45 protein-coding genes, 1 rRNA gene, 30 pseudogenes and 2 other annotated features (1 of these 78 only partly in view) are annotated in these 57,671 nt (G+C 51.5%); of the genes and pseudogenes, 51 read left to right on the top strand and 25 right to left on the bottom strand.

The genetic code is table 11. The annotated features are described in order from the left end of the window. Positions 1-7: 7 nt before the first annotated feature. Positions 8-310, top strand: a pseudogene (locus EL22_RS14940) (hypothetical protein); the annotation flags it as partial. A 966-nt stretch (positions 311-1,276) separates the two neighbouring features. Here the strand turns inward: EL22_RS14940 and EL22_RS19190 are convergent. Next, positions 1,277-2,047 (bottom strand): annotated as a pseudogene (locus EL22_RS19190) (hypothetical protein); the annotation flags it as partial. On the opposite strand from EL22_RS19190, the gene EL22_RS17545 reads away from it, so the two are divergent. Together EL22_RS17545 and EL22_RS18780 are read left to right on the top strand one after the other, a co-directional pair. Then, entirely contained in the window at positions 2,009-2,599 is a 591-nt protein-coding gene (locus tag EL22_RS17545) for a hypothetical protein (protein ID WP_156184190.1), read from the top strand. The pseudogene EL22_RS19190 and the gene EL22_RS17545 overlap by 39 nt on opposite strands. Before the next feature lie 585 nt (positions 2,600-3,184). Then, positions 3,185-3,438: pseudogene (locus EL22_RS18780) on the top strand (MarR family transcriptional regulator). 120 nt (positions 3,439-3,558) lie between these two features. On the opposite strand, the gene EL22_RS14925 reads toward EL22_RS18780, so the two are convergent. Beyond that, positions 3,559-3,741: a HalOD1 output domain-containing protein gene (locus EL22_RS14925; protein WP_050052212.1), complete on the bottom strand. Its 183-nt coding sequence runs from the start codon at positions 3,739-3,741 to the stop codon at positions 3,559-3,561. Positions 3,742-3,989: 248 nt separating this feature from the next. Here EL22_RS14925 and EL22_RS14920 point away from each other — a divergent pair, with 248 nt between their 5' ends. Both EL22_RS14920 and EL22_RS14915 read left to right on the top strand, forming a co-directional pair. After that, positions 3,990-4,202 (top strand): CRISPR-associated endonuclease Cas2, encoded by a 213-nt coding sequence (locus EL22_RS14920; protein WP_050052211.1) that lies wholly within the window; start codon positions 3,990-3,992, stop codon positions 4,200-4,202. Between the two features lie 461 nt (positions 4,203-4,663). Continuing rightward, positions 4,664-4,849: an HEWD family protein gene (locus EL22_RS14915; RefSeq protein ID WP_050050595.1), complete on the top strand. Its 186-nt coding sequence runs from the start codon at positions 4,664-4,666 to the stop codon at positions 4,847-4,849. Positions 4,850-5,383: 534 nt separating this feature from the next. Here the strand turns inward: EL22_RS14915 and EL22_RS14905 are convergent. Together EL22_RS14905 and EL22_RS16610 are read right to left on the bottom strand one after the other, a co-directional pair. After that, positions 5,384-5,738, bottom strand: a pseudogene (locus EL22_RS14905) (phosphoserine phosphatase); the annotation flags it as partial. 545 nt (positions 5,739-6,283) lie between these two features. Next, a pseudogene (locus tag EL22_RS16610) lies at positions 6,284-6,421 on the bottom strand (winged helix-turn-helix transcriptional regulator); the annotation flags it as partial. Between the two features lie 126 nt (positions 6,422-6,547). Here EL22_RS16610 and EL22_RS16605 point away from each other — a divergent pair. Then, a pseudogene (locus EL22_RS16605) lies at positions 6,548-6,760 on the top strand (glutamine synthetase beta-grasp domain-containing protein); the annotation flags it as partial. A gap of 373 nt (positions 6,761-7,133) precedes the next feature. Here the strand turns inward: EL22_RS16605 and EL22_RS16600 are convergent. After that, a pseudogene (locus EL22_RS16600) lies at positions 7,134-7,313 on the bottom strand (CopG family ribbon-helix-helix protein); the annotation flags it as partial. Between the two features lie 262 nt (positions 7,314-7,575). On the opposite strand from EL22_RS16600, the pseudogene EL22_RS16595 reads away from it, so the two are divergent. The 4 genes and pseudogenes from EL22_RS16595 to EL22_RS14875 all read left to right on the top strand — a co-directional run. Next, a pseudogene (locus EL22_RS16595) lies at positions 7,576-7,767 on the top strand (stress response translation initiation inhibitor YciH); the annotation flags it as partial. 207 nt (positions 7,768-7,974) lie between these two features. After that, entirely contained in the window at positions 7,975-8,526 is a 552-nt protein-coding gene (locus tag EL22_RS18250; RefSeq protein ID WP_197075949.1) for a hypothetical protein, read from the top strand. A gap of 786 nt (positions 8,527-9,312) precedes the next feature. Continuing rightward, positions 9,313-9,669, top strand: a complete 357-nt coding sequence (locus EL22_RS14880; protein WP_050052206.1) for a hypothetical protein — start codon at positions 9,313-9,315, stop codon at positions 9,667-9,669. Between the two features lie 886 nt (positions 9,670-10,555). Continuing rightward, the gene (locus EL22_RS14875; protein WP_231587999.1) at positions 10,556-10,948 is read left to right on the top strand and encodes an ACT domain-containing protein; all 393 of its coding nucleotides are present in this window, start codon (positions 10,556-10,558) and stop codon (positions 10,946-10,948) included. Positions 10,949-11,786: 838 nt separating this feature from the next. On the opposite strand, the pseudogene EL22_RS19455 reads toward EL22_RS14875, so the two are convergent. The 4 genes and pseudogenes from EL22_RS19455 to EL22_RS18245 form a co-directional block, all read right to left on the bottom strand. Beyond that, a pseudogene (locus tag EL22_RS19455) lies at positions 11,787-12,257 on the bottom strand (TATA-box-binding protein); the annotation flags it as partial. Between the two features lie 698 nt (positions 12,258-12,955). Continuing rightward, entirely contained in the window at positions 12,956-13,171 is a 216-nt protein-coding gene (locus EL22_RS14865; protein WP_050050387.1) for a hypothetical protein, read from the bottom strand. A gap of 141 nt (positions 13,172-13,312) precedes the next feature. Next, positions 13,313-13,627: pseudogene (locus EL22_RS14860) on the bottom strand (4Fe-4S binding protein); the annotation flags it as partial. After that, positions 13,624-13,734 (bottom strand): annotated as a pseudogene (locus EL22_RS18245) (NADH-quinone oxidoreductase subunit H); the annotation flags it as partial. The pseudogenes EL22_RS18245 and EL22_RS14860, both read right to left, overlap by 4 nt. A gap of 97 nt (positions 13,735-13,831) precedes the next feature. Between EL22_RS18245 and EL22_RS18240 the strand changes: the two are divergent. Next, positions 13,832-14,242, top strand: a complete 411-nt coding sequence (locus tag EL22_RS18240; protein ID WP_197075947.1) for a methyl-accepting chemotaxis protein — start codon at positions 13,832-13,834, stop codon at positions 14,240-14,242. A 652-nt stretch (positions 14,243-14,894) separates the two neighbouring features. Here the strand turns inward: EL22_RS18240 and EL22_RS14845 are convergent. Further along, positions 14,895-15,554 (bottom strand): carbohydrate ABC transporter permease, encoded by a 660-nt coding sequence (locus EL22_RS14845; RefSeq protein WP_082146840.1) that lies wholly within the window; start codon positions 15,552-15,554, stop codon positions 14,895-14,897. A 1,132-nt stretch (positions 15,555-16,686) separates the two neighbouring features. Here EL22_RS14845 and EL22_RS14840 point away from each other — a divergent pair. After that, positions 16,687-17,130: a helix-turn-helix domain-containing protein gene (locus EL22_RS14840; RefSeq protein WP_050052203.1), complete on the top strand. Its 444-nt coding sequence runs from the start codon at positions 16,687-16,689 to the stop codon at positions 17,128-17,130. Positions 17,131-17,615: 485 nt separating this feature from the next. Further along, a pseudogene (locus EL22_RS16585) lies at positions 17,616-17,921 on the top strand (aminotransferase class IV); the annotation flags it as partial. Positions 17,922-18,005: 84 nt separating this feature from the next. Here the strand turns inward: EL22_RS16585 and EL22_RS14825 are convergent. Then, entirely contained in the window at positions 18,006-18,206 is a 201-nt protein-coding gene (locus EL22_RS14825; protein ID WP_156184188.1) for a hypothetical protein, read from the bottom strand. Positions 18,207-18,506: 300 nt separating this feature from the next. Then, entirely contained in the window at positions 18,507-18,650 is a 144-nt protein-coding gene (locus tag EL22_RS18235; protein ID WP_197075884.1) for a hypothetical protein, read from the bottom strand. A gap of 97 nt (positions 18,651-18,747) precedes the next feature. Here EL22_RS18235 and EL22_RS14820 point away from each other — a divergent pair. The 7 genes and pseudogenes from EL22_RS14820 to EL22_RS14800 form a co-directional block, all read left to right on the top strand. Further along, positions 18,748-19,329: pseudogene (locus EL22_RS14820) on the top strand (APC family permease); the annotation flags it as partial. A 289-nt stretch (positions 19,330-19,618) separates the two neighbouring features. Further along, positions 19,619-19,780 (top strand): annotated as a pseudogene (locus EL22_RS14815) (diaminopimelate decarboxylase); the annotation flags it as partial. A 52-nt stretch (positions 19,781-19,832) separates the two neighbouring features. Next, positions 19,833-19,976, top strand: a pseudogene (locus tag EL22_RS19020) (histidine kinase dimerization/phospho-acceptor domain-containing protein); the annotation flags it as partial. Then, complete coding sequence (locus EL22_RS14810; protein WP_255349680.1) at positions 19,968-20,384, top strand: HAMP domain-containing sensor histidine kinase; 417 nt, start codon at positions 19,968-19,970, stop codon at positions 20,382-20,384. The pseudogene EL22_RS19020 and the gene EL22_RS14810, both read left to right, overlap by 9 nt. A gap of 203 nt (positions 20,385-20,587) precedes the next feature. Next, a complete protein-coding gene (locus tag EL22_RS16580) occupies positions 20,588-21,079 on the top strand; it encodes a TAXI family TRAP transporter solute-binding subunit (RefSeq protein ID WP_197075946.1) in 492 nt (163 codons plus the stop codon). Positions 21,080-21,209: 130 nt separating this feature from the next. Continuing rightward, positions 21,210-21,725: pseudogene (locus tag EL22_RS14805) on the top strand (ABC transporter ATP-binding protein); the annotation flags it as partial. 844 nt (positions 21,726-22,569) lie between these two features. After that, complete coding sequence (locus tag EL22_RS14800) at positions 22,570-23,193, top strand: GAF domain-containing protein (protein ID WP_050052195.1); 624 nt, start codon at positions 22,570-22,572, stop codon at positions 23,191-23,193. 400 nt (positions 23,194-23,593) lie between these two features. Here the strand turns inward: EL22_RS14800 and EL22_RS14795 are convergent, their stop codons facing one another. Continuing rightward, positions 23,594-23,839 carry a hypothetical protein gene (locus EL22_RS14795; RefSeq protein WP_050049660.1) on the bottom strand — a complete coding sequence of 82 codons (246 nt, stop codon included), beginning with the start codon at positions 23,837-23,839 and terminating at the stop codon, positions 23,594-23,596. A 35-nt stretch (positions 23,840-23,874) separates the two neighbouring features. Next, positions 23,875-24,705, bottom strand: a complete 831-nt coding sequence (locus EL22_RS14790; RefSeq protein ID WP_082146837.1) for a formate/nitrite transporter family protein — start codon at positions 24,703-24,705, stop codon at positions 23,875-23,877. Positions 24,706-24,839: 134 nt separating this feature from the next. Here EL22_RS14790 and EL22_RS14785 point away from each other — a divergent pair, with 134 nt between their 5' ends. The 5 genes from EL22_RS14785 (at position 24,840) to EL22_RS18230 (ending at position 28,366) form a co-directional block, all read left to right on the top strand. After that, complete coding sequence (locus EL22_RS14785; RefSeq protein WP_197075945.1) at positions 24,840-25,244, top strand: DUF5518 domain-containing protein; 405 nt, start codon at positions 24,840-24,842, stop codon at positions 25,242-25,244. A gap of 462 nt (positions 25,245-25,706) precedes the next feature. Next, complete coding sequence (locus EL22_RS14780; RefSeq protein WP_050052193.1) at positions 25,707-27,251, top strand: hypothetical protein; 1,545 nt, start codon at positions 25,707-25,709, stop codon at positions 27,249-27,251. Between the two features lie 84 nt (positions 27,252-27,335). Beyond that, positions 27,336-27,566 (top strand): MarR family transcriptional regulator, encoded by a 231-nt coding sequence (locus EL22_RS16575; RefSeq protein WP_082146836.1) that lies wholly within the window; start codon positions 27,336-27,338, stop codon positions 27,564-27,566. A 102-nt stretch (positions 27,567-27,668) separates the two neighbouring features. Then, positions 27,669-28,097, top strand: a complete 429-nt coding sequence (locus EL22_RS16570) for a restriction endonuclease subunit S (protein WP_082146835.1) — start codon at positions 27,669-27,671, stop codon at positions 28,095-28,097. Then, on the top strand, positions 28,085-28,366 hold the full coding sequence (locus tag EL22_RS18230; protein WP_050052192.1) for a response regulator: 282 nt from the start codon (positions 28,085-28,087) through the stop codon (positions 28,364-28,366). Before EL22_RS16570 ends, EL22_RS18230 begins: the two co-directional genes overlap by 13 nt. A gap of 35 nt (positions 28,367-28,401) precedes the next feature. On the opposite strand, the gene EL22_RS17535 is transcribed toward EL22_RS18230, so the two are convergent. Further along, positions 28,402-28,662 carry a hypothetical protein gene (locus tag EL22_RS17535; protein WP_156184186.1) on the bottom strand — a complete coding sequence of 87 codons (261 nt, stop codon included), beginning with the start codon at positions 28,660-28,662 and terminating at the stop codon, positions 28,402-28,404. Between the two features lie 464 nt (positions 28,663-29,126). Here EL22_RS17535 and EL22_RS18770 point away from each other — a divergent pair. Next, positions 29,127-29,469 (top strand): annotated as a pseudogene (locus EL22_RS18770) (ArdC-like ssDNA-binding domain-containing protein); the annotation flags it as partial. Here the strand turns inward: EL22_RS18770 and EL22_RS17530 are convergent. Next, entirely contained in the window at positions 29,355-29,633 is a 279-nt protein-coding gene (locus EL22_RS17530; RefSeq protein ID WP_050052191.1) for a hypothetical protein, read from the bottom strand. The pseudogene EL22_RS18770 and the gene EL22_RS17530 overlap by 115 nt on opposite strands. Positions 29,634-30,827: 1,194 nt before the next feature. On the opposite strand from EL22_RS17530, the gene EL22_RS14765 reads away from it, so the two are divergent. Continuing rightward, positions 30,828-31,028, top strand: coding sequence for a hypothetical protein (locus tag EL22_RS14765; RefSeq protein WP_050051398.1), 201 nt, complete (start codon positions 30,828-30,830; stop codon positions 31,026-31,028). A gap of 49 nt (positions 31,029-31,077) precedes the next feature. On the opposite strand, the pseudogene EL22_RS16560 reads toward EL22_RS14765, so the two are convergent. From EL22_RS16560 to EL22_RS14750, 4 genes and pseudogenes are all read right to left on the bottom strand, one after another. After that, positions 31,078-31,245, bottom strand: a pseudogene (locus EL22_RS16560) (IS6 family transposase); the annotation flags it as partial. A 490-nt stretch (positions 31,246-31,735) separates the two neighbouring features. Then, a pseudogene (locus EL22_RS14760) lies at positions 31,736-32,750 on the bottom strand (hypothetical protein); the annotation flags it as partial. Continuing rightward, a complete protein-coding gene (locus EL22_RS14755; RefSeq protein ID WP_050052189.1) occupies positions 32,740-33,927 on the bottom strand; it encodes a hypothetical protein in 1,188 nt (395 codons plus the stop codon). The pseudogene EL22_RS14760 and the gene EL22_RS14755, both read right to left, overlap by 11 nt. 4 nt (positions 33,928-33,931) lie before the next feature. Beyond that, positions 33,932-34,582, bottom strand: a pseudogene (locus EL22_RS14750) (conjugal transfer protein); the annotation flags it as partial. On the opposite strand from EL22_RS14750, the gene EL22_RS14745 reads away from it, so the two are divergent. From EL22_RS14745 to EL22_RS16555, 3 genes are all read left to right on the top strand, one after another. Further along, entirely contained in the window at positions 34,517-34,891 is a 375-nt protein-coding gene (locus EL22_RS14745; protein WP_050052187.1) for a hypothetical protein, read from the top strand. The pseudogene EL22_RS14750 and the gene EL22_RS14745 overlap by 66 nt on opposite strands. A gap of 96 nt (positions 34,892-34,987) precedes the next feature. Further along, positions 34,988-35,455: a hypothetical protein gene (locus tag EL22_RS17520; RefSeq protein ID WP_156184185.1), complete on the top strand. Its 468-nt coding sequence runs from the start codon at positions 34,988-34,990 to the stop codon at positions 35,453-35,455. A gap of 166 nt (positions 35,456-35,621) precedes the next feature. Then, positions 35,622-35,991: a sequence feature (23S ribosomal RNA rRNA prediction is too short), on the bottom strand. An 8-nt stretch (positions 35,992-35,999) separates the two neighbouring features. Next, positions 36,000-36,256: a sequence feature (23S ribosomal RNA rRNA prediction is too short), on the bottom strand. 49 nt (positions 36,257-36,305) lie between these two features. Further along, positions 36,306-36,641, top strand: coding sequence for a universal stress protein (locus EL22_RS16555; RefSeq protein ID WP_197075959.1), 336 nt, complete (start codon positions 36,306-36,308; stop codon positions 36,639-36,641). Between the two features lie 49 nt (positions 36,642-36,690). Here the strand turns inward: EL22_RS16555 and EL22_RS14740 are convergent, their stop codons facing one another. Further along, positions 36,691-37,752, bottom strand: coding sequence for a hypothetical protein (locus tag EL22_RS14740; protein ID WP_231587995.1), 1,062 nt, complete (start codon positions 37,750-37,752; stop codon positions 36,691-36,693). Positions 37,753-38,182: 430 nt separating this feature from the next. Between EL22_RS14740 and EL22_RS16550 the strand changes: the two are divergent. Both EL22_RS16550 and EL22_RS14735 read left to right on the top strand, forming a co-directional pair. Beyond that, positions 38,183-38,347: pseudogene (locus EL22_RS16550) on the top strand (IS6 family transposase); the annotation flags it as partial. Positions 38,348-38,612: 265 nt separating this feature from the next. Further along, positions 38,613-39,083 carry a type I restriction enzyme endonuclease domain-containing protein gene (locus EL22_RS14735; RefSeq protein WP_050052186.1) on the top strand — a complete coding sequence of 157 codons (471 nt, stop codon included), beginning with the start codon at positions 38,613-38,615 and terminating at the stop codon, positions 39,081-39,083. Here EL22_RS14735 and EL22_RS19450 read toward each other — a convergent pair. Beyond that, a pseudogene (locus EL22_RS19450) lies at positions 38,990-39,394 on the bottom strand (ATP-binding cassette domain-containing protein); the annotation flags it as partial. The gene EL22_RS14735 and the pseudogene EL22_RS19450 sit on opposite strands and share 94 nt — an antisense overlap. Before the next feature lie 385 nt (positions 39,395-39,779). On the opposite strand from EL22_RS19450, the gene EL22_RS14730 reads away from it, so the two are divergent. The 10 genes and pseudogenes from EL22_RS14730 to EL22_RS16535 all read left to right on the top strand — a co-directional run bounded on the left by EL22_RS14730 (position 39,780) and on the right by EL22_RS16535 (position 48,723). Next, positions 39,780-40,298: a hypothetical protein gene (locus EL22_RS14730; protein ID WP_050052185.1), complete on the top strand. Its 519-nt coding sequence runs from the start codon at positions 39,780-39,782 to the stop codon at positions 40,296-40,298. Between the two features lie 494 nt (positions 40,299-40,792). Then, positions 40,793-41,140: pseudogene (locus EL22_RS16540) on the top strand (helix-turn-helix domain-containing protein); the annotation flags it as partial. A 1-nt stretch (position 41,141) separates the two neighbouring features. After that, a pseudogene (locus EL22_RS14725) lies at positions 41,142-43,070 on the top strand (VirB4 family type IV secretion system protein); the annotation flags it as partial. Between the two features lie 4 nt (positions 43,071-43,074). Then, positions 43,075-44,139, top strand: coding sequence for a hypothetical protein (locus tag EL22_RS14720; protein ID WP_231587994.1), 1,065 nt, complete (start codon positions 43,075-43,077; stop codon positions 44,137-44,139). Beyond that, positions 44,082-44,432: pseudogene (locus EL22_RS14715) on the top strand (hypothetical protein); the annotation flags it as partial. The gene EL22_RS14720 and the pseudogene EL22_RS14715, both read left to right, overlap by 58 nt. A gap of 97 nt (positions 44,433-44,529) precedes the next feature. Then, positions 44,530-44,724, top strand: coding sequence for a hypothetical protein (locus tag EL22_RS14710; protein WP_050052183.1), 195 nt, complete (start codon positions 44,530-44,532; stop codon positions 44,722-44,724). Positions 44,725-44,757: 33 nt separating this feature from the next. Beyond that, positions 44,758-44,879 (top strand): 5S ribosomal RNA (rrf, locus tag EL22_RS14705). Positions 44,880-45,254: 375 nt separating this feature from the next. Further along, positions 45,255-46,154: pseudogene (locus EL22_RS14700) on the top strand (conjugal transfer protein); the annotation flags it as partial. Positions 46,155-46,541: 387 nt separating this feature from the next. Continuing rightward, positions 46,542-47,333 carry a hypothetical protein gene (locus EL22_RS14695; RefSeq protein WP_050052181.1) on the top strand — a complete coding sequence of 264 codons (792 nt, stop codon included), beginning with the start codon at positions 46,542-46,544 and terminating at the stop codon, positions 47,331-47,333. Between the two features lie 571 nt (positions 47,334-47,904). Further along, the gene (locus EL22_RS16535; RefSeq protein WP_231587993.1) at positions 47,905-48,723 is read left to right on the top strand and encodes a recombinase family protein; all 819 of its coding nucleotides are present in this window, start codon (positions 47,905-47,907) and stop codon (positions 48,721-48,723) included. Here EL22_RS16535 and EL22_RS14690 read toward each other — a convergent pair. Next, a pseudogene (locus EL22_RS14690) lies at positions 48,678-49,427 on the bottom strand (DUF955 domain-containing protein); the annotation flags it as partial. The gene EL22_RS16535 and the pseudogene EL22_RS14690 overlap by 46 nt on opposite strands. On the opposite strand from EL22_RS14690, the gene EL22_RS14685 reads away from it, so the two are divergent. Beyond that, positions 49,349-50,587, top strand: a complete 1,239-nt coding sequence (locus EL22_RS14685) for a phage tail tape measure protein (protein ID WP_343123199.1) — start codon at positions 49,349-49,351, stop codon at positions 50,585-50,587. The pseudogene EL22_RS14690 and the gene EL22_RS14685 overlap by 79 nt on opposite strands. A 379-nt stretch (positions 50,588-50,966) precedes the next feature. Here EL22_RS14685 and EL22_RS14680 read toward each other — a convergent pair whose 3' ends face one another. After that, positions 50,967-51,713, bottom strand: coding sequence for an McrB family protein (locus EL22_RS14680; RefSeq protein WP_050052179.1), 747 nt, complete (start codon positions 51,711-51,713; stop codon positions 50,967-50,969). Here EL22_RS14680 and EL22_RS18760 point away from each other — a divergent pair. From EL22_RS18760 to EL22_RS18755, 6 genes and pseudogenes are all read left to right on the top strand, one after another. Then, positions 51,696-52,026, top strand: a pseudogene (locus EL22_RS18760) (AAA family ATPase); the annotation flags it as partial. The gene EL22_RS14680 and the pseudogene EL22_RS18760 overlap by 18 nt on opposite strands. 617 nt (positions 52,027-52,643) lie before the next feature. Further along, positions 52,644-52,826, top strand: coding sequence for a hypothetical protein (locus EL22_RS14670; RefSeq protein WP_050052177.1), 183 nt, complete (start codon positions 52,644-52,646; stop codon positions 52,824-52,826). Positions 52,827-53,146: 320 nt separating this feature from the next. Continuing rightward, positions 53,147-53,302, top strand: a complete 156-nt coding sequence (locus EL22_RS18225) for a hypothetical protein (protein WP_197075943.1) — start codon at positions 53,147-53,149, stop codon at positions 53,300-53,302. A 259-nt stretch (positions 53,303-53,561) separates the two neighbouring features. Beyond that, a pseudogene (locus EL22_RS16525) lies at positions 53,562-53,939 on the top strand (heterodisulfide reductase-related iron-sulfur binding cluster); the annotation flags it as partial. A 756-nt stretch (positions 53,940-54,695) separates the two neighbouring features. After that, positions 54,696-55,073, top strand: a complete 378-nt coding sequence (locus tag EL22_RS16520) for a putative sulfate exporter family transporter (RefSeq protein WP_082146833.1) — start codon at positions 54,696-54,698, stop codon at positions 55,071-55,073. Positions 55,074-55,278: 205 nt separating this feature from the next. Then, positions 55,279-55,407: pseudogene (locus tag EL22_RS18755) on the top strand (gfo/Idh/MocA family oxidoreductase); the annotation flags it as partial. Between the two features lie 2 nt (positions 55,408-55,409). Here the strand turns inward: EL22_RS18755 and EL22_RS16510 are convergent. After that, positions 55,410-55,979, bottom strand: coding sequence for an IclR family transcriptional regulator (locus tag EL22_RS16510; protein ID WP_082146832.1), 570 nt, complete (start codon positions 55,977-55,979; stop codon positions 55,410-55,412). Between the two features lie 718 nt (positions 55,980-56,697). Here EL22_RS16510 and EL22_RS17515 point away from each other — a divergent pair. Both EL22_RS17515 and EL22_RS14660 read left to right on the top strand, forming a co-directional pair. Then, positions 56,698-56,961: a hypothetical protein gene (locus tag EL22_RS17515; RefSeq protein WP_197075942.1), complete on the top strand. Its 264-nt coding sequence runs from the start codon at positions 56,698-56,700 to the stop codon at positions 56,959-56,961. A 291-nt stretch (positions 56,962-57,252) separates the two neighbouring features. Beyond that, positions 57,253-57,671 carry the 5' portion of an ABC transporter substrate-binding protein gene (locus EL22_RS14660; protein WP_050052175.1) on the top strand. The gene runs 67 nt beyond the window's last position, so only the first 419 of its 486 coding nucleotides appear in the window; it begins with the start codon at positions 57,253-57,255; its stop codon lies beyond the right edge, outside the window.

Below are 57,671 nucleotides of genomic sequence, written 5' to 3'. Positions count from 1 at the left end.
AAATGCCATGATAGACCGACTTGAGAAGGAAGTCGATATGCTGGAACGACATCTGCAGGTCCTGAAGATGGTTATCGAAAACGAACCGATCGGGATCGTCAAGATGTCGAACGAAACCGGATATCCACATCACAAAGTTCGCTACTCGCTTCGAGTCCTCGAGGAGGAAAACCTCATCGAGCCCTCGAGCCAGGGCGCGATCAAGACCGAGCGGACGGTCGAGTTCGTCGACGAACTCGACGGCAAGATGGACGAAATCGTCGACAAGCTCGAAGGCATGAAGATCGAAGACGCGACCGAAATCGAAGGCGGGATCACCGTCGACGACGGAAGCGACCAGTGGATGGACGAAGTCTATCGAATGATCTGAACGCATTCCGGTGCGGTTTGGCCGGTAGATCGTTCGATCGTCGATTTTCGAGTCGTGTTCGATAGCTCCGGACGACGGACCGCAGCAGTCTCTCAGTATTCAGTTTGTGACCGAGTTGCACGGTTGTACCGACGAAAAATCGATCACTGGGGCGAACTCTGTCCGGCATTACCGAATACATTCGTGATCGCCCATCTCGGGCTCTCAGAACCGAGGATATCCACAGATACTCGCGTGCTACTCGAACACAGAGGAATAGTTTACGATCGTACTTCTGTAAGAGATTGGCCGAAAGTGGACGGAATCTCTCGTCTGTGTCCGGTTACGCCGGACGAAAATCACACTGCGATCGACGCGTCGGGAAGCGTATCTCGAAGTGTTCAAAGAAAAGTGTCTCAAAACTCACGCTGCTGGAGACGGAAGCTGCTGTAATTCATGACGAGGAATCTCCTTGCTTGGGTATTCAGTCCAATTAGCCCAGTCAGCACGTTCAACCTGTTCTCTCGTCGCCAGACCCACGAACTCAATATAATCCCTTTCATGGATAATCGCCATAAGGTAGCGGTCTGCGTGTAGTTCTCCATCACGCATTCGTACAGGAAGGTCTGCATCATCAGAGAACATCCCTTTTGCGAATAATCGAACCGTATCCCGTGCTTTGATTTCTATGCGGTGTTGTTGGAACTCATTTTCTATTGTATAGTCATACTCATAGCCCTCATATTCAGACCAGTCATAGTACTCCTCATAGATAGGGAACAACTCTCTTTCAGCAGCTATTTCAACCATCTTCCCTCGCCATGCATCAATCGCTGCTACATTATTATCACGCTCGCCACGAAAGTCTGGACTATCCATACGGCCTTTTGCTTCAGTTTCTAATTCGTCCGTGATAGGCACCTTAACCCGCATATCTTGCTTGGCTTTGGTCGACGTTTTGCGGGTGACCTGTTTGGCATCAGCTTTGGCTTTATCGCGCATTCTGCCCGTGTCAGATTTCCTGAGGTTGTTATACTGGCGCGCATGGGATTTCGTCGAGTTCGCAGATTCGCCGAGTTTGTACGCTTTCGAGTTCCCGCCCCCGAGTTTCGTCTGCCCGTCTTTGGTCATTGGACCGAACTTCCCGTTGGCGTAGCCCCGGTGGACGTTTCGAGCGCCGCGCACGGTCTTTCCAGACGCGGCTTTTGCCTTGCGAGCACCGGCGGCGGCCGATGCCGGGTTTGCAGCGGTGACGCTGTTCTGTGCGATCGTTCGGACGGCAGGGCTACTCCAGTAGACGGTCATCACCATCGCGAGAACCGCTGCAGGGATCAGCGTCAACCCAATAAATAGTGCGAACAGCTCATTTTGGCCAAGTGTCTGAATCCCACCAACTTCCCACCCAATTCGGAAGAGCAACGCCGCCGGAATCCCAGCAAGGATGAGACCAGGATAAATCCCCGCTGCTCGACGAGCCATGTTTGCTGCTGGAGTGAATGGCCAGACTTCAAGTGCCCAAAGGACTCCTAGAAGCGGCATAGTGACCGTTAGCACGAATATGCCGATCCAGCGGAGCGCAACAACGAGTCCAGCAACGACTAAGAAGAAATTTGAGATGACAACCATCGCGAGGATTACAAATGTCCCTCCAAGAGTTGCTTGAATAAGTTCACCAAGACCCGCAGACATATCTTCGATACTGAAGAAGGAGATAGTTCGGTCACCGAAATTCGGTTAGATGCCGATGATTCTAGAGAATTCGGAGATAGCCGAGACAGCCAAGACATAGAAATCGAAGCGGCTGATGTCACGATAAGTGCGATCGGGGCGCCAACCACAGTCGCGGGAGATGACTTGCAAATTGGGGCCGAATTCGAGCGCATAGGTGACGTTCCCGTAGAAGACATGACCGTGGAGTTCATCGTCGGAAACGAAACTATCGAAACTGATGATCTCAATGTTGATCCCGGTGACACACAAGAGGGTGAGGTCACCTACAAAACGAGTTCCAGTGACGTTCCGGAACTCGATGTGTCGGTTGTAATTCCCGAAATAAACGAATCGGCGGACACCCAAGCAACTATCATCTCACAGGCCGACCACGAGGAGAACATGAACGTCAAGATTGATAGCGAGGATGGCGTTGAAATCGGGAACTTCAGCGAGGAACTCGAGGTGACTGGTGAGTTCGAATATAACGGCGACGAAACGACGTTGTCTGACTTTCTGAACGGTGAGACGGACAGATAATTACCATTCCCCAAACTACACTTTTCCAATCAGAGTCAAGCTTCATCCAATTCCATGTAAGTTCTTCATATATTCGGGACAAAATATATCTGGCGCTAAATGGCTCACCTAGCATAATTCATCATTCGATGTTCCCCACTATAAGTTTTGCTAGGTAGTTCTGATGTGGCTCCAGTGCGTGAGCATTGGCCATAGTAGATCATCATACGACGTTGATCTACTTAGCCCACAGCACGCTTGACGTTTGTACTTCTTAGGTGGCAGTTCGCGAGTTGTGCTGGGTCATAACCGACAAAAGCAGATATCAATATAGTTAACTGAAGAGGAACTAAGTCCACAGTAAGAGAGAATGACACTGAGAGAGGGAATCCAGTATCTCACGAAGCAATGCTAGCTAATTCTACCGACGATTTCGACGACTAGTTCGGTTGATTGTTCGTCTCTACTTGCCGATGATCGTTCCATTGAGTCGATCTAGACTTAGAATTTGCGATGGTTAAAGGTTTGAAGTTAATTGCGGAAGCGATAAGATTCTATGGCTGACGGAGCGCATCGTGGATAGTGTCGACGCAAGCAGCAGTGAGTATGCGCTTTGATGCTGACTGGATGTCACGCGCCGATGATCGGATTCTCGAACATCTCGCTGTAATGGCCCTGATACGCCCAAAGAGATGGCTGACAGCGACCGTGTGCGCTTCTCCCGGCAACACATCAACACCCGGTGTAAGAAACTCGTCGGATATGGACTTCTTGTTCACCTTGGAAACGGTGTCTACGATATTACCCGGGAGGGAGAACACTATTTCGCTGGCGAACTCGATGCTCGAGACCTCGAGTAATGGGATAGTAGCATATACCCATAACCTATGAGAATATAATATGGAGCTGCGGAACCTGCGGAAATAGTGGTGTGTCCTCCGGAACCTCCGGAAACGGTGGTGTGTCCCCAATTAGCAGAATCAGAATCGGGCACCAGTCTGTATGAGAAAGACGATTCTGCTCTGCTTCCGCTCATCATACAGCGGGGCGTCGAGTTCCGTTGGATCGACCCCTTCCATTCGAGCGACTTTTCGAACCACTTTGACACTGAGCGGCTCCGAGTCGGACCGCGTCTCGAGTGTGTCGGTAAGTGTTGTTTCCATTGCTACGGTTTCAGGGCTCGATTCGTCATAAAGACTCGGGAATACTCGAGCACGAAACGTTCGCAAACAAGGCGAATACACCCGATTCCGGATTTCAGCCGCGATCGATCGAAACGATCCGTTTGCCGAACGGTCTAAAACGAAATTATCTTTCGTGTTTAATACTCTCCCTCGGTTGATGGCTCGAGAAAGACCGACGCCGGCGAGTCGCGTTCGCTCCGCAGCAGTATCTCGTCGGTGATCTCGTGATGCTGAAGTTCCTCCGCCGGTATCTCACACACGTGCAAAACTCCGTGCTCGAAGGGGACGTGACCAAAGGCGACCTCCAAAAGATCCGATCCGGCGTCGACGAACTGCTCAAACACGGAGAATCAACGATCATATATACCGTCTCCTCCGAAAAGATGGTCGAAAGAACTGTTTTCGGCGACGATCCCGCCGCTGACGATCAGTTCCTCTGACCGCCCCAGTTGTTCCATCGACCTCCGGGGGTTCAGAGGTTATCGCAGGTCGACGGAAACGATGAAGTGTGAATAGCCTATAGAGCTGTGTACGTGGTCTAATCGGCCATGGTTTCAGACGGACCCTTGTGGGGTCGAAGCCGATCTTACCAAAATGCACTTGGCAGCTTTAAATTCTAGTTTCAGACGGACCCTTGTGGGGTCGAAGCTGTTGGCATTGTGTTAGGTTTCGTTGATGGGGAAGGTTTACTGACCGCTCGAATCGGAGTGGGATTGACGATCGATCCGGTTCGGCGACTCGGACGGCGCTCGAAACCTGTTCGGTTTCTTCGAATTTACGATATTCCAATAGTGGCTCTGTCTCGATGGTACTCGCTGAATTCTTCACGATTTTTCGCCGATACATGCAGCGTTTGCCGAACACAGTCACGGTTATATGTGTCCAGTTCGCATACCCGCCAATGAGCGTCGAACTTCGAACTCCGACCGCCCGCGTCTGTGAACGGTGTGGTCGCGGTGAACGGTGGGACGAAACGCTTGAAGCCTGGCAGCTTGCAACCGAAAACGGCGAAAAACAAGTCGGAAACCCGCACTGTCTCCACGAGTGGGATATTAACGGCGCGTTCAATCCGATTCAAGGAAACTAACCCGTCACAAGCACCGGGAGAGCGAGCGCGTAGCCGGACACTCTCTATATCAACGAAAGAACGTCATTTGGGGAATTCTCCTCATAGCGACGGCTGGGATAGTAATGCAGCCAGGGATAGAGAGCGCTCTACAGGGCGAACCCACCGGAAACTGGATTGAAGATGTCGTCCTTGGCATGTTACTATTGACGTTCTATTTCGGAACGAGACTCGCTAACTGGATGGATCAATCGTCAACGGATGTCTTTGGTTTGTCTGATTGGACTATGCTGTTTTTGTCGGCAGTCTGGATTGCAGCCTGCGCGTTACTCCTCTCTCAGGGGTTTTCTTCCATTGGTATTCTCGGATTCTTGCTCTTCGGAAGCGTTGGCGTCATCGGTATGCTCTATAAATTATATTCGATCCGTATTTCGGGATCTACAACAGAAATTTAGCTAGTGTGAACCCAATCATGTTCGCCTTGCTATTCGACGATCGATTCCACATCGCTCGAGTCCGTCTGTTCTGCTCCGTCGTCGCTACTGTCGATCAGCGACCGCTCTTCGAGCTCTTCGAGGTCCTTTCCCTCGTCGAGTTCCATGTCCGATTTGAGCTTCTCGACGCGGTCGAAGAGCTTGTTCGCTTCTGCATTGAGCTCGTTGCGGCTCTCCTTGTGCTCTTGAACCTGCTCGTTGAGCTCGTCGCGTTTTTCGCGGTGTTCCTGTGCCTCGTCGACCTTCTCGCGTGTCTTCGCGTTTAAGTCGTCGCGGCTGGATGCCCGCTCGGAGGCCATCTGGTTGAGATCGTTTCGCCGATCTCGGAGCTGGCCGGCCATCTTGATGAGCTGGCCTTTCGATTTGTTTTCGAGGTCGTCTTCTGTGAGTTCGATGTTTTTGGATTCGTCTACCATGTGTTTCTAAACCCTCTGTGCCATTCCCGCATCGGCGACAGCGTTCGCTCAGGACCTGCGAAATCTCGGTGAATAAGATTTCCTGTCATCGTTCGTCGAGCGATACGACTCCTCGAACATTATTGCGGCCTTTACGTTGAGATTCCTGTTCCCACCGATTGAATAGGAGCGATAGTTGTTCCACCTCACGTTGGACTTTTGGGAGAACTTGATCGCTCCAGGTCCAGCGGCCACCAGGCTGTTCGCGAACGCGACAGTGGTATGCCTCAATTCGTTCGAGATCTTGGTATATTATCTCGAGTATTTCGCGGAGTTCCTCCGGCGATGCGATCTCGGTCTTCAAACGCGATTTTGCCTCCGAGGGGTCTCTGACCTCATCCAAATCTGTTCTATTAGGTTTGTCAAAAGCTGTCGTTGACACCCGATACGCGTCGACCAGTTTTCTCTCGGGCTCCCAGAGGAAGCCAGGACTTCGTTTACTCATACTTAAAGGGCATATCTGGATTAGGTTGTGTATTTACACAGTATGGGGGTATAAAAGCGTCCTGTTCTTCGAGATCCGAGAGGTGATTCGAGACGGTCGTTACGGAGACGTCGAGCTCCTCGGCGAGACTCCGAAGACTCGCCCGGCCGTCGCCGAGCAACGCATTCACCAACTTTGCATCGAGATTTTCGTACGTCATCACATCGACCCACGCGCCCATCACATTAGAACTTTACGAATATCCAGTTTCCTCGGAGCAGGAGAAGATTTGCTCGATACAGTAGGGTTTTAGTAGTAGGGATCCTCGGATAGCACGACGAGAAAGATGACAAGCGGAAACATCACATCTACGGAACAGGAGGTACTAGAGGAGATCGAAGAGAAGGATGTCGACTTCCTTCGACTCCAGTTTACCGACATTCTCGGAACGGTCAAGAACGTCTCCGTTCCGGCCCGACAGGCCGAGAAGGCGTTCACCGACGGCATTTACTTCGACGGTTCTTCGATCGAAGGCTTCGTTCGAATTCAGGAATCTGACGACGCTGATGCTACCGGCTTTGACGCCGGTCGAATCGCGTATTTCACTCTGCGTGAACGCTTTATCGGGGTTCGTCGCAAGAAAGTGCATAACCCGTTCAGCGTTCGTCTCGCCACCAGCAGTGAGGCGATCCTCGCCGGAGGATTCGAACGTCTCGATGTCGATCGGCATATGTATGGGTTGTCTTCGAGTGTATTAGATGTATCGTCGGTATCCTTTTGGTTCTTGGATAATTCGATCGGCCGATCGGCGACGATACCGCTGGCGCTGGAGACGATTCTTCGAAAGCCGAGACAGTCACACAATATTCTTATCAGGCGAGGCCGTAGGCCCGTGCATGGCAGACAAGCCGACCTCCGGAGAGATTCTCGGGAACAACTGTTACGACACCCATCAATTCACGATCTTCGAGTTTCTGGTCGTCAAATTCGTTAAGTAGATCCCGACTTGCTTCTCGGAGTACCTCACTGCGACCAGTATAATCGTGGTCGTCTGCGAACTGGTCGATGCGTTCAAGTAGTTCCTCAGGCATTGAGACGCTAACAACGCTCATGTAGTAAGTTAAGTGGGAAAAATATTAAAGATTGCTATTCATCCTCCAGATGGTCGGTCACAATTCATTCAATATTATATTGGACAACAACTGGGTCCGGTTCTTGACTGCCTGCATCGGTCGGTAAGAGCCGTAACTATATCCCGCGCATCCTGCAGAAACGTCCTTATTATATTAAAAATGCATATTGGCACACCATTCTTTATTTCTTTTACTAACTTATTGGACTGAAGGCACACATCAAAACCATCCTCCGAGGTTCAGATACGGTAAGGAGGTAACGATCATCCAGGGATTCGATCCGAAAGACGTCGACCTCGACAGTCTGTCGTCGGATCTCAAATCGAAATTCGCCTGTGGCGGCACAGTCGAAGACAGCCAGATTGAACTACAAGGGAATCACTCGGGCCGAATCGAGGATTTCCTTCGAGATCGCGGCTTCAACGTCGCATAGGATGATCTGAGACGACCCCCGAAACACGACAAACCCGTATCGCTTCGTTACCGTCCGATTTTCTCCGCAGAACCGTGTCGCGACAGCGACGGGACTGGCATAACTAATTCCCGATGTCACCGCCAACGCCAATCAAACGGCCGTCGAAGCGAATCAAAACGGAGATTCGGTGCCGGCAGTCGCCAGTACAATGGCGAACCTATTGAAGTGAGAGATTCGGAAGAGCATATTGTGTATTCAGATGGCGAGTCACCCGATTTAATCACCGAAGATTCATCGACGCCGATCGAAATCAATCCAAATACTGGAACGCTTCAGACCAGAGCAGCGGAGGCAACTGAAGGGATCCCCATCGTTGACGCTCAAAATGGTGAGGAGATCACCTACCGAAATTTCGGTGAACCCGTTCTCGAGTCGGAAATAACCAACATCAATGACCCTGCTGAAGGAGAAAACCTGATCGTCAACGCGACGATCAGTAACGATGGTTTTCAGTACTTCACTGGAACACCCACACTTTCGTGGTACGATGGAGATTCCGGCGAGTGGAGTGACGTTGGTGAAAATTACGTTGTTATCGATCCTGACGAAGAAGAAGAGATCTCCTTCGAAATCGGAACTGAAGAAGGAGATAGTTCGGTCACCGAAATTCGGTTAGACTTGAACCGGGTGAACCACTTGTCTCGCTCGTCTTCCGGAATCGACTCGAAGCCTTCGTCGGCGAACTCGAGGATGTGTTCGCGGACTTCGTCGCCGTAGCAGTCTTTTTTGTGCTCCTCTTTTTTATGAACCATCGTCGATCACCACGGCACTGTCTGACCGTTCGTCCTCTAAATTAGCAGATTTCAATTGGATCATTGCTCAATGTACGATTCATAGCCATGGTAGTGAACAATATAATGCTAACTGTTTACAAACAACCAAATATGGGCGCATTCTCGTACGACTACCCGATGTACAATGACATATTGTGTGTATTAGGACGATGATCGAAATTATCGGCCGCGGCAGTCCCTATCTTTTCATCGCTTTCGCGGTGAAGCACAACAGACCGTCTCGATGGATTCTCATAATATGTAAAATACCATTTTATTTATATGATTCCTCGCGGACCCATCGGCTGACAGTGAGAAATGGACCGAGTGGTGGAAGTCGCTATACCAGCACTATGATGTGCGTTTTCTCGAGGATTTGACTCCTATCGAAGCGTTAATTGTGAGACGGGCGGATTCGATCTCCCCCGTCCGAATTTGGCTGTGAGTTATGGGAAATCTTATTATTTGGATCATGACGCCCGATAGGGCCTGGTTCATAGCGCAACCGTGGTTGCTATAGTGCTGATTGCCTCGCAGATCAATCATCGAGTGAACACTTAGCAGCATTTTTCGAATATAACAATATTGTGTGTGCTATCTAGGAATAGAAGAACTTGAGGCCGCGACTAGGTGTGCATATTCGATCTGGTGAGAGAGAACGGTATCGAGTAATAAACGTACGGAACTACTATACGGACATTTCGGATTGATTAACAATAGAGATAGACCAATGTTAGAGTTGCTCTCGGACTTTCGGAACATAATCTTCCCCGTGTTCTTCGTCGGGTTCCTCCTCGGTACGCTCGTCCTGCTCGCGCTTTCGGATCGAGAAATACTGCCGAATCGAGAACTTGCGAGGAAGGCCTGGGTTGGAGGATTTATTCTCGTCCTCGTCGCGGTAACCGTGCTCGGATCGACGCTCATACCGATCGTCGAAATGCACAAATTCTCACACCCCAGCGAGGAACAAAACACCGCCTACGAGTTCGTCGTCGTCGATGAAGACGAAAACGAACTGTTCTACGACTACCGTGCGACGCCACCGACGACCGACAGCCGCTCCTCGACGGTCGCTCGGTGCGATTAGCGTCGCCGGTCCGACGCATCGAATGCAGGGAGAGCGGTTTCGGGAGGAACTGCCCGATCAGGCACTCGGCGTCGCGAATATTATCGAACTGAACATTCAACACTCCTGATCGTCCCACATCGTAGAACGCATGGTGTCTGCTGAGAGACACTGTCCCTATTGGAACGGACAGACGGCCGAATAGTTTACATGCATATGAATGTATAGATCGACCGAACCGCCATTGGGTTTCGAACTGATGGCCGACGGATTCTCGAGACGAGCCAAAGAGAGCACACGAACGACCAGTTTTTGTATTGTGGATAGATTACAATATCACAACATTCAAATTATATGGATTATCACCAATATCGACCATCAAGCACATATTCTTCCCATTAATAGCCATACTACTAAAATATTAAAATATATAATAGTATTAAGTGGATTATTACAGTATTTGGTGAAGCAACTCTGCTCGTGCCTCAAATTTTGAGTTTTAAGCGTCTAATCGGCGGGAAAACGTACCATCTCCATCTTAGACGGATTATAGAATTGTATTTTGATAACAATATCACCGGAGGCGGTAGTGCTATCGTCGAGAGCGAGAGTGAACACTTCGGAGAACTGGTATCCCGTCAGCTCCTCTCGAAACGTAGAATAGACTAAGTACGACCGACAGGACGCGAGTCGGGATTACTCGTAATATTCCTTCCGGTCGACGACCTCCGCGAACGCAACCGTCTCCATAGATAATCGATTTTAACCGAGTTTTCAGACAGACAAACTTTTCTTAAATCTCAGAGGGAGCAAGTTCTATTTGATCCGAAAGACCGGTCGAAGCTAGCAACAAAGGGTCGACCGATGGTGGCACACTCTTATCACTCGCCGAGCAATTATCGTCTGTATGGATCCGACCGAATTTCTTCAGGGAAGTACAGTCAGGATATCGGAGGAAACATATGCAGTCTGCCGGACCGATCATAGCCATCCTGCTGCGTTTGCAACCGTTGAGGACGAAACTGAGACGACAGTGGTCGTCGAACACGATGATGTTGGCAGTGTCGATGCCAGTGCGGTCGAGTCCGGGTGGAAACGCCTGACGTTCGAGATGGATCTGCCATTCGAACTCGTTGGATTCCTGGCGACGGTTGCGACAGCGCTTGCTGAGGCAGATGTCTCGGTGTTTGTCCTCTCGTCGTACACGACTGACCACGTGACGGTCAAGCCATTCTTTGATATCTTTCCTTTGATGTTCTTGTTCTTGGTCAGCGGTACTTTTTCGGATATATGTTGCTAAGTTTTCCAGAGTTTTAGACATATTTTCCATTTCTAGTTTACATCTACTACCCTATATAAGTAACCCCACTCTGTTTACAGGGTGTAAACAGATGACCATCAAATTACAACATTCAATAAAACCATAGTTATTCTCCGGGCCACTCATCATCAGACCAGTACTTCTCTCGGTTCCGTTCCTCTTGGACCTGTTTCAGTTTGCGTAATAGGAGGTCTGGGTTGTCGAGGGCTAGTTCTGCTATCGCTGTGTGGATATCTGTCTGACTTGCATCTAAAAATTCGTCGTCAGTGATTTCCAACTGCTTGATTCTTCGACGGAAATCGTCTCTGTCGTGAAGATAGATTGTTGTTACGTCAGTGATCAGTTCAACGATCTCTCCGATCTCGTCTATTTCATCCGCGAGTGACGCGATTTCCTCAATTGTCTCCGCGGATTTCGATTCGATCATATGCATCTCCTCCATCGCGTCCGAAGCGGCTTCTCGGCTTTCACGACCGAGTTGGGTGGAACTCCGAGACTTGTCCGCGACTTCGTCCGCAGAGGCCGCGATCTCTTCAACCGTTCCGGAAAGGCTCTGCATCTCGTTTGCGACCTCGCGTAAATTACCCGACTGTGACTCGGCGTCTGCAGAGATTTCTTCGATGGATTCGCTCACCTGCTGGCTCGCGTTCTCTGTCTCTTGCGTTCCGGTCGTGACTTGCTTGCTCGAAGCGGCAACGTCGTCGGCGAATGATTGAATTCGAGTGAACGCCCCCTCGATATCGTCCATCATCCCGTTAAAGGCATCTGCAATATCAGTCATCGCAGAGTTTTGACTGTCAGGATCCAAGCGCTGAGTCAAGTCACCCTCAGCCGCACGAAGCGCCACGACATCCGGATCGTCGAGTCGGTAGACGAGTCCAGGGAACTGTTCGGGTTCGTACTCGATGTTCTCGAGGCCGAGACCGATCGCGATCGCGTTCAGGTTGAGATTTCGCCCGAGGTCGGCCGAGGTAACGATGTTCTGGACGACGATTTCCGGATCCTCGTTCACCTGAATCTGGAGTTCACGAAGTTTATCGAAGACGATGCGAAGGCTTTCGTGGACGTCGTCGGTGCTTTTCGCGCCGGTACAGACGATCTTGCCCGAGCGAAAGATCAACGCGGCGGACTTGGGGTTTTGCGTTCGGTAGACGAGACCGGGAAACTGCTCGGGGTCGTAGTCGGCCCCCTCGAGGTCCATCGCGACGCTCTGGAGGTCGAGTTCCTGTCCGATGCCGGTCGACGCCACCACGTTTTCGATATTGATGGTGTCCTTCGGATCCGTCATAAGTCGCTTAAAAAGACGTATTTAAGGTTTATAAAGGTTGGTGCCCGCACCCCGTCTCTCCGGTTTGTGCGACGACTGTCACCTTCCTTTATATCGGGTCGCGTGGCGTCTCGAGGGTGCACTCTTCCGATTCGCCGCTTTTTCGCCCTGAGTAATAGTTGCAGCAAATAATATAACTGGTGGTATTCTCACGGTCGACGCCGTCACGGTGGTTTGATCGCGTCGTATTTCGCCGGGCCGGCGACTCCCCCGGATAAATGCGTTTGAGATCGACTCCTCGAATTGCATAATATTCACACGACCCTTGTCCGGGTATTCAGGAACAAGTACGACCCGTCGAGGTGGCGCGAGATCGCTTTCCGAAGATACTCCTCGAAAACCCGTAGTAATTCACCTTCTTTCGATTTTTACTGGCACCGAGCCGTTCTCGAGATTGTCTCGTTACTGATTCTGGCGATCGGAGTATTGGGTGGAATTCACAGTCGACGATTTGCTGGGTCAGCGAATCGTCACTACCGTTTTGCTGTCCCCCGGTTTCGTTTAGACGACGAACGCGGACACGACGACGAACGCGAACGATCGGAACGCATCGTCAGAATCGAACGAGCGAAACGAAAAACGGTGAACGCCAGAAGATCACCGAGCGAGACGAACCGATTCCAACCCCGAGAGAGACGAGTCGAACTCGGCGCGAGTTTTTACGCGTACTTCGGTCGCTCTCTGGTGAGTTCGACGTCGCCTGTGACGCTCGCTTCGTCGTGGTCCTCGTCGTAAATGTACTGTCCCGTCGATTCACAGAGCGTACATTCGTAGTGTTCGGTGATTTCGTTGATCATCTCGCCGTCTTCGAAGTACACCCGACTCTGCGTGATCTGGAGAAACTGGGCGGTCTCGCAGTTCGTACAGGTGATCATACCGACCTCTCGGCCGGGATAGGTTGTAGTTATCCGGCTTGTAACCGAAAGTAGGCGGTTTCTATGAGCGGATTAACAGGGCCGAATCTCGAGCGGCTATTTCCCACGCAGCGAACGATCGTGCAGCTCGTCACAACGGTCGTACTCGAAGTTCTGGGTGAGCAAAATCGCGTCGACGGGACAGACCTCCTCGCAGAGTCGACAGTAGATACACTGGCCGATGTGGAGGTTGTACTGTTCGCCGTTTCGCTTGTCGTCCATCACGATCTGAATCGTATCGTTTGGACAGACGTTCTCACACTGGCGACACCAGATACAGCGTTCCTGACTGAACTTGTGGACGCCGCGAAACCGCGGCGAGACATCCGGCGCAGTTTCGGGATACTCCACGGTGAACGTAGAGCCATCCAGCGCGTGTTTCATCGTCGTTGCCATCGATTTGAGTATCCCAATCATGCTATCAGCCCCACGATAATCGCGGTGAGCAACAGGTTCGCGAACGAAAGGACCAGCAGGCCCTTCCAGCCGATTTCGATCAACTGGTCGATCCGGACCCGCGGCACGCCGATCGAAACCGACGACCGCGTCGGTATCCGAGCGACAGTCGCGCAAAATCGCTACGCCGTCCTCGAGGACCTCGTCGAGCGGGATCGGTTCGCGGTGGTCGCGAACGAGGTGAAGTCGCTGGCCGAAAACTCCAAAACGGAAGCGAAGAACATCGAACGCACGGTCACGCAGATCCAAGAGGACACCGAACACACCGCGACGAGTCTCGAGACGGCGATCGAGGAACTGGACGAGAGCGTCCAGATGGTCCAGGAGACGGTCGACAACCTCTCGCGTATCGAGGATCTGGTCAGCGACACTTCCGAGGGAATCAATCAGGTCGCGGAGGCGACCGACGATCAAGCGGCGAGCATCGAGGAAGTCGCAAGTATGACAGAAGAGGCGAAACGTCAGACTGAGGAAGTGTCTGATAAGTCCGAAGAAATCGCCGACGTCGCGGACGAGCAGTTCGACCTCATGGACGACCTCGAGACGGAAGCAAAACGACTGACTGAGGATCAGTAACGCGAATCTGTTTGTGTTGAATCGCTCCGTTCAGAGCCGTCAGTCCCGCCTCCAGAAACCCCGTCTGCCCGGAATAACAAGTGGATTTATATACTCAAAAGAGAATTGAAAAATCGTTATTATGACCGGTGATGGGAGCGAGTACAAGATCTCTGATGCGGATCGTCGAAGCGTTAGCGGGTCGCAGTTGACCGACGAACTCGGCATCGACGCGACGCGGATCGAGTGGCGAAAGGAATTCACGCGGTTCGACCGGGAGGACGTGCGTCGTCTCGAGTCGAGTCAGACTAGCTCCCTTTACAATGTAATATGCATTTGGATATCGCCGCCCAATAGGAAACTATGTGTGATATTGTATTCCAAAACCTCCTTTTGATACTAGTTTCGCTCGCGCAACGGATGGTGGTTCGATCAGATTTTTACGGTCCAGAGAGGAAGGACATAGTAATTTATATTATGCACAATATTATATAATGAGATATATTACAATCGTATACGAGATTAGCCATTATGGATAATATCTAGGCATATATCAGGATACCAATCCAATATACACCATATTTACTATTTATTATTGTACATAGGAGAGCTTTGGGAGCAGAAAGGTGATGTTTTCAATTAAATCAACCGAAAACGATTTCCGAACAGCGATCTAAATATTCCGGACGTTCCTATATTGTTCAATAAGAACAATATGGGACCAGATCAGTCTGAACTGCTGCCACTTCGAGGCGCCGGCGACTTTCGCCACGTCGTAGAGGCTCTGGTTGACGCTCGCCAGCCCCGCCAGAATAATGAGCGCAATGAACGGAACCTTCCGCCAGATATCGATGAGTATCACGATTATCGTCGAGTCACGGGGGCTCGTCAGCGGATTCGCAGAGAACAGCCCCATCGTGTGGAAGATATCGACGAACGGGCTCAGTCTCGGCTGGAACAACAGATAAAACATCATCCCCTGGATCACGATCGGGATCGACCACGGGAGGATGACTATCATCCGAGCGAACGTCCGACCGCGGAACTCCTTGTTGAGGATGAGCGCCATCCCGAGCCCGAGGAGCGTCCCAATCGAGACGCTGATAAGCGTGATAAGCAGCGTCACTACCAGCGCGCTCGAGAACGGATCGCTCAGGCTGATGAACGGATCACTGAGAACGGTATCCATTTCGCCGGAGAGTATCTGGACGTAGCCGTCGATTCCCCGGAACTCACCGATGGGATGCGAACCGTAGAGATCGTCGCTCTGGAGCGACAGCCAGAACGTCCGAATCAACGGGTAAAAGGCCAGCGCCGAGAGGATAAGCATCATCGGGCCGATGAGCAGATGGCTCGAATTTAAAAGCCTTCCGAGACGATTATCGATTCAGTAACTTTCTCCCCTCGAGCATCAGTATTCGATCGTAATGGCTGGCTAGATTTCGCTTTGGACATCAAATCCCCGTCGGAAACTATCGATTGCTTCCCCTGTCGAATTCACCGTACTGGTACGATCGAACGAAGTGGAGCGCCGCCGACAAAATAACTTATGCCATATACGTTTGAGAAGTGATGGTATGATCGACGCTCGATGGTTTCGCCCGACGCCGGGAGCAGTACGCCATCAGTGTGTAGAAAAAACCGATCCGAACGCCGCTGAACGTCGCTGAACTGACAGACACTCTCTCATTACATTTAATACGCTTCGCGGAAAATGAACCGGTATGGGAGAAATACTTGCTAGAAATCTTATAGATAAATCTATCGTCGGCACCGACGGTACGGACTTCGGAACCCTCGCGAACGTAACCATGGGACTCGACACCGAGCGATCTCACACATCGCGCCGAAACCGGAGACCACCAGACACTCGAAGCGGCATTCCTCGAGCTAACGAGTGAGGAACCCAACACAGAGCAAGCAGCAAATGACTGAACCGAATTGGCTGCATCATGGCGTTCAGTTGGGGATTGTCGGAACCCGCCGAACGATTCGTGGACTTCGGCGGAATCGGTACCGGTTCTATTTGCTTGGAATTTCCGCCGTCGGAATGGCGATCTGGTTTGGCGGGATGGGAATCCTCTATGCGCTCCTCTTGCGATCACTCTCAGGTCCGCTCTCTGTCCCCGGTTCAGTTCGGGTGGGTGTGAGTGCGCTGTGGATATTCGCTGTCTGGTTTCTCGCGCAGCGGGCGCTCTTACACTGGCGAACCCCGAGAGCGAAATCGTTCGTCCTGACGACCGTCTCAATCCGAACGGCCACCGTCGGGATGTTGCTCACTGAGTTTCTATCCGCCTGTCTGGTTCTCGCTCCGCTGACAGTCTTACTCGTTGGTATCGTCGGATACGGGTTTCTCTCGCCCGGAAGCTTGCTGTTGGTTCCGCTCGCCGTCGGGCTGTTCACAGCAAGCGCGGTTGTTACGGGTTACGTCGCTGGCTTCACCTTCGAGATTCTATTTCGTTTCGGTGTTCGCCGAGGACTACGCCGCGCTCGAGGAGACGATGGACGCAGACGGGACGGTTGGGGCGTCCGATCGCATCGCCACGTTCGAAAACCGAGTAATCTATCGCGTTACGGCCGACACGAGCCGTGATATCGTACCCGACACGTGTATCAAGCGCGGCATCTACGTCTTCTCGATCGTCAGCGGCGATCCCGGCTGGATCGTTCGAGTTCACCTCCCAGAACGGTCCGCGCTGTCCGACTTTCAGGAGTACTGCCGAGAGCACAACGTCTCTTTCTGGATCAAACAGCTCTACGAATCGACGGCCTCGACCGGGGAGTCTTACATTCTCACCGAACAGCAACGCGAAATCCTCTCGATCGCGTACTTCTCCGGCTACTATAACATTCCCAGATCCGTTTCGCAAGACTACCTTGCCGAGCGACTCGGGATTTCGAACTCGTAGCGTCTGGAGGTGGTAGTTGAATCGGCTCGTATCGTCGACACCGACTCGATCGCAGAGGGTCGAAAAGGAGAGCCAACCGGCCGACCAGGCCGCTTCGTAGTGGTCGGCGAGTTCGAACAGAATCTCGAGTCGCGTTTCGTCACCGAGGGCCGCGTACGCGTCGTCCGGAACGGTCCGAGTCATGTCGGCCATGCGTCTGCGATCGGTCGCGATTCGGATAGCTATTCCGGATATGACAGACGACAGACTTAAAATCCGTTCAGAGAATACATATTTACGAACGGTTCGACATGTCGTCTATGGTCGAAACGACAAGTCAGACTGACACGCTCGAGTCGCCAGTCGGGCAGATGTCTCGAGGCCGTGCGTTGGTAATTGTCGCGCTTCTCGGTATCGCCGCGGTTCTCTCGAATACAGCGTTTAGTCTCCTCACTGTCCCGTTCCAGCCGGGATCGGAGTGGGTAACGTTCGTTCTCAGCCTGCTGCTCTACACGCCGGGTCTGTCCGAATCGATTCTCGACGGCATCACGCGCGATACAGTCATCACGCTCGCTGAAGACCTCGGTTACACCGTCCACGACACCGTCTCGATCTCACGCGGTGAACTCAACACGGCGGACGAACTGTTCTTTACTGGCTCTGCTGCGGAAGTGACCCCCATTCGGAAAGTCGACAACGTCGTCATCGGCGACGGCACTCGCGGTCCGGTGACCGAAGAGCTTCAGTCGAAGTTCTTCGAAGTCGTCGAGCGCCGAACCGACGAGTACGACGAGTGGTTCGATTACGTGTAGGTACGCGTGTCGATACGGGTTCTGGAATATGCCGTACAAAACCGTCGTTTCTCGAGATTCGCCCGTTTCGAGTCTCGACGCGAATCAGTCGCTCTGATCCGGCGTCCCGTCGCCGTCGGTGGTCTCAGATCGAGCGTCACCGCTGGTGGAGTTTTGCTCTTCACTGCTTTCGGTCTGTTTGCTCACCGTCTCTTTGACCTCCGAGGTCTGTTTCTTGACGCTCTCTTTGACGTCTGCGGTCTGCTTGCTCACGGTCTCTTTGACCTCCGAGGTCTGTTCGCTCATCGATCGCTTCACCTCGGCGGTTTGCTCGTTGACCGACTCTTTCACCTCGGAGACGCTGTTGTGGCTATACGACGGCGCTCCCGTGGCTCGAGAGGTCCTTCTCAGCCTTAAAGAGCGACTCGTCCGAGACGCTCGAGAGTTTAGCTGATCGTGGGTTCGAAATTCGATAGCAGCGATCGACGACCATTCGAAACGGTTACTGGTGAACTCCTTTTTCCCTCGATTCCACTCAAGGAGTCTCAATCGGGTCTGAGTTTCGAAGACGAGTCCACCCGTTGGATCGGACTCAACGCACGCTCGTTAGTGGCCGAGCACGCGAAGGATAATTCCGATGATGATCCCCGAAAGGCCGACAAGCGGTCCGATGCCGGGGATTGGGATTGGAATCAGTCCGATCCCAAAGACGATAGCGAGAACGATTACGACGGTCGAAATCTTGACCATGTTACAGATTTCTCGATTTCTCCCGTAGCTATTGGGCTTGCTTGTGCACCCTCCCTTTCAGTTCAGTCTTCGTGATAATCAAGATACGTGTACGGAATTTTACGTCAACCGGGCGCTCGGCCCGCTGTTCGGGTCGATCGCTGGCTGGGCGAACTGGATTGGACTCGCATTCGCCTCCGCGTTCTACATGTTCGGACTCGGCGAGTACGTCAATGACTTCCTCGGAATGAGCGCGGTCGGCGTCGGCCCGATAACTCTCATGCCCGCGCAGGTAATCGGACTCGTGGGTGCGCTGGTGTTCATCGGTATCAACTACGCTGGCGCGAAAGAGACCGGAACGCTCCAGATCATCATCGTCTCGGTGCTTCTGGCGATCCTGGGAGCGTTCTCTGCCGTCGCGATCTTTAACGCCGACATCGACTCGCTGAAACCGATTGCACCGGCGGGAACGACCGGCGAAGTGTTGCCCGTTACCGGGGTTATCTTCGTCTCCTATCTTGGCTTCGTTCAGATCACGTCTGTTGCCGAAGAGATCAAAAACCCCGGAAAGAACCTTCCTCGAGCCGTTATCGGCTCCGTCCTCATCGTGACGACGATCTACGCCGTGTTTCTCACCTTGCTTCTCGCGTCGGTTCCCACGGATCTCGTGACTAATAACGAGACGGCCGTCGTCGACGCGATCGACATACGGGAACCAACGAGCCGGATCATCAAGAGTGTATCCGAAATATTATTGATATGGGCTGTACGCTTGTATTCTTGTATCCTTGTACTCTTGTATCTGACACATTCACCTTATTGGCAAGCGGAGACAGGCGGGCTGACGATGAACCAACACGGAGTGGATCGGATCTGCCTGCGACACCGAACCTGAGGGAGTAGACGGTATCGATTCAGGTGGTCCACCCGCTTCTCGGCGAGCGGACGAACCCAAACGCTTGAATCCTCCCGGTCACTTCCAGTTGATAATGAGTGATTTCGCGGACTCGCCGGCCGTTCGCCGGCTCGTAGACTGGAATCTCGAGCGACTCGAGTCGCTCGCCGCCGAGTACGACACGCCGCTTTACGTGATGGATCTCGATCGCGTGAAGGAGAACTACGGCCGGTTTTCGGCCGCGTTTCCCGAAAGCACGCGAGCAAACGCTCAAGCGGGAACGTGACAAGTTCGACGAGTTCGCCAGCGTCGTCTCCCACGACCTTCGAAACCCGTTGCAGTTGGCCAACGGATACCTCGAACTCGCTCGAACGGAACGCGACAGCGAGCACCTCCAGGCAGTTGCGGAGGCACACGACCGAATGGAGCGGCTCATCGACGACGTGTTGTGGCTTACACGGCGAGGACGGGACATCGGTGAAACCGAACTCGTCTCCTTTTGGGACACCGTCGAAGATGCCTGGGCTATCGCTGACGGTGATACCACAACGGGAGGCGAACTAATCTGCGTCGATGATGGCGACTCGCTGGCCGTGGAGGCAGATGGTGACCGATTCCGGCAACTACTCGAGAATCTGTTTGGGAACGCGATCGAACACGGGGGGTCGGACGTCACCGTCTGGGTCGAACCGATAGAATCGGGCTTCGCAGTCGAGGACGATGGCCCCGGAATCCCACCTGCAGACTTCGACCGGATTTTCGAGGCCGGGTACTCTTCAGAACAATCTCTTACAGAAGAGAGAAAATTATTGTCTCATATCTTTTTCTCTTGGCATTCGCACTTTATTTCTACATTTTAAGCATATAGAAATAATTGTCATGGGCCATGATATGTGTCAAAGTTACTATATTTACCCAATGGTTTTTATACTACTCCCGATACTATGGTACCATGGCGCAAGTTAGTACACGCCGAGATGCCTTGAAGACGATGACAGTGGCAGGAACAGCACTTGCAGCCGGCTGTCTCGGTGGCGGGGGCGGAGATCAGACCGAGATTCGAATGGTAACTGCCGCCGAAGAAACGACAATCTACCAGATGTCGCAGGCCCTTGCCACAGTCGTCAATGAACAAGTCGACGGCCTTCGTATTGATGCCCGACCGGCTGACGGTGCTCAGCAGGGGATGTTTCAGCTGAACGCTGGCAATGCGGATATCGCGTACACTCACACATCAATGGCGATGCAGATGGTGAACGGAGAAGGGGAATTCGAAGAGAATCCCCTTGATGTCGATATCGCCGGGTTGTTTCATGCTCATAGCGTACAAAGCGGTTTAGTGGCACCACGTGATTCGGGGATCGAAACGGTAAACGACCTAGCAGGTCAGCAGGTCGCTCCTAATCCCCCTGGATCCGCTATTCGAAGTCCCATGCTCCGTCACATTGGACACGCGATAGATGTACTCCTGGGACGACGCCGTCGATCCGCGACTGCTGGCTCATGGAAGGCGAGTAACGGCAGGCGAACAAGTTCAACTTCCTGCGAACCGTGACTTTGCTCGGAGGAGTGGTCATGTTGCTCGAGGCGACGACTCGAGACGAGTAGAATTATCTGTTTTCCTCGCGTTGGTCTGGTCCACTATAGGCGATGGATTTACCGAACACGTTCACAATTACTTACTAATGATAGAGGCGACTGGCTTGACGAAACACTACGGACAGACGGTCGCTATCGAGTCACTCGACCTCAGCGTCCCAGACGGAGTCGTCTACGGGTTTCTCGGACCGAACGGGGCCGGAAAAACGACGACAATGCGAATACTGACGACACTCGCCCAACCGACAAGTGGCACTGCCACTATCAATGGAACACCGATTGCCAACCGAACGGCGGTAACGCGTCAGATCGGTTATCTCCCGGAAGTACCGCCACTCTACTCTGAACTCACCGCGTTCGAGCAACTTGACCTCGCGGCTGGCTTACGGGATCTTTCAGCATCCCCGGCGTCCGAGCGAATCACATCGTTACTCGACCGTCTCGATCTCCGCGAGGACGCTCAGACCAAAATCGCGGACTTCTCGAGAGGCATGCGACAGAAGATGGGGTTCATTCAGGCCATCCTCCACGACCCTGCTGTCCTGTTCTTGGACGAACCGACGGCCGGACTCGATCCACGWSAGATCCGAGCCATCGCCGAGGAGTTCTGACCGTCGGCCCGGTCGATTCCACGACCCGCAAGCGTCTTTATTGCTGTCAATCGATGCCCCGTGTCGACCAACCCCATCGTTTCGGAGTGAGTCGCCGGTCGAAACCGGTTCACGTCGCACTGACGCGAAGAGACGGCGGCCACGAATTTTTTCGCGGATAAATTTAAAAGTAGATTCCCAGTAGTTCGATCTGAGAGCATCGATTAAGACGGAGATTCGACAGGGATCTAGTTCGAATCGATGCGTTCCGTTCAGATGGACACTCCGCTGTATACAGCACGTATCGACTAACAGCGAGTCAGCATAAATATGGGGAGACAGCGGCATCGAATTCGAACCATCCTGTTTTTTATTTGTTCGTTTATGGCCAGTATATATGTAAGAAATGAGGCTAATAGGCTTCATTCATATTGTTATCACAATATAGTGCAGAATAAGTTGTTGTTTCTCGAGCGTAACTAAAGAGAGGATTTGAGGTAGAACATGTTGTGTAAATAGTTCTAATGGCATTTGAGTGCCGAGAGACTGAGAGACAACGGTGATCTCGTGAAGTTTGCCACCGCGGTACAGATCATCGAAGGCTGCTGTGTCAGTTCCAGAGCAAAGCGACGTTTCCGTTGTCGCCATATTCACACCGGCGCAATTCTACGATCCATCGCTCCTCCGGTATTGTCGTGGATAGCACCAAGGAATATTCCCTGGTACTAACTACCGTGAATCGTGGGACCATCTCGAGTCCCGACTCGAGACGGACCGGCCGACGTCGTTCGAATTCTACTATCCGGCTCCCCTCGAGCGCTGGTTCGAGATCAACGCCCACCCCTCCGAGACGGGGTTGTCGGTCTACTTCCAGGATATCTCAGAGCAGAAGGCGATCGAACGAGAACGCGAGCACAACACCGAAACGCTGCATCGGCTGTACGCCATCGCGTCGGACCAACGCCGGTCGTTCGACGAGAAGGTCGATCGGATGCTCGAGATCGGGCGCGAACGGCTCGGCCTCGAGGTCGGTTACCTTGCCAAGACCGATCTGGAGTCGGATCGCTTCGAGGTGACACACGCCAGCGGCGAGAGCAAGACTATCTATCCGGGATCGGTCGCGCCGCTGTCGGAGACGTACTGTCAGCGGGTGCTCGAGACCGATGGCCTGTTCGGATTTGCCGACATTTCGACGGTCGACGCGACGGACGCGATTGACGATCAGGTCTACGATCGGTGGGAGTTAGACTGCTATCTCGGCGGCGAAGTGATCGTCGACGACGAACGATACGGAACGCTCTGTTTCGAAGATACGTCGCCGCGGTCCGCGCCGTTTACGCAGACCGAAGAGACGTTCGTCGAGCTCATCACCCAGTGGGTGAGCTACGAACTCGGCCGCCAGCGCCGTGAAAAGCACCTCCAGCGATACGTTCGGTACATCGACGCCGTACTCGATACGATCGACGACGTGTTTACATAATTCTCGTAACGATCGTTGTAATTATCTCATTAGTGATTATATCTGCGATAGTATTTGGGATAGTAGATTGGATAGGTTCTCCAATATGCGATGCAATCGGAAATGATGCTAATAGCCTCCCCCAGTGTTAGCGCTGTTTTTGACACAATCACTCATTCTCAGACATCATTGGTCTATTCCCTTGGGGTTGTACGCCGGCAAATCCGGTTTCCCGAATATACACACGAGATCGAGAACACCATGTGCATAATTGGAACCCACTATAGAGACCCCAATAGTGTTAGTACACCCAGTCTTTCACATGGAATGCTGGTCAGATCATCACAAGACAGTACGAGATATAGAGCCTGTGTTCACCACGGAGTAATTGCCTCCTGAGTACGTACCCCAACCAGAGATCTTATTCGGAATCTGCGGCAGGTTCGAGTTCACTCGCATCGAGATCTTCGTCGAGGAAGGCACGCCCGTGTTCATTGAGCCGGTAGAGACCTTGTGCAATCCGATCGACTAACCCGTATTTGTTGAGTTTAGAAAGACGGACACTGGCGTGACTACGCGAGCAGACATCGAAATTTTCCACAGCTTGTGGGGTGAGATTTCCCTCATCCCGCATCGTTTCCATGATGCGCTCATCAACTGGACGCATCCAGTCGTCCTCCACGGCGTGACCGATATCCGCCGTCAGGTCCGCGACCACGGGTTCGGCCCCGAGCGCTTCGATGTCCTCGACCTGGTCTTCGCTTCTGACCATGCCCCGCGAACGACGTGGCCGTACTTGAGAACGGCGACGAATATCGCGCCGCCAAACGCGTTCCCGATCGTCGAAAGGGAGAGAAACGCGAGGTAATTCAACGGTGTGATCGACGGGGAGATGAACAGGCCGAACAGCACCTCGACGTTGCCCGCGATGGAGTGTGGGAGGTGAAGAATTCCGATCGTGGCGGTGACGATCCAGATGATGGCCACTCGACTCAAGGTTCCCTGCGCAGCGGTAATCAACCACGCCAGCAGCCCCATCAACCAGCCCGCGAAGACTCCGGCGACGAACAGCCAGTGTAACTGGTGGGAGACGAGTTTGGTCGCGATCAGTTCGAACGATTCCGGCGAGACGACGCCGAGCCCCGGCATCAAGACGACGGCGAGCAACGTAAACAAGAGCCCGCCGATGATATTTCCGATGTAGACCAGCCCCCAGAGTCGCATCAACTGTCCGATCGACGCCTGTCTGTCGAGAACCGGAACGACGGCCAACGTCGTGTGCTCGGTGAACAGTTCCGAGCGGCCCAGGATCACGAACAGAAAGCCGACGGAGTAGACGCTCGCCAGCAGCAGTTCGGTCGTGAGATCGCCGTAGGAACCCTGCGAAAGCGTGAGGACGACCGCCATCAACAGCGGCCCGAATCCGATGTCGAGACCGGCGGAAAACCCCGACAGTAACAGCCCGGATCTCTCGCGCCTGATCTCGTGGAGGCCACTCTCGATGAGGGAATCGAGAACCTCCTGCGTCGGCATCTGTTATTCGTAGGCGTGTCCAACGTGATCGAAAAATCTAATGAGTCTATGAATATAGCCAGTCATTTTAATTTTACTATCTAATTTTTCTGAAATAGGGTTTATACCCATTGATAGCATAGTAATAATTGATCATGTACATTAACTGGACAGCAGTCATAACTGGATTCGTCATGACCCTCGCGTTAGGGTTCATTACTGGCCTCATCTATGTCGGATCGGAAGCATCAGTCGTGCTCCTGTACTGGGGAGGAATCGGACTACTCGGCGGCCTCACCGCCGGATACCTCTCTGGCGGGACAATCAGTTCCGGTGCAACCCACGGCGGTATCGCCACCGTCTTCGGATCGCTGGTCCTGTTAGCCCTTGTGACGTTGACGACCCTGCTCTTTGCAGGCCTCGTCGCATCGTTCAGCCTGCTCGTACTCGGCCTGCTGATGCTCGCTTTCTACGCCATCCCCGGCGCTCTGGGCGGCGCGATCGGTTCGTGGGCAAAGCACCGCCGGACCGCTCCGGAACCGACAGGCACCCGAGTCTGAATTGTTCACTGGCGACCCATACCGAATTTTTATAGACTACAATCGACAGATGAGTTTCATCATCGTCACGAATCGCTTATTAATACCTTTGAGGGGTAATTAGCTTCGCCACGTCACTCCGCCCAAATCGATAACTATCAGAAAGGGCAGTAGAACTGGTTTAACCATTAGCTGAAGCGGTTCATGATCAGATGAGTTCAGAATCAAAGCGATCCAAACGGTTTCTCGTTTTAATTCTCTGAAAACTACCGACGACTCGCTCAGTTCGCTCGCGATGTTGTCGATGTCCTCACCGATGTCGACGGCTCAGAGGCGATTGCTGATCTCGAGCCGCCAGTACTCGACTGGGAAACGTTCTACAAAACCGTCGGGCAGGAGGGCGACAAATACGTTCGTGAGGAGATCCCCGCTGAAACACTCGCGGAGATCAAGGTCAATTTCGGCGAGACGGTCCTTGAACGGATGCGTGCCGACCGATGGGAAGGGACACCGCTATCGATCGACCCACTCCTCGCTGCGACTGTCCGAGCTGGCCTCGACGAGGAAACCGTGATGAAAGCGATTGCCGTCCCGCCGCTGCTCGAGCACTGCCCGTGGTGCCGGTCCGATGTTGAATTCGATAACGGCGCGCACTGTTGCAGCTCCGATACCTGCGACTGGCACGAATACGAGCACACGGTCACCCGTCGCGATGGCGAAATCGCCCGTGCATCGGCGTGGGTGAAACACGACAGAGCGGATGTCGCGACCGGGCTCGCTTACCGAGAGCTCCCACTCCCGTCGACGCTGCCGGATCCCGACTCGACGATCGTCCTGGACGCAACGGCCAACCCCGAGAAGGTCGCGACGCTGTTCGGAATCGATCGCGACGACGTCCTCGTCTCCGGTGACGACCCCCTCGAGATGCCTGGCCTCGAGGTCACCCAGGTGCTCGACGGCCAGTACCACGCCGGCACGATCGACCAGGCCGTCGACGAAGAACGTGTGCTCGCCAAGCGGATCCAACGGACGATCAACACCGTCGGAGCCGTTCACGAGAAACCACTGTTCATCTGTAAAGGGAATCTCATTCCCGAATTCGACTTCCCCGAGAACGCCGAGGTCCTCCACTACCATGCGACTCGTGGGTTGAATCGAAATGACTGCGACGCCGTCGTCTGTATCGGCGCTCCCCACCCAGATGTCGGCGACCTCGAGCGCGATGCCGAGCTGCTCGCGATGGGTCACGACATCGACGTCGGCGGTGTGGAACACTCGACGAGAGCCGACGCTGAATACCCACCTGTCTACCGGAAACTCCACTACGAAGACGAGAACGGGCGTGGCCGGGCTGTTCCGACGAAGCACTATACGGCATTGGTCGGCTCACTGTTTCGCGAGAGCCGCGAGTCTGAACTCGTCCAGGCCGTCCACCGAGTCCGGCCCCTGCTCGCTGATCGCGGTGAGAAGCACGCCTATCTACTGACGAACGTCCCGACGAATTTGCCCGTCGACGAGGTCGCAACCTTCGAGGAACTCGCTGACCCGCTCGAGGCACTCATGCCCGTTTCGGAGGGGGCGATCAACCTGCTCCGGCATACCGAAGCTGTCCTCGAGGGCAACGGCCCCGATGGATTCCGGCCCGCGTCTCTCGTCGACGAACGCGATGACGGATCCATCGCGATGAACAAGCGAGCGTTCCACCGACTTGCGACTCTCAGCGGGATGGACGTCACGTACGCGACCGTCTCTCGGTACGTCAACAATCTCGAAGCCGTCGGCCTGCTCGAGGGGGAGAAGTACGAGCAACACGCTGGCGTCACCTACGCGTCGGATCCTGCTACTTTCACAGCTGCACTAGAGGTACTATCTAATAATGCAGGTTTGAAAGTAGCCGCAGCGCGCCGCTTCCGGTCGATAATCGAAGAATCAGGGGGAACCGCCGACTGGCTGGCCTGGGCTCGTGAAGTGTTCGACCTCGAGTTCACGCCTTCTGGTCGGGGTGCTCCCCCAAATGGCCCGGGGTAACTCCCGACGATCGGCGCTGATCGGTGCCGGCCTCGGTCCGCTGCTCGCCGGTCGATCAGCCACGCGACTCTCTCCATAGTTACTATGTCAATACAGATCTCCAACGACGATGTCGCCGATTTACCTCCAAGTGCGAAACTCGTTTATCTCATTCTTCAGGAAGGCGGAGAGATGACACAGGCTGAGTTGCGTGATCGGACTACTCTTCCTGATAGGACAGTTCGATATGCTCTGGAGCGATTAGATGCTGCTGGTGTTCTTCGTTCACGGCCGTCGGCATCCGATGCACGTCAGTCATTGTATTCTATTAATTGATCGGGGCCCGTCCCATAATATCGTCTCATTCATCACTGTATAATCTTCTAGAAATAAGGATTATTAACATGTACATGGAAGCAGAAATCGCAATGCCTGGGAATGAAAACAGCGGAATTTGGTTTTTCTGTGACCAAATTCACAGATGAGCCGTCCAAGTTCTGTGAACCAGGAGATACTTTAGTGACAGTGAAGGGATCTGGGTGTGGGAAGACCACATTCGCTAATAAACGCGCCTCAATCAGCCGACAACTAAAGGCACTAAGACCAGGTGGGTCTATAAATGAGCACTATCTTTACTATTGGATGCAAACCAAACAGGAACTACTGTCGATATTGGCACAAGGAACGTCAATTCCTGGCCTATCTACTTCAGATCTAACAACCCTTCGTATCCCTGTTCCCTCAATCGAGAAACAAACTCGAATAGGAAATTTCTTGTCGGATTTAGACACAAATATCCGTCAAGAAACACAACAAAAAGAAAAGCTTCAAGACATCAAACAATCTCCGAAGCTGTGGCGAGAATAAAAGAGGAGGATTTCGACTGTCTCCTGAGCGATTTGAGGATCTCTCAGCAGAATATCGAGTTCCTCCAAGTAGTTACCAACTATGAGCCGACATTACGGTTCATTCTCTTTGCTGAAAACGAATCAGACAAGGTAATCAACAATACGATCAAGGCAGGTGCAACGGATTACATCCCAAAACCGATTGCCAAAACGTCGGAGGAGACGTTTCTCAAGCGACTCGGCACCCCTCACCAGACCGGAAGGAGAGATTCAAATCGGATACGATAGCAGAAATACAAATATTTTGCTTTCACGAAAATCAATCACTCTATGACCCAGAGCGTCGAGGCTAGCGGAATTCGACTGCTGTATGTTGACAAATGTTCTATCACTTCTTCTGGTATTTTGTCGTGCGTCTGAGGCTCAGAGATTGTGTACTCAATTTCAACTCCTCCATTTCCTTCATCCGTGTCGTCTTTAGATTCATTATTTCCATTTCCAGTATCGTCACTGTTAGCAGCGCAACCTGCGATTCCAATTGCTCCTGCTACTACAATCCCACCCAGATAGCCCCTCCTCTGCATACCTCTCCCTATTCACGAATCTCATATCAATCTACTCCTACAATCTCGACCAAACCGATTCAGTCACTTGGTTTTGGAACCTACCGAACGCTCTATCTTTCTTCTTGAACGTTTTTCGAACAGAGTTAAATAGAAACCAACATACGGCGTAGAGTTGTTCGGCGTTCGATGTTCGGGAGACCCCCTCCACATTGAATGGCGATCTCATCTGGACGACTCTGCTCAGTCATCGTAGATGGATTGAGCAACATCAAATAGGTGTATAGAAGTACTGGTGATCCATGATTTCTGATTTGGCAAATCGCCTCGAGAGCAAGCCTCGAGGAATTCCCCTCGACAACCTGTAGAGAAGACAAGGACTGAATTCTGACAGTCAACAGTCCGATTTGGTCCGAACTGAGATGTTTGTCACCCCTGGAAGGCTGAGGGGCGTTCGCTGAATGGTGCATCCCTCGTCGAGAACAATGACTTCGAGCGACAGCTCAGTGGTATCCTTCGATGAGTCGGATACGAGACGAGATGCATAGCACGATGGAAACCTGGGCGGAAGACTTTGTCGAGCAGGTCGACGAGGTAGTCTCGAGCGATCAGTTCCAGAAGTGGCTCGACGTCCAGAGTCACTTCCACGATTACTCCTACCGGAACACACTCCTCATTACTCGCCAGTGTCCTGAGGCGACTCGAGTCGCAGGCTACCGAACGTGGCAGACGGAGTTCGACCGGCATGTGAAAGAAGGCGAGACAGCGATCTGGATCTGGGCGCCGATCATCGCCAAGCAGTGTCCCGAGTGTGAGAACTCGCCGTCGACGTCGTTGACCTGCGCCATGAGTTCCTCGAACTCGTGTTCGATGTCGACCGGTTCCTCGCGCTCGTTTACCGGCGTTTCGTACGATTCCGACGTCCGTTTCGTAGCAATCACTTTCGATAGTTTCGCGAGAAGTGACGTGCTTTCTGGTCGTTCCTCACGCATTCTCGATCACCATGTGGGGGTTTCGTGGATCCAACGATCCACTCTCGACCCCACGTCGTCGGGGCCGCAGGATCGGCTGTCGTCCACGACTACTGAAGCCGAGGAACGGCCACACAATAAACGACAGGGAAGTAACCAGCAAAAAATAAAATAATTCAAAGAATAGTGAACATCATAAAAATAGATATATTTGAGTACTATTAGAGCTATTTAAGAAATTTGATCTTGAGTTTTGGAGCACATCTCCTATTTTCACAATTTTACGTTTTATCTCTATACCAATCGGGTTCTTGATATTCCTAGGGATTGGACCGGACTGGTTTCTATCCCCAGATACAGCTGGACTCTTATGGGGTAGTATTATGCCTCTTGTGGTAGTTGTAATCCCCATTGGTGCAGTATTTGTGAATTATATATCTGAATTTGGAGGTCTAAAATTTATAGGCACATTTGCAAGACCAGTAATGAGACCTCTTTTTCATTTACCAGGACGTGGAGCATTAGATACTGCTGCTTCCTGGTTTGGTTCATTTAGTGTCGGCTATTATCTCACACGAAAGCTTTTTGACCAAGGTAGGTATCATAAACGCGAGGTATTTATTCTCTGTACTTGGCAACCGAAACTGAGCGGGGTCAACTCGGGACAACGTGGCTTGAACTACGAGGGAGAGAATTACTCACCTTAGCACAGAATATCAGAAACGATGAGCATTTTGAACAATTGAGAGACGCGCCTGAAAAGGCGAAGAAACTGGGCACATCATAGCGTGCCTCAGTAACCTGTCAAATTCCGCTGAGGTACGGAACATCTATGATAGAGGCCAATAAGAGGAGAGCACCAATTAGTATTAGACCTCCAATCCGAATCGGTTTCGAGTATCCACTTTCCTTATCAGGCAGCATAAGACTGAAACCGCCAAATGAAACGAGTATTCCTCCGATAAGTGTGATAATGAGCGACCTCGCTTCGGAAACTGAGTTCGTGATTTCTGTGACTTGAACAGAAGTCACTACGACCGCGAGAAGGGCTGTAAAGAACGAATCCAGTTAACAGGTTATTAAATCCGGTTCTAAACAATCTCGAGCGCTCTCGTCGCCCCGTTTCGAATACCCCGCTCCCGTCTTGCGATTTTCTCGACTCAATACCCGTAATGGAACGCGGCTTTATGATACCCCTAATCTTACGGAGTTTCAATGGCAACAACAGACAACTCATTCAACGGCATAACCGAACACTGTGACGAATGCGAACTCGACACGCTTCACGAAGTGAATGTGCAGATTCGAACCGAGAGTCTCAAACAGGAAAACGCGCAGTTCTCTCGCGAACCGTATCGCGTGGCCGAGTGCCAGCGCTGTGGGAACCGATCGAGTCAGCGCATGAACAACGCCTGAATCGGCGTCGAAGTGGAACGTCCCAGAAACCGAAACAGTTGCGCTGGGGTTCGGCGCTGCTGAAACAGTTTGAGAAACAGATGGTTCTTCGTTTTATCTCTCGAAATACACGTTCAATAGCATTCTAATTTCCATATTTCTCTTATCTGAAATCTAAGCCGTGATGCTGACACGCATCTTGTAACGAGTGCGATTCATCAATGAGGAACACGGCGTCATGAGTGGTCATCGCAACGTTTGAATACAAAATCTCCGAGACCAAGATCACCGAGATGAAGGGACGCAGTTTATAGACTTAGGACGTTTCAACGCTTTAGCTTCAGCTCTCACACCAGTTCTGCCGATCAATCCTCTGGATTGCATAGCCAAGCGCTAGCGTCCTGGCTGCTGATTGAGCCACCAACGAGCGAAACGCTGGGCAGTGTATGTTTTCCCAGTCCCTGGAGGTCCATAGAACACGAGCTGGCCTGTATTTTGAAGCTGGCGCTCAATCGTTTCGGTTTCTCTTGGCTTCTTATCCAATGCGGCGAGTTCATCACCATCTTGACCCTTATGGACTCCTCTCAGTAACTGTCTAAACTTCACATGGTTGATGTTCGGATTGATGCCACTCTCTTCCTGTAAATCCCGAAGTGAGGCAATGAAGAGTACTTGCCCTGCTGTGAGGTCTGAGTTTTCAATCGTTCCAGATTTGACCGACTCTGCGATCGACTCGAGTCTATCAGCGTTTTCTTCGTACAGGTGGACGATCTGCTCACACTTTATCCGCCGGATCACCGAGTTCTCGACCCAGGATTTGATCCGTTTCAAAAGCGGCCGAACCGTCTCCTCTTCCATCTCCGCGATTTCGAGGCAGAACTCACGGATATAGGGATCTTCGACGTCGAGCGCGAAGTCTTCGCGTCGATCGGCGTTGAGCAGGATGAAGTACATATCGATGATCGAAAACGGCTTTTCGGACTTCATCATCGCTCGAGCCATCGACTCGGTGATCGCCTCCATGTTGATGCCCCAGTAGTCGGACGTATCGAAGACCGCTTTCAGGTTCTCGACCCGGTTTTCGATCTCGTTCTCGAGTTCTTCGGCCGTCTCGCACTCAGGTACCTCGAGGAAATTCATCCCGACCGTATTTTCGTGGGTGGTCGACCCGGGCTCAATCCAGACCACGTCCTCGAGGCGGTGTTTGGGGAGCATCCGGAGGAGTTCACGAGAGTCTTGACCTTTCGGATCGAAATACGTGAAGCCGTATCCCGAATACGCCCACTGGACCATCATATTCAGGAGTTGAGTCGTCTTTCCGTAGCCAGTCGTCCCTGCGATCCAGTTGTGCCGGAAGAGCGAGTCGAACCGGAGCGGGGCCTCACGAAAGCCAGTCTGCGGATCTTCCGTGTAGCCAACCCAGAGTGGGGCAGGTGCGTTGTACATCCCTGCTTCGAACATCTCTCGAACGTACGGGCCTGCAACCGTGCCTTCGTTGGCCGTGTCCGTGAGGATCGGTTTGCCACCGACGCGAGTCGTGTTTTGATCGACAATCTGGTATTGTTCCCTGTCGGAATTTGGTTGCTGATCAGAAGACGACTCAGCACCAGTGTTCTTGGTTTCTGTCTGGTCGTCACTACTTGTGGAGGGGATTTCCTCACCAGCCGCATCATCGACTGGTTCGTGCTCACTATCGCTACTCGAGGGCTCCTCACCGGATCCGAAGAATCGATCAAATACCATCGAATCCCTCCTGCTCTCGAGGAGAGCCATCAGTGGTGACTGCCGTCTTCTCCGGCACAGCTGGTGTCTGCCCATCAACCGGCGATTCGTCAGATTGGTGTTGAGACCCATCCGACGGGAGCCGATCGCCACGTTGAGTGTATCGCCAGTCAATCTTTGGTGTCTCAATCTCCGCGTTGGGGATGTGTGCGACGCCGGCGAGTTCGTCGACAGTCATAATCATGCGCCGATCGATCCATTCGCGATCGCGCATCCGATAGAGGAACCGTCGAAGCTGTTCGGCCCGCTTCCGTTCTTTGCGATGCCAGATCGGGTTATCGTCGAGTCCCTGCTCTGTGATCGCGTTGTAGTACTTTCTGAACATCCCTGCGACACCGCGGGCTCGAGCTTCGGCTTCGGCCTGTTCACTCGAGGCCGCTAATACGCGAATATTCACGTGGAACGCCTGTTGGCCGCGTTGCTGTTCGATTGTTTTGGCGGCCTGCTTGTCCTTCTCGCTTGCCGGTCGGGTTCGAGGGTTGAGCCATCCCACAGAGGTTCCCTGTCGAAGTGCGTGTGCGAGTTCGTCGACGCTGTTGTGCTTGAACCGATCACCCTCGGTCCACGATTGTTTCGCCGGTCGAAAGACAACCTGCGTGATGACTGTACTATCGTCGAGCGAGAGCATCTCGCTGGTGATTTCGCCGTATGGGTCCGTCTCGAAGCCTTCGCTATTGTGATGGCGGATCGGGTAGTAGGGGATTTTCTCCATCTCGAGCCACGCGCCGGCGACGTACTCATCAGAGTCGATAACCGGGAACGCATATCCCTCCTCGACAGCGAAGATTTCGCTATTCGCGTAGTTATTGCCGACACGACGGCGGAATTTGTCGGCTGCTGCCTCCGTAGCAGCGTGCATATAGAAGGTGATCTTCCCTTGGTCGAACCAGACTTCGAACGAGTGGTGATCACTCGTATTCTTCCCGCGGAAGTTCGTCGTCACGTCGTGGACTGATTGGAGGACACCTGCCCCATCCACGACACCATCGTTCTCTTTGTAGGGGCGAATCCGCAGAAGTGTACCTGGTGTGTCCGATTGGTGTTGGACGAACGAGTCCTGCTCTTCGAATTCGAGTTGCGTCGCCTCGTACTGGGGCGACGAATCGAGAATCTTTGTGAAACGATTGAGCGTAGTCATGGTCTTAGCTGTCATATTCAGGTTCGATTGTTCGCTGTTCGATTCCACCGTCAGTCTGAATCGGTGCCTCGTCGGTGTCTACATCCGATTCGAGAGCCTGTTCGACGACTGCATCGAGGACCTCTGCTTTCGTGAGATCCTCATCAAGGAGTTGACTCGCCGTGTCGGCGCTGATGTTGAGGCGGGTCGCAAGTGCATTTTGCTGTGCTTCGGCCTCAACGAACTCTTCGAAGGCGAGCAGTTCCGCAGGTTCGTCGCTTATCGCCTGCTCGAGGAAGGCCTGATCCTCTGGTTCGTAATCGATAACACGCTTCTCGAAGTCGTCTGCAACTACATGGAGAGGATACGTTCCGTGTTCTTCGACACGAACGAGTGCTTGACTATAGCCGAGGTCTTCTTTCCCGGCGTCAGCACCTCTGACGTACTGGCGCTGTTCTCTGGTGAGCCCAATTTTGTCTGCCGTTGAGTCGTCGAGTTCGGGCAGTTTGTGGAAGACTTTGATCGGGCACATCCCGATGATCTTCTCGGCCTGCTCGGTTTCGTAGAACTCCTGGGCGGTCTGCGAGAGCAGTACCATTCGAAGCCCAGCATGGCGCTGGTGACGAAATGCCGTCTCGAGGAAATCGAGGTTGGCCTGATCGTCGAAGAGATAGTGGAACGTGTTACGTTAAGTGATGGGTGGGAACTCACACAAGCGTATGATGCGAATGGTGATGAGTCTAATGTTGTTGTCACGCAGGAAGGTATGAACACAGAGTTCACTGGTACTGGAATCGAGGACCGAATCAACGCACAGCAGGCTATTCAGGAAGCGTTTGACAATACTGATATCCCGGGTGGTGGTGATGATGATAATACAGACTGGTGGCTATATGGTCTAATTGCAGTGTTTGGGCTAGTTATCGTTGGTCTGGTTGTCTTGGTGTATTTGCTGGCGGTTGGAGAAGTTACGTCGGTAGCGTAGTCTAACACACTTTCTTTTCGACCATAGATGTTTGTTCTTGGAAAGTATATTATTTATTGTATGTTTAATACAAATAATAAGGTAGTGACGTTCCTGATGGCATTCGCCATGATATCGTCTCTTGTTGTAGGAGTCGGTGTTAGTGGAGTAGCAGCGCAAAATGATAGTATAGAAGAAGTCGAAGAAGACGGTGTAGTCACAATAGATTATGCGGATGGAGAACAGCCAGATATTTCTCTTTCAGAAGGTGATGATGATTACTTTGTTATCAACATTGGGATTGTATTTTTTATAACATCTATCGGATTCGCGCTTCTTGGAAGCAGTAATCATGTAGTTGCTCACGGTATCCAGGCTCAGAATGTGAAAGAGATACGTGAAAATAATGGATTGACTAAGACGGAGTTGAAAAAAATGCTTTTAATCAGTCTTGACAACAACATAAGGTTCAACTCAAAAGTATCAATACGAAAAAAAGTGTCTTGTCACTTCATCTCTACTGTCTCTACTTTTTGCTCTAATAGCGGTTATAGTCGGAATATTGAGCTTAATTCTACACATTGAAATAACACAACAAAATGGAGGTGCTATTTATACTATTACCAACTCTGATCCTGTAGACTACCGCAACCTAAGCCTCTTGGTCGCCTCCTATATCTTGATCCTGTCCGTTGCCGCTATACCACTTCTACTTCCGAGCGGAGCGAGTTCTAAAGATGATATAAGAACATGGGAAAAGCGCACCCTCAGCCACTTTACTTACTGGCCACTTGGATTTCTCACAACGGAAATTATAGCACTCGGATATTTTTCCATAATATTTCCCATATTGGGTAGCTGCTTCTAAGCTCACCTCCCGGCTGTCTAGGGCTCGGCACCACTTTCGATCGCACTTAGTCCACACTTGGGGACCTTAACCCAGCTCTGGGTTGTCTCCCTTACGGTACACAGGCTTACCCCGCGCACCGGTCTCCTCACGTCAACAGCGTTCGTAGGTTCGGAGTTGGACAGGGAGGCGAACTCCTCTCGGAGGCCGGTCTCCCAATCCGTCGCTCTACCCCACGAACTACCTCGGTGAAGGTCATGCTTCGACATGTTTCGGTTGGAACCAGCTGTTTCCGGACTCGATGGGCCTTTCACCCCTACACATAAGTCACGAGAGGGTATTGTAGGACACCAACTCTAACGGGCCTCCACGTGCCTTTCGGCACGCTTCGCCCTGCTCATGCGTAGATCGTCCGGTTTCGGGTCGTGTCCGCTCGACTCCCCGCGCTTGAACACGGTGACCCTGGTGCAAAGCACTGCGGTCATATCGGTTTCCCTCCGCCTTCCCCGATGATCGGGTTAGACTCGTCGAACAGACACACTCTCTGGTTCGTTTTTCAAAACGTACGACAGAACACCGGCTTCCACAATTCATATTATCCATGTTTTGTCTACGTCAGAATTCGTTGATTTGGGAAGGACAAAAGCAAAAAAGGGGGATTCAATAGACTTGGAATCTGTAAAAAATGTTGCATCAGATATCGCAGAAGAGGCTGCAGAGCCCCTCAGCAGCCAGTTTGAAGCTATTGGATTAATGGGTGATCCTGCAGATGAAATTATTAACTATGCTGATGAGCAAAATGCACGGTATATTGTTGTGGCAGGTCGTAAACGATCTCCTGCGGGAAAAGCTATCTTCGGTAGTGTGAATCAGTCAATACTACTAAATTCTGATTGCCCAGTAGTGATGTCCACAGGTAATTAATTTACGTTCATTTTCATCATAGGGCTATCGAATTGGGAATATTTCTACGCTATCGGGCACCGAGGGATGGTCCCTCGTGTTCACTCCCCCAGGCTGCTTCGATCTCGAGCGGTGGTTCGACAGTATCGGTCGAGCCACCCGCCACGTCTGGTTCCGCCTGCATTGGGACCGCATAGAGCTGTGCCGGACGAACGGTGGAATTCTCTCGAGTCGCGCCTGATTCGGTACGTGAGACCATCGTGTGCCAGCCGTCTGCGCCTGCAGAATAGAAGCGCCAGTTCCCGCGAACCTGTATGTTGTCGTCGATATCGATCCCTGACCAGACGGTGCCTGGGTGAACGACTGCACCGGTGCGGTTATCATCGGCTTCGAACGCGGTCTGATTTCCATCGGCGGTGTCGACTTGGTTGACAGTGGTCTCAAGCGAGTCAGTTACTGTGAGCTGTTCGGATGGGTGGTTGATCTCCGTCTCCCACGAGCTCTCACAGGAGTCCGTGCTCTGATTATACTCGTCACATGTACGTTCCTCCTGACGAAGTTGAGCGGAGATTTTTGCTTCAACTGCTAGCGTTGGATCGCCTGACAGGCCGCTGTACTCAAGGGTCGACCGGTGGCTTGTGTTTGAATCGACTGTTTGCCCGTCGGCCTGGAGGTCGACACTCTCGAGGGTAGCCTCCTCGAGCGACCATTCCTCGCGTACTGATCCGCTCTTGCTGTCGTCCGGCACCTTAACTCGGTAATCGGAGAACGCGAGGACCTCGCCCTCTGGTGCAATATACGTCGTCGATTCAGTCCCCGACTGGAGGACCGTCGACGGATTGACTGTGAAGATAGTGGCGTGGGCGTCTTTGATGAAGCGTCCATCCTCGAGGGCTGCTACCTCGGGGTGGACCGATGTGTCTTCATCACCAGCAGCATAGTCGTCGAAGTCGCCACTATTCCAGCGTTCGACGTCCTCGATCGGTTCGTCGAAGAGGTAGTCCGTCGACTTCGAGAGGCGCTGGGAGAACGCCGCAGGTGAGGACGCGTTCTCGGTGAAATCAGTGCTCGAGAGGTTCTCCATGTAACCAATTCTAGTTACATATTTCACTTTCACCATGGTTGCATCCATATAAGTCACTCATAAGTTATGGCATATATATAGTTGGCCCCATTAATATTCTGGCTCAGTTGGAATTAGAGTCAAATATTGCCGGTAGTATCTCCTTATACACATACTAATATCCTAATATATCAATTATACAATATGTCAGCTTTGTTAATTGTCACATCAGTTTTTTTATATACTAAGTTTTCTGCCATTTGGCCCTTTAGGCCCACCCCGTCGCGCTAATATATCTGCTGTGTGTGCAGGTTGATAGGCCATTTTCGGGTACTTGCTCAAACACACCCTGTCCTAAAAATTTTTGTGGTTTAGTCTGGGTGCAGAGTATTTCAAAACCTATGGCAGATGATATGGCAGTTCCTTTTTAAGTTCCGACGCATATATTATATAAATGGCAGCAAGGTGGTTTTGACTTCCAAGAATCTTCTCGCCCTTCGATTTCAGATACGAAAAACATGGAAATCGGAATGCTGTCGAACGTGTCTTCAGAGAAGTAAAACGGAGAACTATCTGTTTCTCAAACTGCTTTAGCAACGCCGAAGCAGAAACAGCCGACGATTGGCTGAGATCGTTCAGCTTCGCATGGAATCAGCTTATCTGAACACGATGAATAGAGTACGATATAGTTTCTTATAGTCGTAATTGAACCGATGTCGAATCGGGTACAACCGGAGTTATCGTTTACTCCCATACAATCTGATAGTATCCCCAGATATTTTGAGGTGTGATATTAGATGAGACAAAGTCGTGAACGTTTCGTGTCGTTCGTAACTTAACCGAGCAGCGCTATGAAATCTGTTGGTAGTCAGAATCTGCAGTAGTCGAAATCCGCTTGACGAGAAAACGACGAAGCTCGTGCAAGTGAGATGCAAAATGCGGTCAAGCACGAGATCAACATCCGATTCGACGAAGACCCAGTGCAGTATGGTTCTCTCAGGGATCGACTCGAAGAACTCATCGAGAAGTACCGAGAAGGGCGATACAACGAGCGTGAGACCATCGAGGAGCTTCGGGCATTGATGGATGAGATTCGGTCCCGCGACAAGCAGGCACGAAACAAAGGGCTTCGTGACGAGACCGATCTCTCGTTCTACCACGCCATTGAAGATGTACTGGATGAGCACGACGCTGGCGAGGAAAATCTCATTGCGCTCACCGCTGATTTGGTAGGAACCGTTGAGGAGTTCGTGACGAAGGTTGAATGGAAGGAGAAAACGCAGCTGCAGAACCGGATGCGGAAGGAAGCGAGTTCTCCGAGGTACATTACGCCGATCTTCCCGCCACCGTGGGCGGAGAAGTATCTCGCGTTCGAGAGATCGTGGGAGATGAAGATATAGGATGTATCGAATTCATCCTGTAGGCTAAGCATGAGATCCATCATCTCGACGCGCAACGAGACATCAAGCGCGCTGATCGCCTCGTCGGCAAGAATAACGTCAGGGTTCATAAGGAGCGCGCGACAGAGGGCGACACGTTGCTTTTCGCCGCCAGACAGCTGATGGGGATAGCGTTCCGCGAAGTCCGCTGGCGGATTCATTCCGACTCGCTCCAGCAGCGAGTAGATTCGGCTTCGCTTTTCCCCTCGACTCAGTTCTGGATTGACTTGTCGTAGCGGTTCGGATAGGATAGAGATGATCCGCCGATTTGGATAATTTAATTAGCTGGATCTATCATCATTAGACGCTGGACCTGTAACGGGCGACATCAGAAAGTTTGACGTATCATCTAACACAACATCCATATGTTTTCGAAATTTAAACACATATTAGAATTATATTTTTCGAGTCTGAAAGCCATATATTCTTGAACCGAGAGAAAAAGCGATCACCGAGGACGGTGATCGCCGCCCCGATAGACACGTCCAATCATGTTTTCCAGACATTTCGACGGCCTACCACATGACGCGTGATTTTCGCGTGGAACGGGGTAAACTGCATGAATTTCTTGGTTGACCAACCAGACTACTTTGGCGTCCATTTCTGACCACCATTTTTGATCTCTTCGGGAAAGTTTCTTGGATCTCTGTATCAGATTTGACGGCTGTAAGCGGGTTTTTGATAGCTCTAATCTGTCTCTTTGAACAATTTCGGCAGGGGAAGGAATGGGCTGACGAGAAATTAAAAAATAATGAGAAGAAGGAAATCGAATCCGCGACAAGTAAAGCGACGAAGGATTCAAAAAAGCTTGTCAAAACACTCAGAAAAACGGATATAAGCCAGGAGGAGGACAGTGCAGTCAGGTACACATCAATATTACTTCGTGGACGGCATCTCAGGAATCCCGATAGTGTCTCATCGTATCTACGAGAGAAGGGGCTAAGTGAAGAGGATGTTATAGCTGCTGAAGATGCGCTTGAGTCTACGTTACAGAACATCGAGATACCGGAATCGATTCTCAGGAGAAATCCGACTGTTGATCCAATTAAGCAGAATACACTTTACCGGAACATCAAACAGAACCCAGAAATCTGGATAATCGGTTCCTCTACTTCAGAGAACGGGACGGAACCCAACTCAAGAACGGCCCGTCTGGAGAACGACCAGTTGCATTGAGTAATGAAACCTGCGCTATTGTAGATGATTACCTAGAGCATCATCGTGTTAACAACACCGACAAATACGACAGAGAACCCTTGTTTTCCTCCAAACAAGGACGGGTTCATAGGAACACAATGAGACGCTGGTGCTATACTCTGACCTGTCCATCCTTTCGAGGAGACAAGTGTACTACACCAGATTGCAACAGTCAATCAGACGCCAAAACATCCCACAAGTGTGACGATAGCGTGAGTCCACACGCCATTCGGCGTGGCTCCATTACACACTTTCTGAGACGAGATATGCCTGAAAAGATGGTCTCAGATAGAGCAGATGTGTCTGAAGACGTTCTTGAGAAGACCAGTCTCAACTCCTACCCCTGCCGGTAGACCACACAGATTCTGCGTTTGGATTCCCACAAACCACCAACATTCCAACATGTTTCCTGCGGACGGGAATAAATATAGTAACCGTTAGAACTTTCGACCCATAGATTGTTACTCCTTCTAATGGATCATCTCGACGAGATCTCCGTTGAAGAACTTCACGGCGCACTCGACAGCGTCGAGTGAAGGAAGCCGACACAGCGGCTGTTAGCGGCAATTGAGTACAAAAACGGTGTTACACAGACCGAACTAGCCGAGTGGCATAATACCGGCCGGCGAACAATCTACAGTTGGCTCAAGCGACTCGACACTGACGAGTCGCTTGAGCAGGCTTTTACTGATGCTCATCGATCTGGGAGAAAGCGAAAAGCCTCAGAAAAATATCAGTAAGAGTTCGAAGAATTAGTCCACCAATCTCCTGAAGAAACTGGGCTCGACGCGCTGGCATGGACGCCGGCGCTCGTCCAGCAGCAGCATCCACCTCGATCCGTTCGATAGCCAATCGGCGCAGGACATGATGGCCGACTGGATTTCGGATCTGAAGATCAACCAGCACGATTCGAACAGCCTCAGAGCCGAAGACCTGCAAGAGGACATCGACCAGGCGAAGTATATGCGGTCGCTCGTTCGGGCGAACAAAGCCTCGTTCTATCGGGGTGGCGTATTCATCCGCCTCGCTGCCGAGAGCCAGCAAGAACTCGAAAATCAAACGACTCGACTACGCTCGATCATCAAAGACGCACCAGCGAACTGTACCCTGAAAGTCGCGAGCCGATGGCAAGAGAGAGGGCTCGCGACCGTCTCACCGCTCGGACGGAACGAACTCGGTCGCGATCGAATGTCGACGCTGACGAACCAAGCCATTGGGGCGATGTTCCCCTTCTCGTCGAACTACCAGATGATGGACGACGGCATCGAATACGGCTATCACGGCCATAATGGCTCGCCGATTCGGATCAACCCGTGGGAGCTCGAGACCGGCCACAGCGAACTCGTCGTCGGAATGCCTGGGGCCGGAAAGACGTTCGGCGGGATCCTGCGCCATCTGCGGATGATGAAACGGCGCAACGACACAATGCTCGTGCTTATTGACCCAGTTGGCGGCTTCCGAGGAATCGCCGACGCGCTGAACGCGAAGACGATCACCGTTGGGGGTGACACGAAACTAAACCCACTCGAGATCCGCGAGACACCACAGCACGTTCTCGCCTCGAGTGACGGCGTCTCTCCCCTCTCAGCGAAGAAAGACGAGGTCTCCGCCGTGCTCGAGAACTTCCTCGAGGCGCGTGATATCGACCTGGGGACGGAGACGGGCGTGCTCTCGTATGTGATCGACGAAGCCTATCGGCAGGCTGGAATCGTCGAGGACGACGTCTCGACGCACACGTCGGCGAACTCACCGACGATGCAGGATGTCCACCGGATCCTCTGTGATATCGCCGAAAACCCAGATGAGCACAACATTGCAGAATCCGAATCCGCTCGCGAGCGTGCTGCCCAGTATGCCGACGAACTCGCAATTTCCTTCCAGCCGTTCCGTGAGGGTGGGTCCTACGAAAATCTCTCTCACCATTCGGAGATCGATATCCTCGAGGGTGACAACAAGGTAGTCTATATTGATCTGGGTCAGATCGAGGGCAGTGCTTCAGGAATCGATCGCCAGACGTTCTTGATGCAACTGTTGTTGTCGACGATCTACCAGCAGGCGAAAAACACACAGCGGAACGTCGAACTCGCGATCGACGAAGCCCACTATCTCTTCGACGATCAGGCCAACCTCGATTTCCTCGAGACGGCATTTCGTCACCAGCGCCACGCTGGCCTTCGAATGGTATTGCTCTCGCAGACCGCTCAGGAGTTCTACGAAACTGAGCAGGCCGAGAAGATCATCGGCATGTGTCCGATCAAAGTCTTCCACAAACTGCCCGAACTCGACGACTCAACGGCAGACAAAATTGGGCTGACGAAAGAACAGCGCCAGTATGTCAGAGGAGCCGACGCCGGGAAAGAAGACCTCGGCTATAGTCAGGCACTCGTTCGTGTCGAAGAACACGGAACGTATCCCCTGCACGTGGTTGCAGACGACTTCGAGAAACGCGTCATCGACTACGAACCTGCGGACCAGGCCTTCCTCGAGCAGGCGATAAGCGACGAACCTGCGGAGTTGCTTGCCTTCGAAGAGTTCGTCGAGACCGAAGCACAGCGAAACGCGCTTGCGACCCGCCTTAATATTAGCGCCGAAACGGCGAGTCAACTCCTTGATGAGGATCTCACGAAAGCGGAGGTCCTCGATGCAGTCGTCGAACAGGTTCTCGAATCGGATCCAGACACCGAAGAGGCACCGATCCAGACTGACGGTGGAACCGAACAGCGAACAATTGAACCCGAATATGACAGCTAAGATCATGACTACGTTCGATCGTTTCACGCAACTGCTCGATTCGTCGCCCCAGTACGAGGCGACACAACTCGAGTTCGAAGACAACGATTCGTTCATCCAACACCAGTCGGACACCCCAGGTACGCTCCTCCGGATTCGACCCTACAAAGAGAACGACGGTGTCGTGGATGGAGCAGGTGTCCTCCAGTCAGTTCACGACGTGACGACGAACTTCCGTGGGAAAAATACCAGCGACCACCATTCGTTCGAGGTCTGGTTCGACCAGGGCAAGATCACCTTCTATATGCACGCTGCTACGGAGGCAGCCGCCGACAAATTCCGTCGTCGCGTCGGGAACAACTACGCGAATAGCGAAATCTTCCCTGTCGAGGAAGGGTACGCATTCCCGGTTATCGATTCTGACGAGTACGTCGCCGGCGCCTGGCTCGAGATGGAGAAAATCCCCTACTACCCGATCCGCCATCACAATAGCGAAGGCTTCGAGACGGATCCCTACGGCGAAATCACCAGCGAAATGCTCTCGCTCGACGATAGTACAGTCATCACGCAGGTTGTCTTTCGACCGGCGAAACAGTCGTGGACCGAGGGTGACCGATTCAAGCACAACAGCGTCGACGAACTCGCGCACGCACTTCGGCAGGGAACCTCTGTGGGGTGGCTCAACCCTCGAACCCGACCGGCGAGCGAGAAGGACAAGCAGGCTGCGAAAACAATCGAACAGCAACGTGGTCAACAGGCGTTCCACGTGAATATTCGCGTATTAGCGGCCTCGAGTGAACAGGACGAAGCCGAGGCTCGAGCTCGCGGTGTCGCAGGGATGTTCAGGAAGTACTACAACGCGATCACAGAGCAGGGACTCGACGATAATCCGGTCTGGCATCGCAAAGAACGGAAACGAGCTGAACGACTTCGGCGATTCCTCTATCGAATGCGCGATCGCGAGTGGATCGACCGTCGTATGATCATGACTGTCGACGAACTCGCCGGCGTCGCACACATCCCCAACGCGGGGATCGAAGTACACCCGGACAGACACCGATCAACGGCGCGATTGAGACTGGCTGGGTAACAGTAGCTGACGAATTGACGTATACGAATCCAACCGTCTCGCGTGTTATGGATACTGTACGCAACTACATCGCACAGCAATCCAACCGTTCGGAGGATTCCATCGAGAAGGCAGATACCGCCCTTGGCGGTGTCACAGCTCATCTTTTGGACACCGGAACGGCGTCCGCTGTTTGTGTCCTCACGACTGATGTCGATGCTGGGAACGGCGTCGTTACCGCGATTGAAGCCCACGGCTTTGCTGGCCAAATCACGTTCAAAGACGGCTTTGAATTACTCGAAGAAATCACGTAATTGTCGTCCAGCACTGCTGTCGGCTCGAGACGTAGTACCCGAATTAGATCCTTCCGTCACCGTCACGCTATTATCCGATCGTCCCAATGCTTAGCCTATGAGCACTGGTAGCATTGATCAGGAACTGGTCGACGAACTCCTGAGCGTCTGTCGAACCGCGGTCGGCGACGAACTCCGGAGTATCACCTACTTCACCGAAGACGAGGTCGAACAGTTGTATCTTCGCTCCGACCTCGAGCGAACCGCCGACCTCGTCGGCACACGGAGACCACCGAGACTGGTGTCACCATAATTGGTGCAGCGGTTCGATTCCGTTGGTTGGCGTTAAGGCGGCCATAGCGGCGGGGTTCCTCCCGTACCCATCCCGAACACGGAAGATAAGCCCGCCTGCGTTTCGGTCAGTACTGGAGTGGGAGACCCTCTGGGAAATCCGATTCGCCGCCCCTTTTCATACTTCATACTATATCGCAGAGAGTCATCTTTTGGATGACTCCGTCACTTCGACCTACGTAGCGTGAGCTCAGTGGGTTTTACCCCGACCGTATTCACGATCACAATAAAACAGTCGTGGGGGATCCAGAGATAATTCTCCTAAGCCTTTCGTTCGGCTACCGACTTACCGAGTTAGCGCTTAGGGTACCATCTATCCCATTTAAAGAATAGTAGAATTCAGGTGTATTTGAGGACCGCTGCGTTTGTCGACACGGGCCGGATGCGCGATAAAGCCAAAGACGACGCCAAACAGGTCACACGCAAAACATCGGCCAAAGCCAAGTAAGGACTCAGAAACACGAAAGAAAAGGTCTCGAGGTGGTGATCTATATGAGTTCGAATACAGCGGACAGCGAGTACAACGCACGAAAAATCCATCAATCGCTAGGCGGCACGACAGCGTTCTTCCAGGGCTACACGATTGGCGAACTCATGCTGTTTCTCACAGTTGCGTTCGTCACCGTCATCGCAGCGACGTTTGTTCCCTCTGCACTCACGATTCCGATCCTCGGATTCGGATGTATGTGTACGATCCTCCTCTTCCTGCTCCATAAAGTGAAGCCCGATTATCTCTGGCTCACCGAGTGGCTCGTCGCTCGATTCGGCTGGGCGCTCAAAAACAAGGAGTACACACATGGTGGGGAGGACAACAGCGAAGTTCGCTATCTGACTCGCCTCAGTCGGGTGTATCCCCACGCGGTCGAACGAACCGACGGCGCACTCGTCGGGGCCATGAAAGTCGAACCGGCGAACATGGCCCTCGAGGACGACGACGCTTGGGCAAAAGCCGTCCAGTCACTCTCGGAGTTTGTGAATTCGACTGTCGACTTCCCCGTGAAGGTCTATATCACTAGTCGCGAGGTTGATCAAGACGACGTCGTTCGCGAACACCAGCACCGGCTTGGCGATGCTGATGTTCGCTCACGCCCAGTTCTCAAACGCCTTCTCGAGGAGTACGTCGCATCCAATACAAACGAAAATGGGGATATAGACTCTGAAACGACCACAGTTCGAGAGTACTACCTCATCACGTCAGTGACCGACAGCGACATCGAGCAGTTCGACGAAACCGGAGATAGTGTTCTAGCGTACCTCGCTGAAATGCCCATTCTCGGTCGATTGTTCGGTCGGTTTCAGTCTGATGGGCTGAGCGAATCCAAACGTGACCAATTCAAAGAAGAGAAGCTCGAGTCGCGACTCTCCCAGCTTCGGCGCGGTGGCTCGTCGCTCTGAACCGCCTCGAGGTCAAGCCCTGAGGCACTCGGCCTACTCCGCCTGTAGAAACCGTTGGTACGTTACCCTGAAGAGATGCGCCAGAGGTTAATAACCTAGCGTCCCAGCGCAGGAATTTCCTCCCGGCGCACGTAACTCGTTTGCAGTAGACTATATTAATTTTTATACGTTCAATTGTTGGAAGTGTAGGTATTCCTTCAGAATCACCCCTACTATAGGGACCCTCAGCCTATTGTCTCAACTCACTAATGCCTGCAGCTGTAGCTCTTGGATCCGTCTGGTAAGCAGTTATGCTCGACAAATCTATTATTTGGGTCTCTGAGATCGAAGGCTGCTGTTGGATTACACACGTACTGACGTAAACAGGACAAATTTTTAATTTGGGTGCAGAACTCAGAATTAGCAAGGGATGTCTGGCCGGACTATGAGGAGCAGTCAGCGGGGAGTGATGATGCGACCGATCCATACGAATATCTAATCTTCTTAGAGAAAGCCTTTGAGGTCGAAATAAGCAGCAAAGAGCTCCATTCTTATGCTGGATATGACCAGAATTACCCGATCAGCTTTATTCCGCTTCATGACCGGGGTTTAGAGGCTATCAAGAAAGAATATGGAAGCATCGAGGCCTACCTCGAAGCCCACCAATCGAATCCCACTATTTGGATCGAAAAGACCCAAATCGCTGGTCGGCCATATAAGCAAGACGGCCAATACGAGTTAGGAAAGGCTCTCATGAGCCCAAGCAGGGACAAAGGGGGTGGCAAACGATATGAGGCAATGCGTAAGGCAGAAATAGGTGATCTCGTCCTCCATCTCTTGCAGGAGCAGCACCAGATTGTCGGTATTTCAGTAATCGAGTCTAATCTGGTTGAGAATTTCGAAGGTCCTCCAACTGATCGCTGGACTGAAAAACAGCAGGAGGAAGGTGGCTATCTGCGGTGTATTTGTGATACCCCGGGCACAAAATTGCTAGCAAAAAGAATGATGCTCTCATATATATTCCAATTTTCCGTCTCAGAAATCAAGATCTCATTTCGTATTTTATTGAACTCACGATTTAGTTCCTCACTCGAGGCAGCTACCCCATCAGCCCTCATTTTTTGCCTGAAATCGCTTAGGGTTGGAAGGTCTCTAAATTCATTGATCTTATTGAAATACGGCCCTTCTGGTTTTTGATAGCTTACCATTGATTTCGATACAAGATCTTCGACGGTCGTCATGGTTTCACCATCTTCGACTACTGGATGATATTGGATGATGTCATTGACAATACTATTGGAGACATAATCAACATCCGTATTCAATTGATTGATTATGTAATAATCTTTGGCGAAATCGCCGTAGGAGGGTGTAGGTTTCCAGCCAGTTCCAGATGTAATATAGGAGATTCCTCGTCATGAATTACAGCAGCTTCCGTCTCCAGCAGCGTGAGTTTTGAGACACTTTTCTTTGAACACTTCGAGATACGCTTCCAAAGTCTCTGGAAGACTTCGAAGAACACACTGTTAAACACACTTTCGAAGACTTCCAAGACCGGGACGACAACGCTATTGGAACCCCTGCCTCGATAAGTACAGCAAATTGGGGTTCAGTCCCATCCGAGAATAGATGAATTGGTTATTCTAGCCAGTGTGGGGATTCAGGAGGTCTACAGTAGAAGAGTTATCTTGCCAACAGCGGTGAGCGGCGCACAGCATAGAGGTCTCGAGGGGTACACCAATAGGGATTCATATCAATAACATAAGATATGAATGACAATAAGGAGAAACTGAAGGAACAAGCGAAGCTCGAGGCTATGGGAAAAATCCCATCTGAAGAAGTGGAGTTTGATTTTGAGTCCAGTTTAGGCCATAGAGGATACATGCGTAAGGAAGCAGTGGAAAGTGAAGAAAGGAAAGATATCAAAGAATGGCTTGACCGTCACGACCTTTCAATTGGAGGCGTAGAAGTTTATCCTGAACAAGCATCGGGAGCAAGTGAAGACCGGGACAAATTCCTAACTCTCATAGAAGACATCAAAAACGGTGCAATAGACAACGTAGTTGTCTGGGAGGTCTCCCGGATAGCTCGTAAAGGTCTTCTCGCACAACGTTTCTTCGACGCCTGTGAGGACGCTGGAGTCACTATCCATGTAACCAATGGAAGTGTTCGAGAAATCCGTCCAGACGGGACTGGACGGCTTGTGGCAGATATTATTGCTTCGGTAGCGGCGGAAGAACGACGGGCACTAATCCGACGTACACGTTCGGGACAACGACGTGCCCGGGAAGAAGGCAAATGGCTTGGGAACGTCCCAAAGGGGTTCACAAGACAAGATGGATATCTCAAACCGAATCTTGACCCAGACTACGACGAAGGCGAAACTGGTTATCTGGACATTGTTGAAGCGTTAGAATTGATTGAGAACGGGATGAGCTACCGCCAAGCTGCCGAAAACACCCCTCACGTCACCCGACAAACTCTCTCTAACATTGACCAGGATGAACCCATATATCTTTCCTGGAGGACAGATATACAATTTCAATATCCGAGTTCTCTCCAGCTTGTTTTGGCCATCTCCCTTTGAGCGACGTCAATAATTTCTGCCGTTGTCGAACTAATCCGTTCGAGGCGGTCGAGAATCGCTTCTGGCTTGTCGCCTTCCCACGTCGCAAGATAAAACGCCGATCCACTCGTATCCAGCTCGAAGTACCGCCCGACGATGTAGCCCACAGCTTCTGCCTCGAGTTCGCGTTTCGAGCGCTCAATCTCGTCGACGTCACCGTGTAAGAGTGCATGAGCGTACTCGTGAACGAGTGTGACAGCAAGAGCTGCACTATTCTCCAGATTTTGTACTTCGACGAGTGGCTGTTCTGCAGGAGATCGATACTGACACACGCCCTTTGCGTCGCCGTGCGTCCACGCTGATTTCGATATAACCTCGACATCAACCTTCAGTGCTTTCGAGCCCTCGAGCAGCGCTGGCACCAGTTCGTCCGCATCCCCCATTGCGTCGGTCTCGAGTTCCGGGAGTGGCTCTCCTTCAGTCTGAGAAATATCGAAGACGGGTGCGGGTCGAAAGCCAACCAAGCCCTTCGACCACGCTTCGGGCAGCGTCTCGTCGTAGTCACACTCACTTCGCTCGTGGTACGACGGCGAGTTCTCACACTCGGGACACTGCTTGGCGATGATCGGCGCCCAGATCCAGATCGCTGTCTCGCCTTCTTTCACATGCCGGTCGAACTCCGTCTGCCACGTTCGGTAGCCTGCGACTCGAGTCGCCTCAGGACAMWSCCGACCGGAAGTACTTCGAACAAACTCAGCGACAGACGCTCAACGCTGAGATGAAAATAGCCCGATCGAATATCGAAGATGTCGGCATCAGCATCGGATCTCAGCTTCTCCCAATGTTGACTTCGCTCACGGGATATGCCAAAGGAGCTGCTGAGCGCTTCCAAGGATTAAATGAAGGGCAACAAAAGGCAATAATTGTGGTCGGTGGGTTGGCGGCCGCACTCGGACCATTGTTGGTTCTGATCGGAACAATACTGACTATGTTGCCCGCGATGGCGAGTGGAGCGTCAATGGCGGCCGGAGCGTTCGGGACGCTGTGGACCACTCTATTAGGGCCGGTCGGCCTCGTTATTGCTGCAGTCATTGGGTTAGCAGCGGCTTGGCAGACGAACTTCCTGAATATTCAAGGGCATACGGAGGACGGCGTTAATGCTGTTATCGACTTGCTGAACTGGATGGTTGGCAAGATCAACAAAATCCTCCCTGATAAGTGGGAGATTGACTTCGAAGCTGAAGAAGTTGATTTCGCAGCTGAGAGTGGGTCTGGCTCGGGAGGGGAGGAGCAAGATAAGAGCGATTACCTTCCAGATGATATGCCATCCGGCGACATCGAGAGTCCTAATCCTGAAGACCTTACTGGCGATCAAGCGGCCTTCGAAGAGGCAGGAGCGAACGCCGGCAAGAACTTTGGCAGCGGCTTCAGCGAGGGAATCGTCGAAAGCCTCGAGACAGAACAGATCGCCGAGGAAGGGATCAGCCAGATCGATAGCGAGATTTCCGATCTTCAAAGCGAGATCGAGCAACTGAGCAGCGGAGCGACATCGCACGGAGAGTGGCAGCAAGTCGAAGAACTCGAGAGTCAGATTTCGAGTCTGAAAAGACTATTCGAATATCTTGCAATGGAGCTGCCGATACTTTGCACGGATATTCAGGCTCATCGAAACGTACTTTCAGCGGAGCAAACTGGATTCTTTTTTGAGCCTGAATCCCATTCATCGCTCGTTGATGCAGTAAACCGTATCAGCAAGCTCGAATCTGACGATTGGCTGAAAATACGACAGAACGCTAGGGAGGCGGGAGAAGACAACAATTGGACAAGTCGAATGGAACTCATTCAAAAGGCTATCGAGAAGCAACCCGGCCAATCAACGGATTGATGACTGGCACTATTACTCTGAGTGTCAAACTGGAACTGAGGTGGGGAATGCACGACAAAGCCGAATACGAGGCTCTGTTGAAACCCTATTCTTCAGATATATTCTCGTCTGAAACAGTCGGTCAATGAGAACTGCAAATTTATCGAAAATGATTAGATAGAGAACCCACTTATGTCTTACTGAGTTCGAAAATATGGTCTACTTATAGGATTTAGTCTAACTATCCGTGTTTGCATCGCAAATCACTCAACGTCTTGTGAACGGCCTCGGGGCTTGACCCCAAGGTACTCGCCTTGTCTCCCCTGTAGAAAACGAAGGAAGTCGTGAACAATACAAAAAGGAATCTACAGTAATAGATAACACGTCTTGAGGGAATTGACTACTCACAATGACCGACCGTACATGATCCCGTGAAAGGCGGACGCGAAACTAGAACAGGGTCAGCTATCGAGACATGGACGACGAATTTGTTCCACTCCAAAGTTGAGGTCAGCGGTGAGTGAGGCGCTCGGTTCGGACTGGCTAGATCCGCGGGTGAAACATAGTATAGGGAGAAATAAGCATATTGGATACAATGCAAACTTTTAGTACTTAGTAGAATTAAAGCGAACGATTCTCCAGAGTGAGCTAACGTAATTTCGACTTCGTCTTCCTCCCCAAGCCGTTTATCCGCCTCGAGTAGCGTAATCGTCTCTCCGAAGATCTGAGCGAGGTTTCCGCGGTTGATTTCGTCGATTATCAATACAAAGCGGGGCGGCTCATCGACATCCTCGTTTTGTTGGGCGTGGTGATACGCTTGCTCCGCTCGGTTACAGATCCGTTTGAATACGCCATCTTTGATGTTGTATTCGACCGCTCCCTCATCCGCCTCGGCAGTCAATCCCTCGAGGAAGTCTTCGTATGAGAACGAAGGATGGAATGTAACGGTCTCAAGCTGATTTGATGAAGGTGCATGTCCTGGCTGCTGATTGAGCCACCAACGAGCGAAACGCTGGGCAGTGTATGTTTTCCCAGTCCCTGGAGGTCCATAGAACACGAGCTGGCCTGTATTTTGAAGCTGGCGCTCAATCGTTTCGGTTTCTCTTGGCTTCTTATCCAATGCGGCGCGCCACACGAACTTCCCCATCGCAGCGATCAGATCAACAAGATGGCGACTATTCTCGTCGCTGCGCTACGCGGCGAAACCCCGTCGAACATTCTGATCTACGGCAAGACAGGAACGGGAAAGACCGCGAGCGCGAAGTTCGTGAGCAAGGAACTCGAGAGCACGTCCTCGAAGTACAGCGTTCCCTGCGACGTCGAGTACATCAACTGCGAAGTGACCGATACTCAGTATCGAGTCCTCGCACAACTCGCGAACAAATTCATCGAAGAGAACGAAAAGCGGATCGAAACGCGCCTCGACGAGCTCCGATCACTCGTCGAATCGGTCGAGGAGTTCGATCGAGATCACGATACGGACACGGGAGACGAGCACTCTTCCGGCGAGACCTCGAGTCCCCAACACCAGGCGGAACTCGATCCGACCGCTAGATCAAACACGACCACCGAAACAGAAGAAACGACTAGTGGATCGGAGACGAGTTCATACACGGCTGACTCGAACGCGGTCGATGATGAAACTTCACACGCCTCCGACAATAGTGCGTCGAACGGTTCCACTGCTACTCCACCGGGAACTCGAGAATCAACGACCGAGCCGCTGGACCGAGACGACACAGCTGAATCAGCGGACGCGAAGACGGAACAGACCAGTATATCTGCGGTGGATGAGCGATTTGTTTAGTCATCAGATATGTTTCACTCTAATCAAACAGAAGTCGGCTAGTTACATCCATCCTGCATAGCCACGTTCAAAATTTAGCTCAGGAGTTGATTTCGCAACCCGGCGTGCATGAGAAATCCACCTGCCTGACCTCAGTTGTTGCCAACAGATCGATGATCAACATATCGCCACTTCTTCCCGGACGCATCTTTCAGAGGCACGTTCCATCCCACGTAGACTCGAATTTTTGCGTCCGACAGTTTATATAGGAAGCCGCGGCCAGACACCTCCATGTCCGGAGAACGAGACGACGATCTCCTGATCGCAGTGGCACTGACTCGGTTTTCCGCCCAGTTCGAAGAGGCAGATCTCGAGTTGAGTGAATATGCATGGCAGTTAGCCGCTGACCGGCTCATTGAGTATGATGTGGAACCGGCTACTGCTATTGAGGAACTGCAGATCGGAGACCACTAGTCGGTAAATGAGTTTTCAGCAGAACCAGAATCGGGGGCAGTCAGTACGAAGGAGATGATTCTGCTCTGTTTCTGCCCGTCGGAATCCCAATAGTATAAGTGACTACCCGACAACAATCAAGATGGAAACTGCGCTTCAATCAGTCGCCAAGGGGCATGCGCCGAAATGCCCCGGGTGTTGCCCCACCCGAGGCGCGGTTTCTAACCCGAATGGGTTGAAACCATGTTTGCGTTGATTCTACCGAGATATAAACGTCTCGCACGACGGCCGTACCGCTATCAACTAGCCGGCGCACCGAAAAAACTACGCGTGGGGTGTCGATGAGCGACCAGCCACCAGCAGAAGACGAGCGCAAACCGTCGTTTCTGCCGCGCTGTCCGCGGTGTGACACGCCGGTTACTCGAGTCACAAGCCGTGGGCCAACCGAGCACATCTGCTCGCCGTGTGGCTGTCAGGTCGGCTCACCTGACCTCTAAGTAAGCGCTCGAGCCATTTCCCCACTCAGGATATTCTTCTTGGTATCCGGCGCGGTCGATAATTGCTTCACCGACTCGTTTTCGAAATACAGAGCCTCGATGATTACCACCATCTTCGTACGTCCCGCTCATCGCTCCTCGATGAGTTCGAAGACGGTTCCAGAGTGACGTGCTGCTTTCCTCCGAAACAGCGTGGGTCCAATACGAGTTACTCGAAGTTGCTCACTCGAGTCTCTAGTTTCGTCAGAAGCAAAGAAAAAGTAGACTCGAGTACACGGTCACCTATCACGATCCGTGCCATCTGGGCCGGTACAACGACGAGTACGAAGCCCCGCGCGAACTCATCCGCGCGACGGGCTGCGAACTTGAAGAGATGCCGCGCAACCGCTCGAACTCGTTCTGTTGCGGTGGGGGCGGCGGCGGTCTCTGGATGGACTTCGAAGAAGAGCCCAAACCCAGCGAAGAACGCCTTCGCGAAGCCCTCGAGGACACCGCCGCCGGCTCGGGCGTCGAAAAATTCGTCGTCGCCTGTCCGATGTGCATGACGATGTACGAGGACGGCCGCAAAACCGGCGGATTCGAGGACGACATTGAGATCGTCGATATCGCCGAACTGATCGTCGAAGCGGTTAGATAGAAAATGTTGACCTGTGTACTATTATATAATCTCATTGGTTAGTGAATGTAGACATGTTCTGTAGCTTATAGAGCTTGTTTAATGTAACGGTGCGGCTGTTTACGAAGGTATCTAAGTTAGGTTTGGATCATTTATCACCAAATACGCCACGTTCTGCGAGTTCAGCTAGCTTTTCCTTATTATAACCTAGTTCTTGGAAAACGGTTCGGTTGTGCTCTCCAAGCTTCGGAGGTGGTGATTCAAATCCACTTCTATTGTCGTTACGTAGGGCCAACTGTTTTAGTAACAGACGAAAATTGGTGAGTTGTTATTTTTACGTCTCACTCAAACCGAGCGAGTGCTAACATACGAACTCAAGAGACGAGAGAATATCCAGTAGTCAAACATATGATTCATACACCATTATAGATCCCATGATTGATCTCGAAAAAGGATTTGTAGGATGATGAACCAAATCGAATATGGACGGAAGTAACTATTCGAGCCGCCGCAATGCTCTCTCCTGGGACGGCTGTAGTATCGCCGCTTCTCTTTCGGGGTGCACCGGTTATTTTGCTGGCGACGAAATCACAATCAATTGGGAAGTTGATGTTGAGAATAGTAGACTTGACTCATACGAAAAAGAGTGATGTCGCAAACAATTCTGTCCGGCTGAAACGTGTCTTAGAACCGTGGACTCTGATTGGAAAAGTGTAGTTTGGGGAATGGTAATTATCTCACTCACACATGCTTTTGGGTTGAAAATACCGAAATAATATGGTTTCCCTATATAAATACAATCCCCACATAGAGACTCTGGCTGGCATCGCTATCCTATCTGTTGGTGCAGTTGGCTCTTGGGCCCTCGCCCACCAAATACCCGGTGCTGACGAACTCCTAATCGCAATTTTCATAGGTGTTATACTCACAAATACTATTGGAATACCAGAGTGGGCAAGTAAGGGCATTCAGACGCATAAAATTTGGCTTGGTTCAGGGATTGTTCTTATGGGCGTCTCTCTTACACTCGATCAAATTATTGACAGAGGTGTATTTGTAATTATATCTGTTATTTCATTCTCAATATTGACAATTCTGTCCATAGAATTATTATCGAGATTGCTGTTTGATTTCGAATCAAAATTTGCTACATAGGTTGAATCTCTGAACTCGTCGGCTCTATTGTAAGGAAATTTGTTTGACCATGTTAAACAAAACATATAGACCAAAAGATTGTTTTACAATCATACGTGTGTATAATTAATTTGAAGAGTAGACAGGATCGATCCCGTCCTGGTGAGTCCTGTAATCGGTCGATCGTAAGAAGTTTATCAAATGAAGGTGAGAGAGTTTAGCAAGCATGAAGAATATGACGCTGACGGTCGGTCTGGTTGGACTAGGTGCCCATGGTGCGAACCACGTGAAAATACTCGAGAAACTTGGTCACGAAGTTCTTGGAGTAGACGCAGACACAGCGGCGAGAGAGTCGTTTCAGGAACAGTACGACGCAACAACCTTCGAGAGTCTCGAAAAGCTATACGAATCTTCAATGGATAACCGAAGTTCTATCTCATCAGCTGCATTGATTACTGGCCCAACATACTTCTCTCGAAACTCCTCTTTAGTCGTCTGACTAATAGGGCCATTAATACTTATTGCTCCGATTTGGTCATTTTTAGGATCTGATATATTCACACCAATGGAAGCGACACGCTCAATTCTCTCTTCAACACCGATAGCATACCCCTTCTCTCTTACTCTATTTATCTTTCCTATGAGGTCATCACGATTATCAATTGTATACTCAGTCACTGTTTCAAGCCCTGTATCATTTATTATCTTTTCGGTTTTTTCATCCGATAGCAGTGCTAAGATTGCCTGCCCAGAAGCGTTCTGATGGAGAAAGAATTCCTGTCCAAGTGGCGAAACATCAGAAAGTCCATACTGGTCATTGTATACATGAGTAAAATAACCTCTATTATTTTCTTTGACTGCAAAAGCAGTAAGGCAACCTGTCTCTTCTCCTAATTTTTTAACGGTCTCTTTGGACTTATCACAAATACTACAGTTGCTTCTAACTGATCCTCCAAAATGGAGAAACTTAAAGCTAAGTCTATACTGACCTCGGGTGCCACACCAAGAGTACCAGTGTCCAGAATGTGATGGTGTTTTGGGTTGTAATCAAGGAGCATGGGAATGTTTTAATTGTGATTACGTCCCATTCCATGGTGCAGATTAAGAACCAATGAAGTCAGAAACACCTATAGAAGGAATTATCGTTAGTGGTACTGTTAATCTCGATATGAGATCGGTGATGGCGATGGTCCTGGTATCAAAGGGAGGAAGATATTAAAGTTTGCTTCTCGAATACCACCGTAATTAGTTACTTGACTCCGCACCTTAGCAAAAGAGATAGTTGAAAAAGTAAGTGATGGAGCTAAACCGCCGGAGACGTGCACAAGGACAGGCGTTCAAGGGAACGGCAGCGGGTCACATAACTCGTATGGGGTGCGCGTCCTGTCGCCAAGAAGGAACCACTAGACATGGGTGATCGGCCTTGGAGCGCCCAAAGACGCTCTTTCGTAATTTCAATAAGCGTATTGAAGCTATATATTTCACTCTGAATCAACTCCTCGTTCACAGGATGACAACTATTCAATTTTCAGGATTAAGTGCTTAAGCGACATCCATCAGACGGAGAAGGATTGTGGTTGTATGTTGACATAGCATTCACACAGAAACCTTCAAATTTATGTAAAATACAGGCTACCACTGATTCATGGAGCGATTTTACATATTTCACATATGTATGGCAGCCTATGGGGCAACCTTCGCGATCTGGTCGGTTCCAGCTATTATTGAAGGGAGTACAAGACTACCAATTATCTTAGCTGGTATCGTCGGAGTTGGAATGATAATCGCGTCAGTACACGAGGTACTCACCCGCTCCCCATCCGACTTCGAAATCGGAAATCTATCATTCTGGACCGTCGTTTTGGGTGTTGTTGGATTCCTCTTATTCCAAATACCTGAGTTGTTCTGAGCGGTCAGTCCCTGAGAGGTGATTGCAGAGTAGAGCGTGCATACTCAACAGAAAGTATTCAGGCCCTCCATTACAGAATATCGTTATGCGGAAACGCTTGCTGCTGGCGTGCTGTGCTTTCGTCGGACTAGTTCTCACAGTTGGCTGTCTCGGGACTTCCCCTTTGGACCAACCGTCCTCGGATCACTCCTTGTATCTCGAAAATCACGGAAACGAGAGCGCAACGTTCGATATTCTCGTAGTAAGAAACGCAACGAATGAGACCGTTTACAACCAAAGTTACGTGCTCGCATGTTCGAAGAAGTTGATATCGTAATCGGCCACGATTCGTACGGAACGGAAGCATTTCGGGAAGCGCTCGGCGAGGACATCGTCGATATATATAATTGGGGAGTCGACCTCAGAAACGAACGCGCACAGCAGGCGTCCGAGCAAATGCAAGACGAATACGATGTTCGGATGGACGCACTCAGCCTACCCAACTATGATGCGGTTCGGATGCTAGCACAGGTCATTGACGAACAGGATTCCGCCGACACTCAAAGTGTTCGTGACGGACTCGCCGATATAGAGTACGAATCTGCATCTGGATGGGACGTCAGCTTCGACGAGGATGGTAACAACGAAGCTTTCCAGATGATTGTAAGCAAGTGGGAGCAAAGCGATGGGGAGATCAGAAATGTTCCCCAGTATACGAGCGATGGGAGAAA

It is taken from the genome of Halostagnicola sp. A56 (assembly GCF_000691505.1).
GTDB lineage: Archaea > Halobacteriota > Halobacteria > Halobacteriales > Natrialbaceae > Halostagnicola.
The sequence above is the reverse complement of the archived record's forward strand: the minus strand, read 5'-3'. Positions and strand labels throughout refer to the sequence as shown.

What these genes read in the sequence shown, in the direction of transcription:
- EL22_RS14925 (WP_050052212.1), bottom strand. Translation starts at nt 3,741, where the DNA reads ATGGAAACAACACTTACCGACACACTCGAGACGCGGTCCGACTCGGAG.
- EL22_RS14920 (WP_050052211.1), top strand. Translation starts at nt 3,990, where the DNA reads ATGCTGAAGTTCCTCCGCCGGTATCTCACACACGTGCAAAACTCCGTG.
- EL22_RS14915 (WP_050050595.1), top strand. Translation starts at nt 4,664, where the DNA reads ATGAGCGTCGAACTTCGAACTCCGACCGCCCGCGTCTGTGAACGGTGT.
- EL22_RS14880 (WP_050052206.1), top strand. Translation starts at nt 9,313, where the DNA reads ATGTTAGAGTTGCTCTCGGACTTTCGGAACATAATCTTCCCCGTGTTC.
- EL22_RS14875 (WP_231587999.1), top strand. Translation starts at nt 10,556, where the DNA reads ATGGATCCGACCGAATTTCTTCAGGGAAGTACAGTCAGGATATCGGAG.
- EL22_RS14865 (WP_050050387.1), bottom strand. Translation starts at nt 13,171, where the DNA reads ATGATCACCTGTACGAACTGCGAGACCGCCCAGTTTCTCCAGATCACG.
- EL22_RS14845 (WP_082146840.1), bottom strand. Translation starts at nt 15,554, where the DNA reads ATGATGCTTATCCTCTCGGCGCTGGCCTTTTACCCGTTGATTCGGACG.
- EL22_RS14825 (WP_156184188.1), bottom strand. Translation starts at nt 18,206, where the DNA reads ATGAGCGAACAGACCTCGGAGGTCAAAGAGACCGTGAGCAAGCAGACC.
- EL22_RS18235 (WP_197075884.1), bottom strand. Translation starts at nt 18,650, where the DNA reads ATGGTCAAGATTTCGACCGTCGTAATCGTTCTCGCTATCGTCTTTGGG.
- EL22_RS16580 (WP_197075946.1), top strand. Translation starts at nt 20,588, where the DNA reads ATGGTAACTGCCGCCGAAGAAACGACAATCTACCAGATGTCGCAGGCC.
- EL22_RS14795 (WP_050049660.1), bottom strand. Translation starts at nt 23,839, where the DNA reads ATGCGTCCAGTTGATGAGCGCATCATGGAAACGATGCGGGATGAGGGA.
- EL22_RS14790 (WP_082146837.1), bottom strand. Translation starts at nt 24,705, where the DNA reads ATGCCGACGCAGGAGGTTCTCGATTCCCTCATCGAGAGTGGCCTCCAC.
- EL22_RS14785 (WP_197075945.1), top strand. Translation starts at nt 24,840, where the DNA reads ATGTACATTAACTGGACAGCAGTCATAACTGGATTCGTCATGACCCTC.
- EL22_RS14780 (WP_050052193.1), top strand. Translation starts at nt 25,707, where the DNA reads ATGCGTGCCGACCGATGGGAAGGGACACCGCTATCGATCGACCCACTC.
- EL22_RS16575 (WP_082146836.1), top strand. Translation starts at nt 27,336, where the DNA reads ATGTCAATACAGATCTCCAACGACGATGTCGCCGATTTACCTCCAAGT.
- EL22_RS16570 (WP_082146835.1), top strand. Translation starts at nt 27,669, where the DNA reads ATGAAAACAGCGGAATTTGGTTTTTCTGTGACCAAATTCACAGATGAG.
- EL22_RS17535 (WP_156184186.1), bottom strand. Translation starts at nt 28,662, where the DNA reads ATGCAGAGGAGGGGCTATCTGGGTGGGATTGTAGTAGCAGGAGCAATT.
- EL22_RS17530 (WP_050052191.1), bottom strand. Translation starts at nt 29,633, where the DNA reads ATGCGTGAGGAACGACCAGAAAGCACGTCACTTCTCGCGAAACTATCG.
- EL22_RS14765 (WP_050051398.1), top strand. Translation starts at nt 30,828, where the DNA reads ATGGCAACAACAGACAACTCATTCAACGGCATAACCGAACACTGTGAC.
- EL22_RS14755 (WP_050052189.1), bottom strand. Translation starts at nt 33,927, where the DNA reads ATGACTACGCTCAATCGTTTCACAAAGATTCTCGATTCGTCGCCCCAG.
- EL22_RS14745 (WP_050052187.1), top strand. Translation starts at nt 34,517, where the DNA reads ATGGCGCTGGTGACGAAATGCCGTCTCGAGGAAATCGAGGTTGGCCTG.
- EL22_RS17520 (WP_156184185.1), top strand. Translation starts at nt 34,988, where the DNA reads ATGGCATTCGCCATGATATCGTCTCTTGTTGTAGGAGTCGGTGTTAGT.
- EL22_RS14740 (WP_231587995.1), bottom strand. Translation starts at nt 37,752, where the DNA reads ATGGATGCAACCATGGTGAAAGTGAAATATGTAACTAGAATTGGTTAC.
- EL22_RS14735 (WP_050052186.1), top strand. Translation starts at nt 38,613, where the DNA reads ATGCAAAATGCGGTCAAGCACGAGATCAACATCCGATTCGACGAAGAC.
- EL22_RS14720 (WP_231587994.1), top strand. Translation starts at nt 43,075, where the DNA reads ATGACTACGTTCGATCGTTTCACGCAACTGCTCGATTCGTCGCCCCAG.
- EL22_RS14710 (WP_050052183.1), top strand. Translation starts at nt 44,530, where the DNA reads ATGAGCACTGGTAGCATTGATCAGGAACTGGTCGACGAACTCCTGAGC.
- EL22_RS16535 (WP_231587993.1), top strand. Translation starts at nt 47,905, where the DNA reads ATGAATGACAATAAGGAGAAACTGAAGGAACAAGCGAAGCTCGAGGCT.
- EL22_RS14680 (WP_050052179.1), bottom strand. Translation starts at nt 51,713, where the DNA reads ATGGGGAAGTTCGTGTGGCGCGCCGCATTGGATAAGAAGCCAAGAGAA.
- EL22_RS14670 (WP_050052177.1), top strand. Translation starts at nt 52,644, where the DNA reads ATGTCCGGAGAACGAGACGACGATCTCCTGATCGCAGTGGCACTGACT.
- EL22_RS18225 (WP_197075943.1), top strand. Translation starts at nt 53,147, where the DNA reads ATGAGCGACCAGCCACCAGCAGAAGACGAGCGCAAACCGTCGTTTCTG.
- EL22_RS16520 (WP_082146833.1), top strand. Translation starts at nt 54,696, where the DNA reads ATGGTTTCCCTATATAAATACAATCCCCACATAGAGACTCTGGCTGGC.
- EL22_RS17515 (WP_197075942.1), top strand. Translation starts at nt 56,698, where the DNA reads ATGGAGCGATTTTACATATTTCACATATGTATGGCAGCCTATGGGGCA.